Raw genomic sequence first — 40891 nt, forward strand, 5'->3', positions numbered from 1 at the left:
GGAAGTAATCCGGCAAGGAATTGAAGAAATGTATCAAAAAGCCCAGAAGCAAAAATGAAGCAGCCCGTACCCGTCGAAAGTACCGGACTGCTTCACACACCGACAGGGAAAGCCCCTATCTCTATAATTATATCAGATGGGGCTACCTTGTCAAACACAGAGTTTGAAAGGAGTTCCTTATGAACACAGTACAATCTATCACAAAATTGGAAGCCCTTATTGTCTCCTTGGCCGGATACTCCGCCGAGGACTACCAAGAGATCGAGGACGCCGTAGAGAGAGGTCTGGAGCGTGCACGAGTTTCGCTTGTGCTGGAAAATGGCATAAAAAAATAACAAAGGTGGTTGTAGCTCACACAGATAATCTGTCTGTGTGGGCTTATTTTTATAAATCCTGTACAAACATATGTTGCCATACAAAAAGATCTATGGTAAATTTAAAAAAAGCCATATTCCTTAATTTAAGCCGATTGCAGCACTTCTTTGCCTTCTATCATACTGAATCACAAAAATACAATTTCGTCAAGATGTAAAGGTTTGGCATAGGGAAGCCATTATATCAAACGGGGTCAGGCCCTCCATATTGGCTGATGATAACTTTGGCCAGCTGGGGATTGGTTTGCTTGATTTTAATCGGATATTGTAAACGTTTCTGATAATTCCACATAAACTTAAACCTCCGGATTTGCCATAGCTTCCCATGGCCATGGGTTCTTTACCCATTGCCACGTGTTGCCGGTGTTTGGTGTGTTCCAATCAAGCGGACCATACGAGCGAGTGTATTCCGTCACCAGCGCACTATGTTTTTGCTGGTATTTATTAAACAGCGCGATACCAGTTGTATCTGTGGGATGGGTATCCAAAAACAAGCGCAGTTCCTGCATGGCAAAGTCGATTGCGGCAATGTTTTGTAGCAACGTCATCTGCTCATTCATTTCGCACGCCTCCCCAACTCCGGTTGCCACGGTTTATCCAGTTCCGGATATAACGTGCCGCGTTTGAGCGCATATCCCGGCTCATAAACATTTTCCAGTTTTTGCATCGGCACATAGGCCATGGCCAAAGGGGTTCCGGGCGGAAAAAGCGGGTCGCCTGGACGTGGCCGTCCGGTTCCGCGCGAAGCATCATCTGTCACAGTGGTTTACTCCTTTCAAAATAGGCTACACCAACAGCATATGCCCTGTCCGTGCAGAAGGTGAACCACAACACCATCCTAGAAATGATTGTAGAATGTAATTTGCGGTGATCTGCCGATAATAAATCCATTGAATTATCAAAATGGTGTCTGTCCTTTTTTACCTAAACATCCTTTCTGTACACGGGCCGCTGCCAATATAAAAAGATTTGAAAATCAGGATTTGATTTTAACCCAAAGGATATGCACACCACCACAGAAACGCCGCATACGGTCCAGAACCGCAGCGGCGTTTATTTTGCGTTGAACAGATGTTCAACTTATATTGGGGCATTGATTGTGTTTTTCACCATTTACATGTCCGGATTTTCATCCGGTGCAGGAGCGGGATGCTCTACCGAAATATCCAGCTTACCATCTTGCAGGCCGATATGGATAATATCGCCGTCCAGCACATTGCCTGCGATGATCTTTTTGCCCACGGCGGTCTCTACATATTTCTGCATAAACCGCTTAACCGGTCTTGCACCATAAGCAGGTGTATACGACTGCTCCGCCATATATTTTTTAGCTTCGTCGGTCACTTCAAGTGTCCAGCGGTGGTCGTCCATGCGCTTCTGGATGGCACTCAATGCCAGATCAATAATGCGCACAATTTCCGCCTCACTCAACGGTTTAAACAGAACCGTCTCGTCAATGCGGTTCAGAAACTCCGGTTTAAAATGCAAATGCAGTTCTTTCTGCACCGCAGCTTCCGCTTCGGGCGCGATGCCGCCGTCCGGTCCGATGCCTTCAAGCAAATATTGGCTGCCAAGGTTGGATGTCATGATGACCACGGTGTTTTTAAAGTCTACCGTGCGCCCCTGGCTATCGGTCAAGCGGCCGTCATCCAGCAGCTGGAGCAGAATGTTGAACACATCGGGATGCGCCTTTTCAATCTCGTCAAATAAGATGACGCAATAGGGTTTGCGGCGCACGGCTTCGGTCAACTGTCCGCCTTCCTCATAGCCCACATAGCCCGGAGGCGCCCCAATCAGCCGAGCGACCGAGAATTTCTCCATATATTCCGACATGTCGATGCGTACCACATTGTTTTCACTGTCGAACAGTGCTTCAGATAATGCTTTGGCCAGCTCGGTCTTGCCCACGCCGGTAGGGCCAAGAAACAGGAAGGAACCGATTGGTTTGGTGGGGTCTTTCAGACCCGAACGCGCACGGATGACCGCGTCACATACGGCCTCTACGGCTTGTTCCTGCCCGATTACCCGATGGTGCAGGGTATCGCCCAGATGCAGGAGTTTCTGCCGCTCGTTTTCCACCAGTCTGGTAACCGGGATGCCCGTCCACTTGCCAACGATTTCAGCAATTTCCTCCTCAGTTACTTCTTCTTTGAGCAGATGGTCGCCAGATGCCTCAACGCGTTTCTTTTCTTCTTCCAACGATTTTTGCAATTCGGGTAGTTTGCCGTTTTTCAGAACTGCCAATTTTTCAAGGTCGTAGCGCCGTTCGGCTTCCTCAATTTCCCGTTTCACGCCCTCAATCTGTTGTTTCAGCTCTTTTTCACGCCCAATATCCTTTTTCTCCATTTCCCATTGGGCTTTCATCCGGTCGCCCTTTTCTTTGAGAACGGCCAGCTCTTTTTCGAGCGTGACCAGCCGTGTCTGCGAGGCGGCATCCTCCTCTTTTTTCAGTGCCTGCCGCTCAATTTCCAGCTGCATAATCCGCCGGGAAAGTTCATCCAGTTCGGTTGGCATACTGTCAATTTCGGTGCGGATCATGGCGGCGGCTTCATCCATCAGGTCAATGGCCTTGTCTGGCAAGAACCGATCACTGATATACCTGCTGGAAAGCTCCGCGCAGGCAATCAGTGCGCCGTCGGTGATGCGTACGCCATGGTGGATTTCAAATTTTTCTTTTAGTCCACGCAGAATGGAAATGGTATCCTCCACTGATGGCTGATCGACCACAATCGGCTGAAAGCGCCGTTCCAGCGCGGCATCTTTTTCAATGTATTTGTGATATTCGTCCATGGTGGTCGCGCCGATACAATGCAATTCTCCGCGCGCCAGCATTGGTTTGAGCAGGTTGCCCGCATCCATTGCGCCATCGGCCTTTCCCGCGCCTACAATGGTGTGGATTTCGTCGATGAACAGGATGATACGCCCATCGGATTTCTCTACGTCTTTCAGCACGGCTTTCAGCCGTTCCTCAAACTCGCCACGGAATTTCGCGCCCGCAATCAACGCCCCGAGATCCAGCGCAAAAATCGTCTTATCGCGCAGTCCCTCCGGCACGTCGCCTTTTAGGATACGCTGTGCCAGCCCTTCGACCACTGCCGTCTTGCCCACGCCCGGCTCACCAATCAGCACCGGGTTGTTTTTGGTACGGCGGGAGAGGATGCGGATGGCACGGCGTATTTCCGCATCCCGCCCGATGACCGGGTCCAGTTTACCGGACTTAGCCATCTCCACCAAATCGCGTCCATATTTTTTCAGGGAATCATAGGTGGATTCGGGGTCCTGCGATTCAATGCGCTGGTTACTGCGGACTTTTTGCAGTGCCTCCATAAATTTTTCCAGCGTGACGCCGAAATGGCGGAATACCGTTTCTGACGGTGTCCCTTTTTCTTTAAGTAATGCGATAAAGATATGCTCCACACCGGTATATTCGTCCTTGAATTTTTTGGACTCATCTTGTGCGTGTAAAAGCAACGTGCTGTACCGGCGGGTCAGATAGGTCTGCTCTGCGCCGCTGCCGGACACACGCGGCAATTTTGCCAACTGGTCATCCAGCTCCTTGCGGTATTGTTCGAGCGGAACGCTCATATACCCCAACAATTTGGGAATCAGACCGTCTTTTTGCTGTACCAGAGAGGTGTGCAGATGTTCGCCGTCCACCTGCTGATTGCCCAGCCGGATAGCCAGTTCCTGCGACGTGGAAATCGCTTCCTGTGCCTTGACGGTGAATTCTTCCATTGTCATATCCATTCCTCCTACACATGGTGCAAACGGCACCTGTTTTTTTCTTTGAAACCAGTATAGCAGATTGGTCAAAGAAAGTCAAAGTTAGTTTATCCGGTTTATCGCCGGATTTGCTCAAAAACCGCATTGGCAAAAAAGTGCTCGTCTATTTGCATGATTCCTCTTTCATTTTCGCCTATTTTTGCCCATACATACATGCTGTCCGCATCACATTTTTTAGAGATGAAAAAGCAGCGTCCGACAAAACGCCGGACGCTGCAAAATCTAATCCTGTTGTAGGCGATCTGTACAGAACTTATTCTGCCTGCTCACGATTTTCAAATAGCCGGAGTACTTTTTCTTTGTATTTGTTTCCTAACAGCGCAATCTCTTCATATTGGTCAAAATAAATGTTCCATGAAGTAAGGGAGTACCGCTCAATTTTGCGGATATGCCGTATATTGGCGGCATATGACTTATGGGTTTGAATCACATCCGGGCTGTTAATGCATCGAAGCACATCTTTGAGCGGCATCCGGCTGAGCAGGTAGTTGCGCTTGGCCGTATGGATGGTACACGCCCGTGCATTGATTTCCAGAAAAATGATTTCGTCCACATATACTTTGAAATTGTCGTGCCCGTTGTGAAACAGGCGGAACGGTCTGTTTGGCATCTGCGTACTTTCCTTGCTCAATAACAGATAACCGGTTTTTTTCAACAAGTTCGCATCATATGGCTTGATGAGAAATTCGTAACAATGCAGCTGCCGAAACGCATCAAGCATAGCATCCGCATATTGGCTGATAACAATCAGCCACGTCAATTGATACGGTGGCAGCTTTCGGATCTCCGCGGCGCAATGCAGTCCTGAACCATCCTTCAACTCTGTGTCAATCACGAGCAGTGAGAGCATCACTGTTCGTGCAACTTGCAGCGCCTCGTCTTCACTTTGCGCCTCATACACTTTTACCTGCATCGGAATTTCTAAAAAGAGCGCCCGAATGGTTTCCCGCTCTGTTTTCGATGCCGCCGCCAGCAGGATATTGATCATTTTATCGCCTCATTCGCATGATAGTTTCATTACGTCCATACAGCTGGCTGCTCCGATACCCCCGGAACATTTTGCACAGCAGTTATTTTGTTTCCGTCAAAAATAGCTGCCTAATGCAGGCAGCCAAAGTTACAAGATTGTCATGCAATGTATTAGTTACAAAATAGTTTCAATTAAGTAACATTTCTATTAAATATACCGGCTTTTTCGTGTAAAGTCAATAGATTTTGTTGGTTATAGAATGTCATAAATATTGGAAATTCCATGATATATTCTATCATTTACTCTTGTGTAAAAAAGGGGGGTTGGCTCAAAACCCACACAATTCGACTTAAAAATGCAAAACAGTACCTGTATGCCGCCTGCCATCAGGTTTGTGGGCGCACGCCGCATCCCTCCCGTACAGCAAAATCTCCGTAAAAAACAGCCGAAGACCAGCAAAATTTTGCTGGTCTTCGGCTGTTTTTTATGTAAACCGTTTTAACCGAAACGCTTAATGCAGAATACCCACCGCCACACAAAGCAGCATGAGCACACCCACAATGATGCGGTAATAGCCGAACACGCGGAGAGGCTTATGTTTCAAGAATCCGATAAACTTTTTAACCACAATCAACGCCACAAGAAACGCCACAACAAATCCCACGATCAGCGCGGCTATTTCAATGCCGGTTAACTGCATTTTTGCATCAAGTAAAGAATATGCTGTCGCGCCAAACATGGTAGGAATGGCAAGGAAGAATGTAAAATCCGCCGCCGCAACAGTGGTCAGGCCAATGACCCAACCACCGATGATAGTGGAAGCGGAGCGTGAAAAGCCCGGCCACAGAAACGAAATACATTGGAAAAGGCCAATAACGAATCCTTCTTTGACTCCAACATCTTCCATCCGTTTGATTTTCCGATTCTTACTGAAAGCCCGCTCACAGTAGATGAGCGCGATACCGCCGACTACCAGCGACAGCGCGACCGGGAGTGGAATCATCAACAAGTCGCCAATCTTTTTGTAAAGCAGTTTTGCCACGATCACCGTTGGCACCAGCGCGGCAATGATTCCAAGAGTCAACCGCAATCCGTACTGCCCACGCCCCAGATGGCGGAACACATCCACGATTCGTCTGCGGTACAGCACCACGACTGCGAGAATCGCACCAAACTGGATAGAAATCTCAAACAATTTGAAAAATTGTGCGTAAGCGCCTTTGTCTGTTCCCAAAAAAGCACCAACCAAAATCATATGGCCGGTAGAGGAAACGGGCAAAAATTCCGTGATGCCCTCGACAATGCCGAGGATCACCGCCTTGAGCAACAGAAGCAGGTTATCCATTCAAACAGTCCCTTCGCAATGATTGCAGCGATGACGCGCCGCGGAAATCCGCGCGCGAGTTTGTCGGCTTTTATTATACCGGGTATTTTATACATTAGCAATGTTTGCACGGCAAGGACGGGCATTTTTATGGAAAGTGAGCCATGACAGACATTTTTCGGTTCTGTTTTTTCAGATGTGCCATTTCATCCACCCATCCTGCATTTCAGAATTGAAAAAAGCGAATTTCATGGTATAATAACTGCGTAGACATCGTTTTCTTTATTATGAAGATTCTGTACTGCGTATACCGGTTTCTGTCAGGAATGCCGGTTTCCGCGCAGGGACCAAAACAAAGGGAATTGGATATATGGAACTGACTCAGGAAATCAAGCGTCTCAAAGCCGAACGGGGCGCCGTTATTGTAGCACACAACTATCAGGTCGACGAGGTGCAGGACATCGCCGATTACGTCGGTGATTCGTTCTATTTGAGCAAAATCTGCGCGCAGTCCGAGGCAAAAACCATTGTGTTCTGCGGTGTACGGTTCATGGCTGAAAGTGCAAAAATTCTTTCCCCGGATAAAACCGTGCTGCTGCCCGAGGCGCACGCGGGCTGCCCCATGGCCGACTCCATCACGCCGGAGGATGTACGCAGACTCAAGGCGGAACACCCCGGCGCGGCGGTAGTCTGTTACATCAACTCATCAGTGGAAGTAAAAGCGGAGTGTGACATTTGCTGTACCTCCTCCAATGCAGTGCGCATTGTGCGCAGTTTGAAGGAAAGGGAAGTCATCTTTGTACCCGACCAGAACTTGGGAAGTTATGTAGCCGCACAGGTGCCCGAAAAGCAGTTCACGCTGTTCAACGGCTGCTGTGTCACCCATGCCCGTGTGACCATGGACGAACTGAACGCCGCGCGGGCACTTTACCCCGACGCACCGGTGGCTGTCCATCCTGAATGTTCACCGGAAATTGTGGCGGCTTCTGATTTCGCGGGAAGCACCAGTGAAATTATTGATTTTTGCACCAGGAGCGATGCCAAACGCTTCCTCATCGGCACTGAGATGGGCGTGCTGCACAAGTTAAAAAAGGACAATCCCACAAAAGAATTCTACCTTCTGACCCCCCGACTCATCTGTACCAACATGAAGCTGACTACTTTGCAGAGCGTTCACCGCGCACTGGCGGAAAACAAAACGCAGGTCGAGGTGGAGGAATCCATCCGTCTGCGTGCCCGCACCTGTCTCGAAAGGATGTTGAACGCATGAATCCCGCTCTCCCACTTGCTGGGAAAACCGTGCTTGCCGCCATGAGCGGAGGGGTAGACAGTTCTGTCACCGCCGCGCTGCTTCAGCGACAGGGAGCCAGTGTCATTGGTATCACGCTCAATGTCTGGCCGGAAGAGGAAACGCCTTGCGCGCGCAGCTGCTGCTCCGTCACCGATGTGGACGACGCGCGCGCGGTATGCAATGTACTGGGCATCCCGCATTATGTTCTAAACACACAGGCTGATTTTAAACGCAGCGTCATCGACTATTTCACCGCAGAATATCTGCATGGACGCACGCCAAACCCGTGCATCGCCTGTAATGCACACGTCAAGTTTGCCGCCATGCTGCGCAAGGCAGATGAGTTCTGTGCGGATTACATTGCCACCGGGCATTATGCCCGTATCCAACGAGATGGTGAGTTTTTCCGCCTAACTCGCGCCGCCGACGCCCACAAGGACCAGACGTATGTCCTCTATATGCTCACACAGATGCAGTTGGGACGTATTCTGTTCCCTTGCGGCGGTTATGAAAAGCCGCAGATTCGCGCGCTTGCTAAAGAATTTGGACTGCCTACGTTTCAAAAAGCGGACAGCCAAGACCTTTGTTTTATCGGACGAGGCGGATATGCGGGGTTTTTGCGTGAAAACTGCGCCGATCTGCTTCGCCCTGGCAACATTGTGGATGAATCGGGGCACATACTCGGACAGCACGACGGCGTCTATCGCTTTACTGTCGGGCAGCATAAGGGGCTTGGTTCTTTTTCCGATAAAAAACTATATGTACTCTCCATCAATGCCGAACGCGCGGAAGTACATGTGGGGGAAAACAACATGCTTTTTGCCAACGGCGCACTGGTGGGCGGCCTCAACCGTTTGCTGCCGAACACACTCATGGACGCCGCGCGTGTAGAGGTGAAAATCCGTTACAATGCGCCCGCCGTACCCGCCACGGTTTACACACAGCCGGGCGGCACTCTGCGTGTGGAATTTGACGCTCCGCAGCGCGCGGTCACACCGGGGCAGGCGGCCGTCTTTTATGACGGTGACGCCGTACTGGGCGGGGGCATGATCGAACAGGCGATGGAACGGAATCTTCTGCAAGCATAAACCGGCGTTCCGCTGGCAGAACTGGAAAAAATCAGACAGACGTGTTATAATGGTCGCAATACCAAAACTACACAAAAAGCGGGTGCTTTCACTTTGCGACGGAAGGAGTCCTGCAACGTGTCCAACACTGAACCCGTACAAAAGCCCCGGATCGGCTGGATTGGCTTGGGCGTGATGGGCGGCAGCATGGCCGCACGTTTGTTGAACGCCGGCTATCCCCTCAGCATTTACAACCGCACAAAATCGAAATGTGCGGCTTTGATTGCGCAAGGCGCCATTTGGCGGGAAAATCCAGCAGCGCTTGCCCGAAATACGGATATCATCATCACCATGGTCGGTTATCCCAGCGATGTGGAGCAGGTGTATCTGGAGCCCACGGGCATTCTGGAAAACGCGTGCAAAGGCAGCACCGTCATCGACATGACCACCTCGAAGCCTTCGCTTGCCAAGCGGATTTATGAGACGGCAAAAACCCATGGGCTGAATGCGCTGGACGCGCCGGTTTCCGGCGGGGATGTCGGCGCGCGCGACGGCACTTTGAGCATCATGGTCGGCGGCGATCAAGCCGTATACGATACCATGCTGCCTGTTTTTAAAGCGATGGGGAAAACCATTGTGCGGCAGGGCGATGCGGGTGCTGGCCAGCACACCAAGATGTGTAATCAGATTGCCATCGCGGCCAACATTATGGGAGTCTGCGAGTCCCTTGCATATGCCAAACGGGCAGGACTCGATCCGGAAACTGTTTTGCGCTCCATTGGCGGTGGTGGGGCTGCAAGCTGGCAGCTTTCAGCCTATGCGCCCCGCATTTTAAAGGGAGATTACAGTCCCGGATTCTACATCAAACATTTTCTCAAGGATATGCGCATTGCGCTTGAGGAGGCCGAGGCAATGAATCTCCATACGCCTGCGCTTGCCTTGTCTAAATCGCTGTATGAAAAACTGTCTGCCAAAGGGCTAGACGACGAGGGAACACAGGCGTTGTTCCGGTTATACCAACCTTGAGCGGCGGGATATTTGCAATTTGAAAAAATCCTGTCCAGATTTGCAAAACATACATATTTGGATAATGGACAGCGTATACTTGTACACATCTGCCGCGCATTCGAACTATTGGAAAATTACGTTCAAATGATTGTAATGAAAGTGGAATCAGGCACGACTACGTCGGATATATTTGCGCGTTTGCTGTGCAATCTCACAAATTTGATTACAAAGCAGGGAGAAACCCTTGCAATACATTGTGAACGATAGTATAATTCGCTTGATAACTTGGTTGCGGGATGCCGTAACCTACAGATGCAATCTTTTACCCAGCACATCCGAAAATACGGGAATTGCCGCTTTCGGCATATATAAAAACGGGTATTAAAGGTGGCGTGCGTAAGGCCGAAGGGTTGCTTTGGGGAGGAAAATCCATGTTAAACGCAAAACAGATTCTCAGCACACTGGTCCTAAACGAAATCTACAAATATGTAGATAAGGACCCGATGAAGAACTTGAACAAGATGATCAACTGGGCTGAGAAAGTGATGACTAAGACCAGTTACGCGTCTATGGTCGGCATGTTCCGGGAGATTGCCGAGGACCCGAACAGCAACTGGTATAAGTTGATTGAGCGCTATTTTAGCGAGCTGAACAAAAATACGCAGAAAAGCTTTTTGACTAACTTTATCGTAAACGCCGGTATCGTGGGCAATACGATTATTGATAAAAGCAAAGCGAAATATGACTGCAACGTGCCATGGGCCATCCTGATGGACCCCACCACGGCGTGCAACCTCAAATGCACCGGTTGCTGGGCGGCGGAATATGCCAACAGCATCTCCATGACCTATGAGCAGCTTGCCAGCGTGATTGAGCAGGGCAAGAAACTGGGCATCTACATGTATCTATTCTCCGGCGGCGAACCGCTGGTTCGGAAAAAGGATCTGCTCCGGCTGGCCGAAGAAAACAGCGATTGCATGTTCCTCGCCTTTACCAACGCCACATTGATCGACGAAGAGTTCGCCGCCGAGGTCGAGCGCCTTGGAAACTTTGCGTTTGCCATCAGCGTGGAAGGCTTTGAGGCCGAGACCGATATGCGCCGTGGCAAAGGCACCTATCAAGCGGTCATGAAGGCCATGGACATCCTGCATCGCCATGGCATCATCTTTGGTTTCTCCACCTGCTACCACAGCAAAAACACCGATGTGGTCGGCAGTGAGGAATGGCTTGATCTCATGATTGAAAAGGGTTGCACCTTCGGCTGGTACTTTACATACATGCCGATTGGCAAAGACGCGGTCACTGATCTGCTTGCCCGTCCGGAGCAGCGCGAGTACATGTACCACCAGCTGCGCAAATTCCGTGGCACCGATGCACACAACGGCACCAAGCCCATTTTCCTGCTCGACTTCTGGAATGACGGCGAGTATGTGGACGGCTGCATCGCCGGTGGCCGCGTATATCTCCACATCAATGCCAACGGCGATGTGGAACCCTGCGCGTTCATCCACTACTCCAACGCAAATATTAAGGAACAGAGTTTGATTGAAGCCCTTCAATCTCCGCTGTTCCAGGAATATAAGAAAGGGCAGCCTTTCAACGAGAATCTGCTGCGCCCGTGTCCTCTGCTGGATAACCCGGAAAAACTGCGCGGCATGGTGGATCAAGCCGGCGCACATTCTACGCAGTATCAGGATAACGAGAGCGCTGCGGAAGTCACCGCAAAATGCGACGAGATTTCCCAAGAGTGGAAAGAAACCGCTGATAAACTTTGGGAAACCAACACGACCAATCTGAGCAAAAAGGAAACCATCGGCAAAAACGCTGATTGATTTTACGATATTCTATCGTCCCAAAAGGGGCTGTTGCAAAACGAAAGTTGAGCAACAGCCCCTTTTTATACGTTAAAGGCAATTTCTACGGGCGACTATCCGTTGGAAACTGGCCGCACGGTTGAAAATGCAAACGCAGCAACGCTAGCGATGTATTTGCTGTTGACCGCAATCTGCACATGATATGTGTACTGTTCCGGCGACTTTCGATAACCAATCCCGTGGGCAAGCAAAATCGCCGATTCTATCCCTTTTCCGTATTTGCAAGGGAGGTCGTTAGGTTTTTTTAAAGCGATTCATCCGGCGAATCAGGAGCAGCAGAATGACAGCAATCAAGATTGCCGATATGACGCAGATGGGCAGCACCCATTTTTGATAGGTTTCCTGCGTGACCAATGCTTTGGATACATGAATGGTTGCTGTGGTTTCCGCTGTCCATGCCGCGTTCATTGCGGTAAGCGTGGCCTTGATTTCTACTGTGCCGGGTTTGTCCACATATAAAGTACCGGTCGCGGCATCAATTACGGCTTGCGTATTGCCGCGGTCTGCCACAGAGTAAACGATTTGTGTGGTCGTGTTTGCCGCTGTGAAACAGGTGAGGAGCGGCTGCGCTGAAAATCGCGTGCTGGTGTTGTTCTGATCCGCCGGAATGGTGATGCGGGTCGGACCCTCAAGAGCGAGCGCGCTGTCTGTAAATTTGAGGGGGACGGACTGATGCGCCTGAAAAAGCAAACGGTGTCCCGCCGCGTTCGGGTGCGGGTCGAAATCAGATTTGGAAAGGTCGGCGTTGGTCAACTTTTCAGTTTTGTGCTGTGCGAATAGACTGTGTGCATCCGCCACAGCGTATTGACCGGATTTTGCATGGCCGGAGATAACGGCGTCGATCTGTTTAATATACCGGTCGGCATACTCGCCAAGGTCGAAATGTAAGACGACCGGCAGGCTGACAATCATCCCTTGATACGGATCAATTAGTGTGGTCGCGATGATTTGTGCATGGGGAGCCAGCTTTTTGACCTGCGCGACAATCTTGTCCCAGTTTTGGCTGAAGGTTGTGACAGCGCTCTGGAACTGCTTTTGCATTGCTGCACCGGTAATTTTTTGAATGGCGTTCAGCAACGAGGCCGGTGAGGTGGGTTGCAGACTGGAGAATATCGGGAGCAAATCATTGCCGCCAATAGAGATGGTTACAATATCGGATTTTTTGATTTGCTTCATCATGGCTTCGTCGGAAGTGAGCAGTTTGAGAAGGCCGCTGCTGTTCAGTCCCACACGTGCAAGATTGGTGGTCTGTGCGGATAGATAGGACCCGTACAGATTGACATAGGCATTGCTGCTTTGGCTGAGTTTATATCCGCTCGCGATAGAGTCGCCCAAAGCAGTATAAACAAGGGAACGAGTCTTTGGCGTATCGGCTTGTGCCGGAAAGGCGGCGAGTAAAAAAACAAAAACAGTGAGCAATGCAAGGAAACATTTCTTTGAGGTGCTGATATACATATGTAATCTCCGAACTATTTGCAGTTTGTTTTTATAGATGAGGCTTGTGTTAGTGAACCGTATAACCCATTTTAGCATAACGCAAATCGAGTCAAAAGACAATGGGAGTGGTTTACATTTTTTGGAGAATACACAGCTTTAAAACAGGTCTATGGAACATCAGTGTCTATAAACCACAATAAATAGACAAGAAATCTTGTGATTTTACATAGATTTTACAGAATCAGTGAGAGTGAAGATTGACAGGAAATTAAAGAGTCAGTATACTAATAATGGGATTTGCTATAGCTTCAGAACCGTTTGTTTTTTGGGTATAAAAAGAAAAAACGCAGAAAAGGAAAAATATGGGATTGTTGGAGAAGATATCATTTTTGGTTCCGGTATATAATTCCAAGCACACCATTGAGATGGTGGTGCGGCGTATCGCGGCGGCTGTCCACACATTAGAGACACCTGTGGATTTTGAAATCGTGCTGGTAGATGACGGCAGCCGGGACGGCGTATATGATGTCTGTCGGGCACTTGCGGTGGAATTGCCGTATGTGCGTCCGTTCCAGTTGGCGCGCAATTTTGGACAAGCCAACGCGCTGATGGCTGGGCTTAACCAGATCACCGGCGATTATGTTGTCTGCCTGGACGACGATCTTCAGACACCTCCGGAAGAATTTATAAAACTTTACCACACTATGCAGAGCGGCGGATTTGATGTGGTATATGGGTATTATGAGCACAAAAAACACAGTGCTTTCCGCAATTTTGGCACGTCGCTCAACGAATCCATGCAGACATTCATCCTCAATAAACCATGTAATATCCACACCTCCAGCTATTTTATCGCTAAACGTTATGTGGTGGATATCGTCAAGCAGTATGACAAGCCGTTTCCCTATCTGCCCGGCTTGTTCCTGTTGATGACGGGCAGTGTGGCCAGCGTCCCCATCCATCACGATGCAAGACATGAGGGTCGGTCTGGTTACGGACTGGTGAAGCTGCTGGAGTTGTGGCTGAATGGCTTTACCAATTTTTCAGTCAAGCCTTTGCGCATCGCGTCGTTTGCGGGCACCATTATTGCGCTGGTGGCCTTTGTGATGATGATTGTGCTGTTCATCTTGAAACTGTCTGGGCAGGATATCCAAATGGGTTGGACTTCCACCATCGTGATTCTCCTGTTCATTGGCGGCGTGCAGTTGCTTTCTGTGGGTATTTTAGGGGAATATATCGGCCGCATTTATCTAAGTGTAAACCAAACACCGCAATATGTCATCAAGCCTGAATCCCCACACGTTGCAGACAACGCTGCGGCGCGTGTGGGGCAAACGGAAAAAAAGCCGGAGGGGGTCTGATACCATGCCACAGGCGGTCGCCATCATTGGCGCAAACGATTTCCAGAACCAAGCAATCCTGTTGGCAAAATCCCTTGGGTATGTGACACATGTTTTTGCGTGGGCAGACGGTGCGGTTGGAAAAGATACGGCGGACTATTTTTATCCCATCAGCATCACGCAAAAGGAACAGATTCTGGAAATCTGCCGGAAATTGCGTCTGGACGGCGTTTTTTCTATTGGTTCTGATTTGGCTGTCCCTACAGTCAGTTATCTTGCCGCACGACTTGGTTTGCCGGGCAACAGTGAGGCATGTGCGGCGGTATCCACCAATAAGTACCAGATGCGGCGGCGGTTTCTTGAACGGGGTATTCCTACGCCACGCTTTTGGGAAGTGGCTGATGCGGTGGGCTGCGATGCGATAGAAGCGGCGTTTCCGTTGATTGTGAAACCAACCGACCGTTCGGGCAGCCGGGGCGTGACCCGCGTGGAGGACGCACAGTCTCTGCGGGAAGCGGTTGCACGGTGCGTTGCGTGTTCATTTGCAAAGAAAGCGATTGTGGAAGAATTTATCGAGGGTGATGAGTACAGCGCCGAGAGTATCACTTTCGCCGGGCAGCACCGTCTGCTGGCTGTGACAAAGAAATTCACCACCGGTGCGCCGCACTTCATTGAAACGGGCCATGTTCAACCCGCACCTGTTTCACCGGACAGGGTACAGGATGCGGTTTATCAGGCGCTGGATGCGCTGGAGATCACCAATGGTGCATCCCACGCGGAATTTAAGATTACACCCGCAGGCGATGTGAGGTTGATTGAAGTGGGTGCGCGGATGGGCGGCGACTGCATCGGCTCTGATTTGGTACGGCTTTCCACTGGTTATGATTTTTTGAGGATGACGCTGGACGCAGCATGTGGCAAGGCACCGGACTTTACGCCTGTTTCCGAACCGCAGACTGCGTTTGTGCGGTTTCTTTTCGAGCAGGAAGATCTGGATGTTCTGCGTGGGTTGCAGATAAGCGAGTCTGCAGTTCTCCGGCGGGTGAGCGCTATCGATTTGCCGGACGGCAGACAGGTGACCGACAGTTCCACCCGGCTGGGGTATTATATCGGCGCTTGTGCGGACGCCGCACAGTTCGAGAAATTGTGCACCCAGATACATTTGTGCACAAAGGGATAACGGTGAGGGGATACGAATGCGGTCGAATGGGGACGTCCCGCAGCAGAAAGCCGGCGGGCGTTGGCTAACCGTGCTGTTTTTACAAGCGGTGGTGGCGGTCTATGCAGCTGCGTCGGTCGCAGCAAAATTTGCGTCAGGCCATGCATTTTTGTCGCAAGGCTTTTTTGTGTGCTATGGTGCGGAACTGCTGCTGCTGGGTTTCTACGCGTTGCTGTGGCAGCAGGTCGTCAAGCATTTAAGCTTGACGACCGCCTACGCCAATCGGAGTGTTGCGGTCTTTTGGGGACTTCTATTTTCGGCTGTGGTTTTTGGCGAGCGAATCACCGTGCAGAACCTTTTGGGCGTTGCAGTAATCTTTGCGGGTGTGCTTCTGGTGAATACTGAAAAAGAGGAACCGGCATGACAGGATATGTATTTTTGCTGGTGGCGTCCGTTGCGGTGGCTTCTGTGTCGCAGCTGCTCTTAAAAGTGAGCGCTGACCGTCCGCATCGGGGATTTTGGCGGGAATATGGCAATCCGTGGACACTGGGCGCATACGGCTTGCTGTTCTGTTCTACTTTACTGACGGTTGCCGCGTTTCGGGGGCTTGCGTTTAAAAACGCACCGGTTATCGAGTCGCTTGGATACTTGTTCGTGCTGATCCTCAGCCGCGTATTCTTTCGGGAAAAGATTACCCGCCGCAAACTGGCAGGTAATTTGCTGATTGTGGCGGGTGTGCTGATTTTCTACATATAATGGATGGCATTTTGCGGGCAGCACTGTTGCAAGGTGCGCTCACTCTGCTGGAGGAGATTTCATGATTTCATTCAATGTGCCGCCATTTGTTGGCAAAGAGTTGGATTATATTGCGGAAGCAGTCAAAAACAACCGCAAGATCAGCGGCGATGGTCCATTTACCCGCAAATGCAGTGCGTGGATGGAAGAATGTTTTGGCGTGCAGCGGGCATTGCTGGTCACTTCCGGCACACATGCATTGGAGATGACAGCCTTGCTCTGTGATATCCGGCCAGAGGATGAGGTCATTATGCCATCCTATACCTTTGTTTCCACTGCCAATGCGTTTTTGATGCGGGGTGCGGTGCCGGTGTTTGTGGATATTCGGCCGGACACGCTGAACATTGATGAGCGGCTGATTGAGGATGCCATCACGGAAAAGACCCGTGCTATCGTGGTGGTGCATTACGCGGGTGTGGCCTGTGAAATGGACACGATCTGTGCGATTGCTGCACGCCATAATCTGTTGGTGATTGAGGACGCGGCGCACGGTTTTCTCGCACGGTATAAAGGGCGTTTTCTGGGCACGATCGGGCAGTTCGGCGCATTCAGTTTCCACGAGACAAAGAACTATTCGATGGGAGAAGGAGGCGCGCTGCTGCTCAATGACCGGCAAAAAGCGGCGCGTGCGGAGATCATTCGTGAAAAGGGCACCGACCGCAGCCGCTTTTTCCGTGGAGAGGTCGATAAATACACATGGGTGGACATAGGCTCCAGTTATCTGCCGAGCGACCTCAATGCGGCGTATCTCTATGCACAGCTGGAACAGGCGCAATTGATTTTTCAAGACAGGATGCGTGCGTGGACGTTTTACCGTGCGGCATTGGGTGATCTGGCCGAATCCGGCCGCATTGAGCTGCCGGAGGTGCCGCCGGAATGCAGCCACAATGCGCATATGTTTTATTTAAAATGCAGCGATGTAGAGGAGCGAACGAGACTGCTCGCATTTCTTAGGGAAAACGGAATAGAAGCAGTATTCCATTATATTCCCCTGCATTCCTCCACGGCGGGGCGGAAATACGGGCGTTTCCATGGTGATGACCGGTACACCACCAAAGAAAGTGAGCGTATCTGTCGACTGCCGCTTTACTACGGAATCAGCGCCGCGGACCAAGTGGCGGTAGTGGATGCGGTTCATTCGTTTTTCGCACCCGCCGTGGCGACCGGTGTGCGCGATAAGACATGGGGGGCACGGGCGTGAACGCATTGCAAAGGAACGACCGGTTTTATCTGCCGATATTGCTGCTTGCCGTCTCCGCGCTATATTTTTCGTGGGCGCTGATTATCCCATTCGGCGCGGCGCCTGATGAAGCACTTCGTTATGATGTTGTCCGGTTCATTTTGCAATATCACATGCTGCCGGTAGCTGGCGACCCGCGCCTGTTTTATGCTGCAGGGCAGACCTACGCCGCCATGCCGTTTTTTTCCTATATCTTATCCGCGTTGCTATGTATACTGGTCAAACTGACGGGCATACCCATTGTTCCTTATCTCATTGCACGGCTGGTCTCCGTATTTTCCGGTGTGGCGGCGGTCTACTTCGTCTATCGGATTTCAGAGATGTTTTTTCAGGATACGCTCACCCAAAAATTTGTCCCGATTTTTTTTGCGTTCATCCCGCAAATTGCCTTCATTTGCGCATATACGAATCAAGATGCGTTGATGGTGATGCTCAGTGCGGCCACGATTTTTCTTTGGTTGAAAGGCCTTCGGGAAAATTGGAGTTTTCAAACAGTCGCGTGGTTGGGTGTGGTTTTGGGTGTAATGCTACTGACCTATATCAATGGGTATGTTCTGATTCTAGGTACTCTATTTATCGTGCTGATTTCTTACCGCGGCAAGGGTTCACGCGCATTCGCCTGTAAATTGCTGCTTTGTCTGGGTATCATGGCGGCAATCGGCGGATGGTTCTTTATCCGCAGTGGCATTTTGTACCACGGGGATCTGCTGGGGCTTTCCACGACCGACCGCATCGCGGAACATTTGGCAATGGGAAAAGACAAACCATCCATACGCCTTATTTCCATCATTCATTTGCGCGGGTTTGCGGATATGCTGTTCGACACGATTTGGCCAATGGAAACATTCCGTTCGTTTTGGGCAACCTTTGGTTCCATGACCCTTTCGCTGAATCCCAATTATTATCTGTATATTTTAGGATTACATGTTGTTGCATTCGTCGGCCTTTCTGCCAAATTGCTGGAGAAAGCAAAAGGGGGATGGCGCGCGCTGCTGCATAGCCCGTTTACCATTACGCTCCTGCTGGTGGCAATCGGGGCGCTTATTTTACATGCCCATTATTCTCTCACCAGTGATTTCCAGCCACAGGGGCGCTATATGTATCCCGGCCTGGTTGCGATCGTGCTGATGATGGTTATGGGGTTTGAAAGGGCGCTGTCCGGCAAAATAAAGCGATGGTTTTATTTGCTGGTGTCTTTGTCTTTTCTTTTGGTACAGATGCTGACCATCTATCAAATTCTTTTTAAATACTATTTTATACAGTGATTTCGTCTATGCACACTGTAAGAAGATACCGCTGGAATCGTATGGCTTCTGCCGGGAGAAAGTGCAATGGAACTATCCCTCTTACGCGTTTGGAAACGCATATCCCGTTTATCTGCGCTGTTGCTGCCGCTTTTGCTTGCAGCAGCGCTGTTGCTGGTGCTATATTGCAGTCTGCCCCTGCAAAAAACGATAGCAGAGACGCCATATGCGGTAAGCAATATCCAGCAGCCGGAAAAAATAACTGATATCAGGCAAACGTTTGTTGCGCGGGAGGACACACTGTGTGGGATTACCGTTAAGATCACGCCAGCAGAGCCCAAGCCCGATGCTGCGTTGGTAATGACGGTAATGGACAGCGTAGGTCACAGGATCAGCAGCCAACAAGTCACTATAGCTCGTATTGACAAATCCAAAGCGGTTGTGATGTCGTTTGCACCCGTCCGGCAGGCCAAAGGCAAACAGTTTACACTGGAGATTCGTCCGGCTGAAGGGAGGTGGCTGGAAGGGTGTACTTTCTATTGGAAGCCGACAGTCGGGAAACCGACAGTCGGGAAACCGACAGTCGCACATGGACAGAGGTTGGCGATTGATGGAGTGCCGCGCAACGGTATGCTGGCAATCAAGACGGTCTATGCGTCTTCCCGCATGGAGGCGCTTTATAATGGTCGCTATGCAGACGCATATGTTTCATTGGTGTTATGCGTTATGGTGGCTTCAGTTGTGCTATGTTGTTTGTTGTTCGGGCGATTGCTCAAAAAATAAAACCGGGGTTATCCCTTTAGAGCAATTTTGACAAATGTGCGCAGCATGATACAATTGTATCTGGCGGATGATTGAAATAACGGTAAAATAAGTATGTAAGCGAATTGTAGATGCCCGTAAGCGAAGGATTACAGTAGCAGAACTGTCAAAATGCTTATGTAAAAGGGAAGCCACTGGTCTATTAAATAAATTTAAAGTTACTCCAATAACAGGTAATGCAGTGTAAATTGAAAAAGTACCAGATGGATCTATATCAACCGATTCTCTGTTTGCGATATTTATCACATTTTTTTGCTCTGCAAAAGTTCTTCCAATCTTTTCAGGATTTCTGTCTGGCCTTTTAGTTCTTGCATCTGCTCGTCTTGCAGTGTTGCCAGATAAGTCAGCGTTTTATGGTCGGTATCGGCTTTAGCTTCATTTTGGCTTTGAATAACGTTCTGACCAACCATAATGATCGGCAGTAGTACTAACTGAAGCACGGTTTGCGCAATATAAGTCACCCAAACCATTATATTGTGAGATTGAATAACTGGCGGCAGCATGACAAGGTCTATAAGAAAGAAAGCATAAGCACACCACATTGTTCCAACACCATTGGTAATCTTTACTGCAAGCCAGTAATTGAACTTGGATATTCCCCGCAAATCCTTTCTCATTATTTCTTTAGGATGGGTCACTTGGGGGTGTTCTCGTAACATATTGAATCCTCCTATATTCCGACTGTTTATATAATAGAAATGTATGCGGTTAACGAAATCGCATCAATTGGTATTTAGTAAAAACAAAGTGAACAACCCAAATATTGTTGTACACTTCTCATTTTCTCACAGCTAATTTATCCAATACTGATCCTGTAACTGCTCCAAGTATGAGTACCCATGCAATATTCCAAATAGCTCCATACAGTGTTGAAGCAAAAGTGAAAATCAATGACGGTAAAGAAATTAACACTGAAATTAAGATACCTTTTAAAGTGCCATTGAGACGCAGACTGCTTGATACTATAAAAAATCCAATGATTAGCCAAGTGATAAAAGTGGAGAGGTAAATTGTGAACCCTATGTTTTTCGCAAAGAGCATAGGTAAAATATTTATGATGCCGGCAACCGCACCTATTCCGATTCCTATTACAAAACGTTTCATTCACTGTCTCCTTTTAAAAACATATGAGTAAGATTTTAAACTCATATTTGCATAGCATGAACATAATTACAATTAAAAGTTCTCTCAAAATATAATAGTGTCTAGAGGCCAGAATCTGTATTTAATATGTAATTACCATCTGTGAGAAATCGTATGTAAATGAGAGACTAGCGCCATGGTTTCAGTGGAAGCGATGCACAGCTTAAAATCTCTTTTGCGGGTTGTATCCCTGATTTTGTATCATGGATGTGGGCGGTGTGGATCATGACCACAAGCAAATTAACAATATGCTCATTTTATCGTAACTGTGGGTCAAATGCAAGCTCTTGCAGCAATTCCAATTAAGAAAGCAAGCCCTCGCATTCTTTGAACCAATATGTGTGTGCCCGCAAGATTGACAAAAAACGTGGAGAAACGTATAATAAGCTTGATTACTTGTAGAAAGCGGCGCGGCAGGTTCCTTTTCCTGCTTAAGTGCGCCGTTTTTTGGCGTTTGCTTCTATATAGCATTGACTGTGTCCCTAGTAGAAAAACGGCTTCAGTGGCATGTCGTATAGATATGAAAAGTTGGCGGCGAGAACCTGTGCGAAACCCGTCTGCTGCGTAGGGTTGGCGTGGACGACTGGGTCGCGCCGGGTTTCCCGTGAAAGGGAGAGAGCGTTTTCATGCGCGTGTTTCATAAGCTTCTTTCAACGGCGCTTTATATTGTATGGGATGTGGTTGCCGCCGCCGCCGCGGTCATTTTGGGACTGGGGCTGCGTTTCGGCTTCAATAATGCTGCGTTGAAACCGGATTTTTACGCGTCACGTGCGGAATTTATCTTGCTTGCAGTTGCCGTGCTGCTGCTGTGCAATATGCTGTTTCGCTGTTATAATGACGTGTGGAGCCGTTCGGGTCTGCCTGAATATTTGCGGCAGATCGGCTCTGTAGCTACCTCGACGGCGGTGCTGCTCGTCTGCGCTGCCGTTTTTCAGTTTGTCCCGTATGAGGTCCTCATCATTATTGCAATGCTTGAGTTGATTTTCGTGCTGATGGTGCGCGCTTCAGTGCGGATTGCCACCTGGCTGCAAATGCGCGTGCGTTCTATGCGCATCCGCAGCCAGATGACGCGGGTGGTTATCCTCGGCGCGGGCGAGGCTGGTATCAATTTGCTGCACAAACTCACCAACAATCCGGACGAGAACCGTTTGCCGGTCTGCTTTATCGACGATAACCAAAGTATGTGGGGGAAAAAGGTTGGTGGCTTGCCGGTCGTAGGTGGGCAGAAAAAGTTGGAAGAGGCCATCCGTACATACAATGCAGGTGAGGTCATTCTGGCAATCAGTTCAGCCGGGCACGACATGCTCAAGGAACTGCTTATCACCTGCCACCACTTACATTGCCCGCTTAAACGCTTTGGTACCATCGACGAGGTTAGTGAACGCAATGTGGGCAATGCAAAGATTTCCGATCTGAATTTGGAAGATCTGCTCAAAAGGGACAGCGTACATCTAAACATGCAGGCGGTGCAGAATTTTGTTGAGGGAAAAACGGTGCTGGTTACCGGAGGCGCCGGCTCGATCGGTTCGGAGATCTGCCGGCAGGTGTTGGCATTCGGTGCCAAACGGCTGTTGATTTTTGACATTTTCGAGAACGGTCTGTATGAGATCAATAATGAGCTGGGAGCACTCTATCCAAGAGAGGACTACCGGTTGCTGCTCGGTTCTATCCGAGATGCCGCGCGGTTGGAAGAAGTGTTTGCCTGCTATCATCCGGAAATCGTGTTCCACGCGGCGGCACACAAGCATGTGCCCATGATGGAATACAATCCTCGGGAAGCGCTGAAAAATAATGTTTTTGGAACGCTGAATGTTGCTAAGGCAGCGATTGCCGCCCATGCTGAAAAATTTATCCTCATTTCTACTGATAAAGCGGTCAATCCCGCCAATATTATGGGCGCTTCCAAACGTATTGCTGAGATTTGCATTCAGATTTTGAACAGTGAGTCGCGTACAGATCTTGCTGCCGTGCGTTTTGGCAATGTGCTGGGCAGCAGCGGCAGCGTGGTGCCGTTTTTTAAAAAGCAGATTGAGCGCGGCGGCCCAGTCACCGTCACCCATCCCGATATGCGCCGGTATTTTATGACCATCCCGGAGGCGGTGCAGCTGGTGCTGGAGGCCGGCGCTATGGCGCATGGCGGCGAGATCTTTGTGCTGGATATGGGAGAGCCGGTGTTGATTTATGACCTGGCCTGCGATCTCATTCGTCTTTCCGGGTATGAACCGGGGAAGGATATCCGCATCGAATTTACCGGATTGCGGCCGGGTGAAAAACTTTTTGAGGAGATCAGCCTCGCCACCGAAGACGTCTCCAAAACCCCCAATAATAAGATTTATATCTGCAAACCGGCCGATTTGGATGAACAGCACATCCGTGAATTGCTCCGGGTTTTGCATGACTATTTGGCCAAAGGGGACGAGCAGGGCGCGTTCGCCTGCGTGCACGCACTGGTCCCTACCTTTAAGAGCGCAAGCGCCCCGTGCGATTGCGGAAAGGAGGCATCCTCGTGGAATACGAGTGCCTGAAACAGAAAATTGAGGAAAAAACCGCCCGAATCGGCATCATCGGTATCGGGTATGTAGGGCTGCCGCTGGCGGTAGAAATCGCCCGTGCCGGGTATGATGTCACCGGCTTTGATGTGCAGCAGAAAAAAGTGGACTGGCTCAACAGCGGTCACAATTACATCGGTGATGTGGTGGACAGCGACCTTACCGCGCTGGTGCAGACCGGACGCCTGCGCGGCACGATCGATTACGCCGCGCTGGCGGACTGCGACTGCGTGTCTATTTGCGTGCCGACACCGCTGGATGTCTATCAACAGCCGGACATCAGCTATGTGCAGGCGTCTGCGGAATCAGTCGCGCGGTATGCCCATCCGGGAATGCTCATCATTCTCGAAAGCACGACCTATCCCGGTACCACCGAGGAAATCATCCAGCCGTTGCTGGAGGAAAAAGGCTTGCAGGTGGGTAAAGACGTGTTTTTGGCATTCTCGCCTGAGCGCGTCGATCCCGGTAACAAGCAATACAAGACCCAGAACACGCCCAAAGTGGTGGGCGGCGTAACCAAAGCGTGTACATCCCTTGCGGCGCAGCTGTACGGCAATGTGCTGGCGGGCGGCATCTGCAAAGTGTCCAGCCCCAAAGTGGCCGAGATGGAAAAGATTCTCGAAAACACCTTCCGCAACATCAACATTGCGCTGGCCAACGAGATGGCTATTCTGTGCGACCGTATGGGCATCCCGGTTTGGGAGGTTATCGAAGCCGCCAAGACCAAACCGTACGGATATATGGCGTTTTACCCCGGCCCGGGTCTGGGCGGTCACTGTATTCCGCTCGACCCGTTCTATCTGACGTGGAAAGCGCGCGCATACAATTACCACACCCGTTTGATCGAGATTGCGGGGGAGATTAACAACGGAATGCCGGAATATATCATCGGGCGGGTATCGCGCATCCTCAACCGACAGAAAAAACCGCTGAACGGCAGCAAAATCTTTTTGCTCGGCGTGGCATATAAACCCGATATCGATGACATCCGCGAATCACCGGTATTGAAAATTCTCTCTTTGTTGGAGAAAGAGGGCGCGGAAATCGTCTACAATGATCCATTTATCCCGTCATTTGTCCATGAGGGTAAATCCTACACTTCCATACCGTTGGATGTTGATACGCTGGCTGCGGCGGACGCGGTGGTCATCACGACCAACCACAGTGCCTATGACCCTACGTTTATTACGGCGCACGCCCGCGCAGTGTTCGATACGCGTGGCCTAACCCGAAACGTGGAGGCATCCCATGTCGAGCAGCTTTGAGTGTGCGGTTAGCCCCGACGCGATAATCGGAGAGGGCACGGCTTTGGGTGCGTATTGCGTGGTAGAGGCGGGTGCGCATATCGGGAAAAACACGGTAATTGGGCATCATGCGGTTATTCATGCGGGGGCTGTCATTGGGGACGATGTGCGTATCGATGACTTCGCTTGTGTGGGAAAACAACCGTTTAAAGCGGCGCGAAGCTCCACCTCTGACGGAGCAAAGCAACCCGCTGTGCAGGTGGGGAACGGCTGCATTCTCGGTACCGGCGCGGTGGTTTATGCGGGTGCACGGTTGTCTGCGGGCGTGCTGGTTGCCGACGGCGCAAGCGTGCGCGAGGATGTCACGGTCGGGGAGGGCACCATTATTGGGCGGTCGGCGACCGTAGAAAACCATGTGACTATCGGCACACGCTGCAAAATCGAGGCGGGAGCATATCTCACCGCCTATTCCGTGTTGGGGTATGATTGTTTTATCGCTCCCGGTGTTGTTACATCCAATGACAATTTCGCAGGACGTACCAAAGCACGGTTTTCCACATTCAAAGGTGTAACGGTGGAAAACGGCGGACGCATCGGTGCGGGTGCCGTTATTTTGCCGGGCCGCACGGTGGAAGCAGACGGCTTTGCCGCCGCAGGCAGCGTGGTTACGCGGGATGTGCCGATCAATACGATTGTTGCGGGCAACCCGGCGAAAACATTGCGCCCGGTACCGGAGGAACAGCGTTTGGAGAAGCAGGAGAAACAGCCATGAAGATCGTGACAGTGGTTGGTGCGCGCCCGCAGTTTATCAAGGCGGCGGCCGTGTCCCGGGTGCTGCGTCAGGCGCATCAAGAGATTCTTGTACACACCGGCCAGCATTACGATGCGAATATGTCGGATGTGTTTTTTGACGAACTGCACATCCCGCACCCGGATTATGCGCTGGGCGTCGGTTCGGGCTCGCATGGCAGGCAGACCGGTGAGATGCTGGCAAAAGTAGAAGACGTTTTGCTACAGGAAAAACCGGACGCGGTGCTGGTCTATGGGGATACCAATTCCACGCTGGCGGGCGCGTTGGCGGCTTCTAAGCTCTGTATCCCAGTTGCACATGTCGAGGCCGGTCTGCGCTCGTTCAACCGCACGATGCCGGAGGAGCAGAACCGTATTTTGACCGACCATATTTCCACTCTGCTGTTCGCGCCCACCATAACGGCGGCGGACCATCTGCACGATGAGGGCATCACACAAGGCGTAGAGATGGTCGGCGATGTGATGTGCGACGCACTGTACTATTATCGCGATCTGGCAGAGCAGTCCTGTGCGGAAACCGGACTGTCCCAATTGGACGATTTGTTCCCCCATTCCCCCGAAATCGAGGGAAAATGGATACTGGCGACAATACACCGTGCAGAAAATACAGATGGTATACAGAATTTGTCGCAAATCCTTGCGGCATTTGAACAACTGCCCGTTCCGGTCATTTTTCCGGTGCATCCGCGTACAATCGGGTTGGTACGCACACTTTGGCGGCGCGAAAATTATCATAACATTCGTTTCGTGCAGCCGGTGGGGTATCTGCATATGCTTTGGCTTGCCGGACATGCACGCCGCATCATCACCGATTCGGGCGGTCTGCAAAAAGAAGCCTATCTGCTGGAGGTGCCGTGTGTGACGGTGCGGGAGCAGACCGAATGGGTGGAAACGGTGGAAAGCGGCTGGAACACGCTGGCGCACGCCAATACTGCCGACATCCTTGTAAAGGCGGGCGCCCTTACACCGGCTGGTGACCACCCTGCACTGTATGGCGACGGTCACGCGGCGGAGAAGATTACGCAGAGCCTTGGCAGGTTGATTTGACGCGAGGTTTGGCAGATAAAAAGGAGCCGGGATAGTCCATGGGCAATGAATTGGTAGCAGATATTCAAGAACAGACGCACGTTATGCTACATAATGTGGACACGATGTTACAGACATGTGTGTTGGACGCGGTTCTGTGCGAAATGCCCATTTGGAAGCATGTGTACCATTTGCTGCATTCCCTTGACCACTGGTTCATCAACCCCACTCAGTTTGTGGAACCGGATTTTCACGAACCGGGACTGAATTCGTTGGATATCACCAGCGATCATGCGCTGACCAAAGAGCAACTTTGCCGGTATCATGCGGCCATTTGCCTAAAAATCGTGGATTATTTGGATACATTGACGGATGATGCGTTGACACAGAAACCGGAGGGCTGTCCATACACGCGGATGACGCTGATTTTGGGACAGTACCGGCATCTGTATGCACATTTGGGCAATATCAATGCGGTGACCATCATGCGGACGGGGAAGTGGCCGCGCGTCGTGTGTTTGGATGGCGACTTGACACAAGGGCTGTATGAATGAGGAAATTCACAAAAGAGCTGTCTGCCGGTCGAATATCCACCTTTATTTGTAATTTTTAAGGAATACAATACAATTTGTAAAGCACGAATCGAAAGCGAACAGAAAAGGTGAGGTTATGTTGAACTATGCCTTGATTGGCTGCGGGCGCATTTCGCCCAATCATATCGCCGCCGTGCAGAATAATGCAGAAAAGCTGCGTCTTGTGGCGGTCTGTGACCGGAATGAGGCGACTTCCCGTGCACTGTTGGAGCGCTTTGGGATACAAGGCGTACACCTTTACACTGACCATCGTGCCATGTTGGAACACGAACATCCCGATCTGGTGGCGGTCGCCACGCCGAGCGGCACCCATGCCGCAGTTGCGCTCGATTGCGTGCGTGCGGGCAGCCACGTCATCATCGAAAAACCAATTGCCCTTTCGCTTGCGGATGCAGACGCACTGATTGCCGCCGCCCAAAAGGCGGACGTGCGCCTCTGTGCTTGTCATCAAAACCGCTTTAATAAGTCCATCCGCCGCATCCGGGAAGCGCTGGAGGCCGGGCGGTTCGGGCGGCTTTTCCACGGGGCGGCGCATATCCGCTGGAACCGCGGCGCATCGTATTATGAACAGGCGCCGTGGCGCGGTACCTGGGCGCAGGACGGCGGCGCACTGATGAATCAGTGTATCCACAACATCGACCTGCTGCGCTGGATGATGGGTGATGAGGTAATCGAAGTGACCGCTTATACCGACCGTCTTGCACACCCGTATATTGAGGCGGAAGATCTGGGACTGGCGCTCATCCGCTTTGCCAATGGTTCCTATGGACTTTTGGAGGGCACGACCAATATTTTTCCGCACAATCTGGAAGAAACGCTTTATTTGTTTGGGGAGACCGGCACGGTCAAGGCGGGGGGGAAGTCGGTCAACCGCATTGAGGAATGGCGTTTTGCTGACCGCGCGGACGACCCGGAGACCGTTAAGGCGGCATTTACCGAAGACCCGCCCAATGTCTATGGTTTTGGGCACACGCCGTTGTATGCCGATGTAATCGACGCCATCGAGCAGCACCGCGCACCACTGGTGGACGGGGAGGCCGGCCGCCGCGCATTGGAACTGGTGCTGGCTGTGTATCAGTCCGCGGCGACCGGTGCGCCGGTGCGTCTGCCGATTCAGAATTTTTCCACCATGGATTTTGCCGGACGGTTTACCGCAGAGGATTAACAAGCGGGATGGCTGGTGAAAGCGAGGGACTATGGGCGCAAAAACACAGATACAAAACGGGCTGGCGGCTGCTAAACAGGGCATCCGCCGTGGGTTTCTGCATGTGTTCGCGGGCAGCACGCTGGTCAAATTGGTGTCGGCTCTTTCCGTCCTGTTGCTGCCTAATATCCTGACCAAAAACCAATATGGCGCGCTCAGTGTACCGGATACGTTCATCAACTATGTGCTGCTGTTTAACGATTTTGGAATTTCCAACGCACTGCTGCGTTATTGCGCCGTGCGGGAAGAACCGGGCGAGCGCAAAGCCTGCTTCCTCTTTGGGCTGCGCTTTGGCTTTCTGATTGACGCGGTACTGATTGCCGTAGCTGCCGTGGTTCTGTTTCTTCTCAACCATTTTGGGATCTATCCCATTAAACCGCTGGAAGCCAAGCTGTTGGCCGGGCTGATGCTCTGGCCTGTTGCGCAGTTTTTGCTTGATAACTTGACCTATTATTTCCGTGCCGTTTGCGCCAACAAGGAATACGGACGCATCTCCCTGATTTTTTCGGTGGGATATGCAGTGTTTCCGGTTTTATTCGCCCTGTTTCTGAATGTGTGGGGCGTGGTACCGGGACGGTATCTTGGATATATCGTGGCGCTGGTCGCCGGTTTTTATATGCTGCGCGCGATGCCGTCTTTTCAGGGGCGGGCGGTTCTGCTGCGCCATGAAGAAAAAGTAGAAATGGTCAAATACGGCGCGAACCAAATGTTATCTTCGCTGTTTTCCCAAATTATGCCAATTGTGGAGATGACCATTGTCAACCTGTTTGTGCTGGAAAATGGGCGGCGCGGTGAATTTCGCATTGCTTCGCTTCTTCCGTCTATGCTGGGATACATGACGATTTCGGTGATTGTATTTGTCTTCCCGTATTTTGCCAAACATTATATGGACGGCGCGTGGGTCTGGCAAAAATCCAAAAAGCTTTATCTGGTGCTGGCTGCTGGGATGGCGGTGCTGATTCCACTGGGTATACTGCTGACGCCTCTGCTGGTGCGCACATTCTTCCCGGCCTATAACAGCCCGGAGACCATCCGTGTGATGCAGGTGTTCTGGGCGGCTTATGGTGTGAATGCCGCGTTCAAAGCGACTACGGGCAATATTTTGGCGGCATTGGGCGAAGTGAAGTTCAATTTGATCGTGACCTTTTTCGCGTCGGTTGCGCAGGGCGTTTTCTGTTATATCCTGGTTTCCCGCTTCACGCTTGACGGGGCGGCGTGGGGGTTGTTGATTGCTTATTCGGCCTATTCCCTTGCAGGGATGGTCTATCTGCGGTATTATTGTAGAAAAATGATACGCGTGCAGGCGGCGTTTGCGCATGATATGCCAGAGGAGGAAGACGAACCGTGAATGTTTTTCTGATTCCCTCGTGGTATGCCACCGAAGATAATCCGCATGGTGGCGTGTTTTTCACGGAGCAGGCACGCGCCCTTCTGCGTGCAGGGCATACCGTTCATGTGCTTTACCCTGACCTGCGTTTCAAATTGGGCGGATTGCCCACAGGTGTTTTCACAATGCAGGGCGATGTGCCGGGGCTGCTCTGCCGCCGCCGCAGTCTGACACCGTTTTGGGAACGCGGGCGTTGGCCGCAGCGGGAATGGATGCTTGAGCGGCTCTACCGTCAGGCAGAACAAGCGTGGGGCAAACCGGATGTGGTGCATCTGCACGCCTGCCGTGTCGGGGTCGAAACCGTCTGGCTCTGCCAAAAGCACCGGCTTCCGCTCGTTTACACCGAACATTATTCCGGGCTGATGAAAGAACCGCGCGGTGTTCTGCGCGAGCAGTTCACGCGCACATTGGCGGGTGCAACGGTGGCAATCGGCGTTAGCCGCGCATTGCAGGAACGGATGCGGGAGTTTCGCGCCGACGTATCGTATATTCCCAATCTAGTTGATACCACACGGTTTTCACCCGCGCCGGCTTGGCATGAAGGCTTTGTGTTCGGCGTGTTGGGCAATCTGATTCCGCGCAAACAGGTGGACGTACTGCTGCGGGCGTTTGCCAAGGCCGATTTGGAAAATGCCCGGCTGCGTATCGGGGGAGACGGGTCGGAAATGGGACACCTGCGTAAATTGGCAGTATCCCTGCATCTGGATGGACGGGTGGAATTCTGCGGTGCAATACGGTATGCGGATACGCCTGCGTTTTACAATGCCTGTGACTGTCTGGTGAGCGCCAGCGAGGCGGAAACGTTCGGGATGACGCTGATTGAGGCGCTGTCCTGCGGGGTGCCGGTGCTGTCTGCCCGCAGCGGCGGGCCGGAAAGCATTGTGGTGCCGGGACAAAACGGGTGGCTGGTACCGGTAGGGGATATTGACGCACTGGCGGACGGTTTGCGCAAAATGGTAAAGCGGCCGTTTGACCCCGTCACTCTGCGGGAGGACTGTATCACGCGCTTTGGCGAATCGACGGTCATACGGCAAATCGGGGAAGTTTATCAAAAAGCGGTTTATGGATACGAACGGGTATAAGCGCAAAGATTTGATTTATCGCAACAAAAGCATACGGGAACAATGACGCTAATGTACAGGAGCATGATATGAAACGAATGCAAACGCTCAAAAAAATCGCGCGGGTGTTGGTATACTTGCTGCCGGTGGCGACGCTGTTCGGCGCATATGCCGGCCTGCCGGTCGCAAATGTGACCCTGCAAAACGTGATTCTGGTACTGCTTGGCGTCTGCCTGGTGATTTATTGTGTCAAACGTCGCGGATTCAAATTGCCGCTTGGTCATGCAGCCCCTTATGCCGCTGTTTTTATCTGGATGGTGCTTTATGGCGCATTGTCGTTGCTTTGGGTAAAGAACGTCAACTATTCCCGGGGCATTTTTCTGTATCAGATGCTCGGTATCGCAGGCGTTTTGTGCATCACGGGCGCGTTGAAAGAGCGCAAGCACCTGCTTCGTTTTCTGGATGTGCTGACGGTTTGTTACGTGCTGGTGGTTGGTTTCGGTGTGTTTGAAATTTTCACGGGTCATTTTGTGTTTAATCCGTCCAATGACCAGTTGTATTTGAAGAATGCATATGATCTGTATTTTCCGTATGTCACTTTCAACAACACCAACGATTACGCCACCTATATCCTTCTGTTTTTCCCGTTTGCCGCCTATACTCTGACCGAACGACTGCGCGGGTTCGGGGGGAAAGCGGCCGCGACTGTGCTGTTTGCCGCGGCGATGTTCACTATGTTCAATGCCGATCCGCGCATTCTGTATTTTGCCATCGGTCTGGTTGCGGTCGCATTTTTTGTTTGCATGGCATTCAAAAAGGGTGGGCGGCCATATATCCGCACAATGGTGGGGATGCTGGCGGCTGGCGTGGCATCCATTGCGGTGCTGGGCGGCAGTATGCTGATTAAGGCGAGCGTGTTTGCCCATGAAATTAATTCCATCAATATGAGCAACCATTCGGTCAGTGAACGCACCATGTTGATGTTTGCTTCGCTGCGCATGATACCGGCTTCCCATTTTCTGGGCGTGGGTGTTGGGAATGCCGCCATGCTGATGGGGTATTTCAGCGGCAGCATCAAACCGTTTAACGTGCATAACATGACATTGCAGCTACTTGCGGAATATGGTATTCTTGTCTGGGTGCCCTATGTGCTGATGCTGGTTTGCATGGCGGTGCGTTTTTTCCGTTTTCGCGGCGGTACATTCCGCTCAAATGCGCTGGCTTCTTTGTGCTTTGCACTGGTATGCGGATTGCCTATCATCGGTATCGCTTCGGCGGATATGACGCATATTGCCGCGATCTGGCCGGTATTTGGTCTGTTTTTTGCCAGCCTGAATGTGCTGTATCCGTGCCGTGCACCCGCCAAAGGCAACGAGGCCCGCAAGCTGCTGTTCATCAGCTTTATTGATTTCGGAGATTTTGCATCCGGTTCCAGCGTGCGTCCCCAACGGATGGCGCAGGCGTTTGGGCGGCTGGGCTATGAGGTTACGGTGCTGTCCGGTCTGCAAAACCGCAAACGGGAACGTTGGGCACGCGTCTGGCGCGTCTGGCGCACACTGCGGGATAATGTGCCGGATTTTTGCTATGTGGAACCGCCGAGCGGGCCGTTTTTTAATTTGTGCGACCATCTGCTGCTGCTGCGTCTTTGGGCGAATGGCGTACCCATTGGTCTGTTTTATCGCGACGCCTATTGGAAATTTGCGGATTGGTGGGGTGTGAAAGGTCCTAAGCGCTGGGGACTGACACTGATGCACTTGTTTGATCTGCTTATCTTTCGGATCACCTGCACGGTGTTGTTTTTCCCCACACAGAGTATGGCAGATTTATTCGCGTTTCCGCGAAAAACCGTGCTTCCGCCCGCCGGAATGGAAACGCCGGTTTTGCCTCATGCACCATCAGGCAAGGCGCTGTATGTCGGCGGGGTTTCCTCTTTTTATGGAACGGATATGCTTTTGAACGCGTTTGCAATCCTCAACGAGGAGCTTCGCAAACCGGTACATCTCACCGTGGTCTGCCGGGAAAAAGAAATGGGTGATTTCTTTGAACCGTATCTGGGGCGCACATGGCTGACTGTCCTGCACCGTTCAGGGGATACCGCACTTGCACCGCTTTATGCGGAGAACGATGTGGCGTTGTACCCATCGCGTCCCGACCGGTACATGGATTTTTGTATGCCAGTGAAGTTGTTTGAATATCTTTCGCGCGCGCTGCCGGTGGTCTGCACTGACTGCACGGAAGCTGCCCGCTTTGTGCGGGAAAACGGAGTCGGGGTGGTTACACCGTATAATCCCCGCGAATATGCGCTGGCGGTGGCGGCACTGTTTGATGAACCGGAACGTCTGCGGGCGCTGCGTGCCCATTGTGTGGAAGCACTGCGGGAAAAACACCTATGGCGGCACCGTGCGGAGCAGGCAGCCCGGGATATTTTGCATCTTGACCCGCTTCAGGACGCATTGCCTGTGACGCAGACCGACTGAACGGAGGAAGCAGAATGCGCATTGCTTTGCTATCGGCGGCTTCTTCCATCCATACCGTGCGGTGGGCAAACGCGCTGGCAGAACGCGGGCACTCGGTTCGGCTGTTTTCACTGTTTCGGCACGCCGCTAAAGCGGGTTCTATTTCACCGGCTGTATCCGTATATTATCTATCGGGGGGCTATCTGCGTGCTTTGCCGGCATTTCGGGACGGGCTGTCGGCCTTTGCACCGGATGTGCTGAATGTGCATTACGCAACAGGCTACGGCACGTTGGCGCGGCGCAGTGGGTTTGCGCCGGTTTTACTGTCGGTGTGGGGCAGTGACGTTTACGATTTTCCGTGCCAAAGTCCGATTCATCGGCACATCGTCGTGCGGAATCTGCGCGCGGCGACGGCGATCGCATCCACCAGCGAACGAATGGCTGCACGAGTGCGTGCGCTGTGTCCGCATCTGCCGCCGCTCTATATCACACCGTTTGGCGTGGACACGCGGGTGTTTGCCCCCGTGCCGCAGGCGCGGGAAACCGGTGAGGTAGTCATCGGCATCGTCAAAGCGCTGGAACCCAAATATGGCGTGGATATTCTGCTGCGCGCGTTTGCGCGGGTGACTGCCCAGATTCCGGGTGGAATTGTGCGCCTTAAAATTTATGGCGGCGGTTCTCAGCGGCGGGCGCTGGAGCAATTGGCAAAGCGGCTGGGTATTGCGCCACATGTGGGGTTTTATGGCCCTGTCCCGCATGAGCGGGTGCCGGAGGTTTTGCATGGCTTGGATATTTTCTGCGCCCCCAGTGTGTCCGACAGCGAAAGTTTTGGGGTGGCGGCGGTAGAAGCATTGGCCTGCGGTATACCGGTGGTCGCGGGTGCGGTGGATGGTTTTCAAGAGGTTCTCCGCGATAGACAGACAGGCTTTCTGGTGCCGCCGCGGGACGTGGGGGCATTGTCGGAGGCGATGATGCATTTGGTTGGCGATCCGGTGCTGCGACAGCGGATGGGCAGTGCCGGGCGAGCCGATGTGCAGGCGCGGTTTGAATGGCAGTCCTGCGTGGCGCGCATGGAACAAGCACTTCAAGCGGCGCGAAACGCCCGCGTTTCGGGTAGGAGCACGAGCGTGGATACATCAACGCCATAACCGGAATCGAAAGTTTGTCGGAAAAAGGAGGGGTGTGTGGCATGAATATCCTGCTCATCAACCATTATGCCGGTTCGCCCGAACGCGGGATGGAGTTTCGTCCGTGGCTGATGGCGCGCGAGTGGAAGAAGCTGGGGCATACCGTGACCATTGTGGCGGCGGATTTCACGCATCTTCGGCGGCAAAACTTTGACGTACCCCGCAGTTTTACCGAGGTGGATGTGGACGGTGTGCCGTATGTCATTCTGAAAACGCCGTACTACCATGGCAACAACGTGGGGCGTGGGTTGAATATTACTTCCTTTTGCCTGCAACTTTCCGCACACGCAGGTGAAATGGCGCGCCGTTACCGTCCGGACGCGGTGATTGCCTCGTCGACCTACCCCGTGGATATCTACGCCGCATCCAAAATTGCGCGGAAGGCGGAGGCACGCCTGTATTTTGAGTTGCACGACCTGTGGCCTCTTACGCCGATGGTGATGGGGAATCTGCCATGGTGGAATCCGCTGATTCTGCTGTTGCAGAATGGCGAAAATGCCGCGTTTGCCCGTTCGCGTAAAATCATTTCCATTCTGCCCAATACCGATCAGTACATTCGGGAACGGGGATATGATGTGCGCAAATTCGTTTACATCCCTAACGGTGTTGTGCTGACCGAAACCCAATCTGCGTCGGCCGAGCCGGTGCCGCAGATCGAAACGCTGCGCGCTTTACGGGCGGAAGGCTGGTTCCTGGTGGGCTATACCGGCAACCATTCGGTGGCGAATGCGCTGGAGACCTTTATTGATGCGGCCAAATCATTGCAACGTGAACGGGTAAAGCTGGTTCTGGTGGGACGCGGCAACCACAAGGATGCATTGGTTGCCCGCGCCGCCGGTGCGGAGAATGTACTCTTTCTCGACCCCGTTCCCAAGACGGCAATGAGCGCTTTGCTTACTGAACTGGATGTGGCCTATATGGGGTTGGCAAAATCGCGGCTGTTTGATTACGGCGTCAGTCCCAATAAGTTATTTGATTATATGCTGGCGGCGCGTCCCATCATCTATGCGGTTGAGTCCTCCAACAATCCGGTGCGGGACGCGCACTGCGGCGTGACCGTGCCGGTGGGGGAGCCTCGTGCGGTTGCGGACGCAGTGCGGCAGCTGTTGGCAATGGATGCGTCCTCCAGAAAGGCCATGGGAGAAAACGGATGTGCCTATGTGCGCAAAAACCATGATTATACTACATTGGCACAGAAATTCGTGGACGCACTGCAAGATTAAGAATGTATTTTCATAAAATGAAACCGTCATAGAGGCTAAAAGGGACTGCTGCCATGGTGCCGTGGGCAATGGGAATAGGTTTAAAAATAAGAGGGTCAAAAAGATGCTGAAAAAACGAGAGATGTTTCTGCCGTATGCCCTGCCGTATTGGGATGAAAAAGAGTTGGAGAGTGTGCAGGCCGCCATCCGTTCCAACTGGTGGTCGCGCGGACCGAAGACCGGTGAGTTCGAGCAGGCGTTCGGCGCATTTGTCGGCGCGAAACATACCGTGGGGATGAATTCCTGCACGGCGGCGCTGCATACGGCTCTGGCAGCGAAGGGGATTGGGCCGGGGGACGAGGTTATCACCACGCCGATGACATTCTGTTCCACTGCGAATGTCATCTGTCATGTGGGCGCCACGCCGGTGTTTGCCGATGTATTGCCGGACACCGGCTGTATTGACCCTGCCGCCGTAGCGAAAGCGGTTACCCCGCGCACCAAGGCGGTCATTCCGGTGCATTACGCCGGACAGCCGTGTGACATGGACGCCATCGACGCCATTGCGGACGCACAGGATCTGTTTGTGCTGGAAGATGCCGCCCATGCCGTTTATACCACCTATAAAGGGCGGATGGTCGGCGCAAAACATACGGTGGCGTTCAGTTTTTACGCAACCAAGAACATTGCCACCGGCGAGGGCGGTATGCTGGCGACAGATGACGAAGAACTGGCGGATCGGGCACGTATTTTTGTTTCGCACGGGATGAGCCGCGGCGCGTGGAACCGCTATGCCAAAGGCGGCACATGGCGCTACGATGTGGAAGTTGCGGGTTTTAAATACAATATGACCGACTTGCAGGCGGCACTGGGGCTGACGCAGCTGCAACGGCTTCCGTTTATGCAGGAGCGGCGGGAAACCTATGCGACGCTTTATAATGACCTGCTCCGGGGTGTACAGGGCGTACGTCCCCCAGTGGACGGCGGGTTGGGGCGCAACGCGTGGCATCTGTATATCATCCGTGTAAAAGAGAAAGAACTGGACATCGGGCGGGATGCGTTCATTGAAGAACTGCACGATTACAACATTGGTACGAGCGTGCATTTTATCCCGGTGCATCTGCACCCGTTTTACCGCCAGCAGTATGGCACACGGGAAGGGGATTTCCCGGTGGCGGAGCAGATCTTTAGTGAAATCATCAGTTTGCCGCTCTATCCATCCATGACCGAGGAGGATGTGCGTTATGTGGCAGGAGCCGTTCGAGAGATATGCGTGCGCCATGCAAAATGAGGCGCTTGCGCCTTATCAAAAACACTTGAGCCGACATCGGGCAGGACTTGCTGGCAAGCGTGCGATGGATGTGGTTGCGGCGCTTATCTGCCTGCTGCTGCCGCTGCCGTTGTATATCGCGGCGGCGGTCGCGATCAAGTTGTCCTCCCCGGGGCCGGTGTTTTACCGGCAGCTGCGCGTGGGCCGGATGGGCAAGCCGTTTCGGGTGCTCAAGTTTCGCACGATGCAAACCGGTGCGGACAAATCGGGAGAGATCACCGTGGGCAGCGGGGATGCGCGCATCACCGGTGTGGGGAAAGTTCTGCGCGCCACAAATTTCGATGAATTTCCGCAGTTTTGGCAGGTGCTGACCGGAGAAATGTCGATTATCGGCGTGCGTCCGGAAGTGCCGCATTATGTAGATTACTATACGCCGGAGGACTTCGCTACGCTGCTCCTGCGTCCGGGCATGACTTCACCGGTTGCCATCGCCTACCGGCACGAAAACGATTTGCTCGCGGGCGCGGACGATCCGGAGTCCTGCTACATACAGGAGATTTTGCCTGCCAAAATGGAAATCAACCGACGTTACGTGCGCGATTTTTCCTTTGGAAATGATTGGCGTATTTTAGGACGGACGTTTCGCTGCCTGTTTGAAAAGGATCAGCTGTTGAATCAGAAACAGGCAAACCGCTCATCCGGTCATTCAAATAAGTAAAACAGATGGAGCAGGTTCGGTAATCCGAGCCTGCTCCATCTGTTTTTGTCAGCTATTAACGAGTCAATGTTTTCAGCGCTTTTGCCGTGTACCGCAAGGCGCTGCGCGCCTGCCAAAGGATTGCCCCAATGGAAAGGATAAAAAGACAACCCGCAATAAATTTTTGCCGACTGGGGTGGTCCTCATTCCATACCGCGTTGAGGGTCTTGGCCTTTTTTAGTACGATTGCCTGTGTCATCATCCGATGCCTCCCGCCTGTTCCGGTTAGGATTAGCTTATCCGAAGCGGATGGATGGTATGCAGAAAACGTAAAAATCAGATGCCCTGAAAATTGATAACGGTGACTTTCGGGCGGCTCATGGCTTCGATGCTGTAGCGGATGCCTTGCGTACCCATGCCGGAGGACTTGACGCCGAGGAACGGAAAATGGTCCGGGCCGCGTTCCGGCTTGCCGTTGATCTGTACCGTGCCCACATCCAGACGGGATGCAACATAAAAGGCTTTGTTGATGTCTCTGGTAAAGACGGCGCCCTGCAAGCCGTATTCAGAACGGTTGGACAATTCAATGCCTTCCTCCGCATTTCGAATGCGAATGATGGGCAGCACGGGGCCGAAGGGTTCTTCCCATGCCAGACGCATGTCGGCCGTCACGTAGTCAAACAGGGTTGGCGCAAGCAGATTGCCGTTGCGTTTGTTGCCGGTCAGTAGTTTGGCGCCCTTTTGCAGGGCATCATCAATCAGCTCCTGCACATAATCGGCTGCATGGGTGTTGATGAGCGGGGTGATGTCCGCATTTTCTTTTGGCTGGCCGACGTGCAGCTTTTTAACACGTTCCAGAACGTTCGCCGCCAGTTCATCCGCAATGGGTTCTTCGGCAAGCACACGTTTGACTGCCGTACAGCGCTGCCCGGAGTACCCATACGCGCCCGATACAATCAATTTTGCAGCCAGTTCCAGATCAGCGTCTTCGAGGATGATGGCGGCATCTTTTCCGCCCAGTTCCATCATAAGCGGCACCATGCCCGCAATTTCCGCAATATGCTTGCCCACGGCGCTGCTGCCGGTGAAGTTGATGAAATCCACCAATGGGTGGGTCACCAGATAATCGCCAATTTCACTGCCGCGACCGGTCACGGTGGTCAGCACACCGGCAGGCAGTCCGGCCTCTTGAAAGGCCGCCGCGAGATACAGACCGCTGATCGCACCGCTCGTCGGGGGCTTGAGGACGACGCTGTTGCCCGCAATCAGTGCGGGTGCGATTTTGGAACCTGCCAGATTGATCGGGTAGTTGAACGGGGAAATTGCCAGCACCAAGCCGAGAGGTACACGCGTGACCACCGAGATTTTATCTTTTTTAAAATGCGGGAAGTTTTCGCTGCCGATGCTGCGGCCCTCTACTAATTCGCCTTGATCGGCGGTAAACCGGATAAAATCGGCGGTGCGATGGACTTCGCCAATGGCAGAGGACAGGCCTTTGGAAATTTCATCAGAAAGGATGCCGCCGATTTCTTTGGCACCTGCATCCAGAATGTCGGCTGTTTTGCGCAGAATACGAGCACGCTCATTGACAGGCATGTCCGCCCAGCTTTTTTGCGCGTCTCTCGCACTTCTCAGATAAGCATCAATCTCGTCTTTGTGCAGAGACGGGATGGTACCGAGGAATTTTCCGTCGGCGGGCGCTTTCACGGAGATCGTGTCACCGTGTACGCCGTCCGCCCATTGTCCCTGATAGAGATTTCGATAGGAACTGTTTTGAGAAAGTTGTTCAAACATGATTTCACGCTCCTGTTTTGAAGGTATGAGGCGCATTCCAGCCAAATTGGATACACAGAGCCGACAACAACTGCTGCGTATTATTCCGCACGCAAATTGGTCAGAAACGGTGAAAGATCGTACGCGCCGGATTTGGCGTCGCGGCTGGCAACAGAGAAAGTTGCATCCAGTTTCTTGCCCAGCATGGTTTGCAGCTGTTCAAACACCTCGGAATATGGATTTTTGACATCGCCGTGTGTGATGAAAGCGGCTGCGGACTGGATACCGCCGCCATATTGTGCCAGGAAGCTGGTGACCGGAGAGCTGACACGCCCAGCCCAGACTGGTGTGCCGATGATGATGCGGTCATAAGAGGAAATGTCAAGTGAGAGCGGTTGGATATTCGGCTGTTTTCCGGAAAGAGATTGCGCAATTTCACGAAAAAATGCCAGAACGCCGCCGCCGCCGATGCGTACGATGCCTTCGGCCGGTGCGTCCAGTTCCTTTGCAATGTGTTTGGCAATTGTGGCTGTTGTGCCTGATTTGGAAAAATAAATCACGGCGGATGTCATGCGAATCCCTCCAGGTTGTTGATGGATTGTTTACTCTTGTTATTATAGCACGACTTGCCCGCGTATTCATGCGCAGAGGAAATAAAAAACAGGAGACGGCACGTCTCCTGTTTGATGAAGTATACAAAGTTTAGCGCCCTGAGCATACACTGCTTGCTTTGACTGGCGGCGGGGATTACACGATGGAGATGCCGCCGTCTACCAGCAGCAACTGTCCATTGACATAGCTGGACGCGTCCGAGGATAAAAACAGAATCGGGCCGTTCAGTTCTCCGCGTTTACCGGGCCGGGAAGCCGGGCAAATCGAGTTGTACATGTTCAGGAACTGCTCGTGCTTGAACAGCGTGTTTTCAGTCATTTCACTTTCAAATAAGGCTGGGCCGAGTGCGTTAACGGTGATGCCGAATTGCGCGAGAGAGGCCGCCATACCGATGGTCAGCCCGACGACCGCGCTTTTGGAGGTGTTGTATACATGGCGCACCATGGCAGGGGCTTTGTCGCCCAGTACGGCGTTGACGGAAGCAATGTTCACAATCTTGCCGTACTTTTGTTCTTTCATGATGGGCACAATATATTTGGACATGAGGAAAGCCCCTTTGACGTTGGTGTTCATGGCCAGATCCCATTGTTCAGCCGTCAGGCTCTCTACCGAACCGGGGATTGCAATCCCCGCGTTATTGAGTAGGATGTCGATGGTATGATACTGTGCCAAAACCTTTTCTACAGCCGCCTTGACACTGTTCTCGTCCGAAACGTCGCACTGTACCGCGATGGCATGCTTGCGTGTTTTGTTAATCTCGGCCACTACATCGTGCAGTTTTTCTTCTCTGCGTGCGAGCAGGGCCACTTTTGCGCCCTGTTCGGCGTAGGCACGCGCCGCATCTGCCCCTAATCCGCTGGAAGCACCAGTCACTACCGCTACTTTTCCAGATAATTCAAACATATTGCGCCCCCTTTTTATCCAGCCTGTTTTTTCGGCAATGATGGAG

At 52.0% G+C, this 40891-nt stretch carries 38 protein-coding genes and 1 pseudogene (1 of these 39 running past the window's edge); 26 read left to right on the top strand and 13 right to left on the bottom strand.

Annotation, left to right across the window (positions count from 1 at the left end; all coding sequences use genetic code 11):
• Both ABF463_RS00320 and ABF463_RS00325 read left to right on the top strand, forming a co-directional pair.
• Positions 1 to 58, top strand: partial view of a hypothetical protein gene (locus ABF463_RS00320; protein ID WP_415531536.1) — the end only. Its footprint begins 119 nt before the window's first position; the window shows 58 of its 177 coding nt (coding positions 120-177); the start codon falls outside the window, past its left edge; the stop codon is at positions 56 to 58.
• 121 nt (positions 59 to 179) lie between these two features.
• Positions 180 to 335 (top strand): hypothetical protein, encoded by a 156-nt coding sequence (locus ABF463_RS00325; protein WP_415531537.1) that lies wholly within the window; start codon positions 180 to 182, stop codon positions 333 to 335.
• A gap of 232 nt (positions 336 to 567) precedes the next feature.
• Here ABF463_RS00325 and ABF463_RS00330 read toward each other — a convergent pair.
• The 6 genes and pseudogenes from ABF463_RS00330 to ABF463_RS00355 form a co-directional block, all read right to left on the bottom strand.
• Positions 568 to 666: pseudogene (locus ABF463_RS00330) on the bottom strand (manganese catalase family protein); the annotation flags it as partial.
• A 4-nt stretch (positions 667 to 670) separates the two neighbouring features.
• Positions 671 to 934, bottom strand: coding sequence for a spore coat protein CotJB (locus tag ABF463_RS00335; protein ID WP_415531538.1), 264 nt, complete (start codon positions 932 to 934; stop codon positions 671 to 673).
• Positions 931 to 1134, bottom strand: a complete 204-nt coding sequence (locus ABF463_RS00340; RefSeq protein WP_415531539.1) for a spore coat associated protein CotJA — start codon at positions 1132 to 1134, stop codon at positions 931 to 933. Before ABF463_RS00340 ends, ABF463_RS00335 begins: the two co-directional genes overlap by 4 nt.
• Before the next feature lie 353 nt (positions 1135 to 1487).
• Positions 1488 to 4115, bottom strand: coding sequence for an ATP-dependent chaperone ClpB (gene clpB / locus ABF463_RS00345; protein ID WP_415531540.1), 2628 nt, complete (start codon positions 4113 to 4115; stop codon positions 1488 to 1490).
• A gap of 295 nt (positions 4116 to 4410) precedes the next feature.
• Entirely contained in the window at positions 4411 to 5145 is a 735-nt protein-coding gene (locus ABF463_RS00350; protein WP_415531541.1) for a LytR/AlgR family response regulator transcription factor, read from the bottom strand.
• A 493-nt stretch (positions 5146 to 5638) separates the two neighbouring features.
• Positions 5639 to 6472, bottom strand: a complete 834-nt coding sequence (locus ABF463_RS00355) for an undecaprenyl-diphosphate phosphatase (RefSeq protein WP_415531542.1) — start codon at positions 6470 to 6472, stop codon at positions 5639 to 5641.
• A gap of 349 nt (positions 6473 to 6821) precedes the next feature.
• On the opposite strand from ABF463_RS00355, the gene nadA reads away from it, so the two are divergent.
• The 4 genes from nadA to ABF463_RS00375 all read left to right on the top strand — a co-directional run bounded on the left by nadA (position 6822) and on the right by ABF463_RS00375 (position 11649).
• Positions 6822 to 7721, top strand: a complete 900-nt coding sequence (gene nadA / locus ABF463_RS00360) for a quinolinate synthase NadA (RefSeq protein WP_415531543.1) — start codon at positions 6822 to 6824, stop codon at positions 7719 to 7721.
• The gene (gene mnmA / locus ABF463_RS00365; RefSeq protein WP_415531544.1) at positions 7718 to 8830 is read left to right on the top strand and encodes a tRNA 2-thiouridine(34) synthase MnmA; all 1113 of its coding nucleotides are present in this window, start codon (positions 7718 to 7720) and stop codon (positions 8828 to 8830) included. The genes nadA and mnmA overlap by 4 nt, the downstream gene beginning before the upstream one ends.
• 117 nt (positions 8831 to 8947) lie before the next feature.
• On the top strand, positions 8948 to 9835 hold the full coding sequence (locus ABF463_RS00370; protein ID WP_415531545.1) for an NAD(P)-dependent oxidoreductase: 888 nt from the start codon (positions 8948 to 8950) through the stop codon (positions 9833 to 9835).
• A 413-nt stretch (positions 9836 to 10248) separates the two neighbouring features.
• Positions 10249 to 11649, top strand: a complete 1401-nt coding sequence (locus tag ABF463_RS00375; RefSeq protein WP_415531546.1) for a radical SAM protein — start codon at positions 10249 to 10251, stop codon at positions 11647 to 11649.
• Positions 11650 to 11925: 276 nt separating this feature from the next.
• Here the strand turns inward: ABF463_RS00375 and ABF463_RS00380 are convergent, their stop codons facing one another.
• Entirely contained in the window at positions 11926 to 13146 is a 1221-nt protein-coding gene (locus ABF463_RS00380; RefSeq protein WP_415531547.1) for an SGNH/GDSL hydrolase family protein, read from the bottom strand.
• A gap of 371 nt (positions 13147 to 13517) precedes the next feature.
• Here ABF463_RS00380 and ABF463_RS00385 point away from each other — a divergent pair, with 371 nt between their 5' ends.
• The 7 genes from ABF463_RS00385 (at position 13518) to ABF463_RS00415 (ending at position 19689) form a co-directional block, all read left to right on the top strand.
• On the top strand, positions 13518 to 14489 hold the full coding sequence (locus ABF463_RS00385; protein ID WP_415531548.1) for a glycosyltransferase family 2 protein: 972 nt from the start codon (positions 13518 to 13520) through the stop codon (positions 14487 to 14489).
• 4 nt (positions 14490 to 14493) lie between these two features.
• Positions 14494 to 15648: an ATP-grasp domain-containing protein gene (locus tag ABF463_RS00390; protein ID WP_415531549.1), complete on the top strand. Its 1155-nt coding sequence runs from the start codon at positions 14494 to 14496 to the stop codon at positions 15646 to 15648.
• 16 nt (positions 15649 to 15664) lie between these two features.
• Positions 15665 to 16051, top strand: coding sequence for an EamA family transporter (locus ABF463_RS00395; protein ID WP_415531550.1), 387 nt, complete (start codon positions 15665 to 15667; stop codon positions 16049 to 16051).
• The gene (locus ABF463_RS00400) at positions 16048 to 16383 is read left to right on the top strand and encodes an EamA family transporter (RefSeq protein ID WP_415531551.1); all 336 of its coding nucleotides are present in this window, start codon (positions 16048 to 16050) and stop codon (positions 16381 to 16383) included. The genes ABF463_RS00395 and ABF463_RS00400 overlap by 4 nt, the downstream gene beginning before the upstream one ends.
• A gap of 61 nt (positions 16384 to 16444) precedes the next feature.
• Positions 16445 to 17623: a dTDP-4-amino-4,6-dideoxygalactose transaminase gene (rffA, locus tag ABF463_RS00405; protein ID WP_415531552.1), complete on the top strand. Its 1179-nt coding sequence runs from the start codon at positions 16445 to 16447 to the stop codon at positions 17621 to 17623.
• On the top strand, positions 17620 to 18927 hold the full coding sequence (locus ABF463_RS00410) for an ArnT family glycosyltransferase (RefSeq protein ID WP_415531553.1): 1308 nt from the start codon (positions 17620 to 17622) through the stop codon (positions 18925 to 18927). Before rffA ends, ABF463_RS00410 begins: the two co-directional genes overlap by 4 nt.
• 66 nt (positions 18928 to 18993) lie before the next feature.
• Positions 18994 to 19689 (top strand): hypothetical protein, encoded by a 696-nt coding sequence (locus tag ABF463_RS00415; RefSeq protein ID WP_415531554.1) that lies wholly within the window; start codon positions 18994 to 18996, stop codon positions 19687 to 19689.
• 281 nt (positions 19690 to 19970) lie between these two features.
• Here the strand turns inward: ABF463_RS00415 and ABF463_RS00420 are convergent, their stop codons facing one another.
• Complete coding sequence (locus tag ABF463_RS00420) at positions 19971 to 20387, bottom strand: hypothetical protein (RefSeq protein WP_415531555.1); 417 nt, start codon at positions 20385 to 20387, stop codon at positions 19971 to 19973.
• Positions 20388 to 20505: 118 nt separating this feature from the next.
• Entirely contained in the window at positions 20506 to 20832 is a 327-nt protein-coding gene (locus ABF463_RS00425) for a hypothetical protein (protein ID WP_415531556.1), read from the bottom strand.
• 665 nt (positions 20833 to 21497) lie between these two features.
• Here ABF463_RS00425 and ABF463_RS00430 point away from each other — a divergent pair.
• The 13 genes from ABF463_RS00430 (at position 21498) to ABF463_RS00490 (ending at position 37578) form a co-directional block, all read left to right on the top strand.
• Positions 21498 to 23396: a polysaccharide biosynthesis protein gene (locus ABF463_RS00430; RefSeq protein WP_415531557.1), complete on the top strand. Its 1899-nt coding sequence runs from the start codon at positions 21498 to 21500 to the stop codon at positions 23394 to 23396.
• On the top strand, positions 23378 to 24685 hold the full coding sequence (locus ABF463_RS00435; RefSeq protein ID WP_415531558.1) for a nucleotide sugar dehydrogenase: 1308 nt from the start codon (positions 23378 to 23380) through the stop codon (positions 24683 to 24685). Before ABF463_RS00430 ends, ABF463_RS00435 begins: the two co-directional genes overlap by 19 nt.
• The gene (locus tag ABF463_RS00440) at positions 24669 to 25436 is read left to right on the top strand and encodes an acyltransferase (protein WP_415531559.1); all 768 of its coding nucleotides are present in this window, start codon (positions 24669 to 24671) and stop codon (positions 25434 to 25436) included. Before ABF463_RS00435 ends, ABF463_RS00440 begins: the two co-directional genes overlap by 17 nt.
• Positions 25433 to 26521, top strand: coding sequence for a non-hydrolyzing UDP-N-acetylglucosamine 2-epimerase (wecB, locus tag ABF463_RS00445; protein ID WP_415531560.1), 1089 nt, complete (start codon positions 25433 to 25435; stop codon positions 26519 to 26521). The genes ABF463_RS00440 and wecB overlap by 4 nt, the downstream gene beginning before the upstream one ends.
• A gap of 38 nt (positions 26522 to 26559) precedes the next feature.
• A complete protein-coding gene (locus ABF463_RS00450) occupies positions 26560 to 27054 on the top strand; it encodes a hypothetical protein (RefSeq protein ID WP_415531561.1) in 495 nt (164 codons plus the stop codon).
• Positions 27055 to 27169: 115 nt separating this feature from the next.
• Complete coding sequence (locus tag ABF463_RS00455) at positions 27170 to 28258, top strand: Gfo/Idh/MocA family protein (protein WP_415531562.1); 1089 nt, start codon at positions 27170 to 27172, stop codon at positions 28256 to 28258.
• 31 nt (positions 28259 to 28289) lie between these two features.
• Positions 28290 to 29645, top strand: a complete 1356-nt coding sequence (locus tag ABF463_RS00460) for a lipopolysaccharide biosynthesis protein (protein WP_415531563.1) — start codon at positions 28290 to 28292, stop codon at positions 29643 to 29645.
• Complete coding sequence (locus ABF463_RS00465; protein WP_415531564.1) at positions 29642 to 30766, top strand: glycosyltransferase; 1125 nt, start codon at positions 29642 to 29644, stop codon at positions 30764 to 30766. Before ABF463_RS00460 ends, ABF463_RS00465 begins: the two co-directional genes overlap by 4 nt.
• Before the next feature lie 68 nt (positions 30767 to 30834).
• Entirely contained in the window at positions 30835 to 33222 is a 2388-nt protein-coding gene (locus ABF463_RS00470; protein ID WP_415531565.1) for a glycosyltransferase, read from the top strand.
• A 14-nt stretch (positions 33223 to 33236) separates the two neighbouring features.
• On the top strand, positions 33237 to 34349 hold the full coding sequence (locus ABF463_RS00475) for a glycosyltransferase (RefSeq protein WP_415531566.1): 1113 nt from the start codon (positions 33237 to 33239) through the stop codon (positions 34347 to 34349).
• A 41-nt stretch (positions 34350 to 34390) separates the two neighbouring features.
• The gene (locus ABF463_RS00480; RefSeq protein WP_415531567.1) at positions 34391 to 35611 is read left to right on the top strand and encodes a glycosyltransferase family 4 protein; all 1221 of its coding nucleotides are present in this window, start codon (positions 34391 to 34393) and stop codon (positions 35609 to 35611) included.
• Between the two features lie 103 nt (positions 35612 to 35714).
• On the top strand, positions 35715 to 36881 hold the full coding sequence (locus tag ABF463_RS00485; RefSeq protein WP_415531568.1) for a DegT/DnrJ/EryC1/StrS family aminotransferase: 1167 nt from the start codon (positions 35715 to 35717) through the stop codon (positions 36879 to 36881).
• On the top strand, positions 36835 to 37578 hold the full coding sequence (locus ABF463_RS00490) for a sugar transferase (protein ID WP_415531569.1): 744 nt from the start codon (positions 36835 to 36837) through the stop codon (positions 37576 to 37578). Before ABF463_RS00485 ends, ABF463_RS00490 begins: the two co-directional genes overlap by 47 nt.
• A gap of 55 nt (positions 37579 to 37633) precedes the next feature.
• Here ABF463_RS00490 and ABF463_RS00495 read toward each other — a convergent pair whose 3' ends face one another.
• The 4 genes from ABF463_RS00495 to ABF463_RS00510 form a co-directional block, all read right to left on the bottom strand.
• A complete protein-coding gene (locus tag ABF463_RS00495; RefSeq protein WP_415531570.1) occupies positions 37634 to 37819 on the bottom strand; it encodes a hypothetical protein in 186 nt (61 codons plus the stop codon).
• A 74-nt stretch (positions 37820 to 37893) separates the two neighbouring features.
• Positions 37894 to 39351, bottom strand: coding sequence for an NADP-dependent glyceraldehyde-3-phosphate dehydrogenase (locus ABF463_RS00500; protein ID WP_415531571.1), 1458 nt, complete (start codon positions 39349 to 39351; stop codon positions 37894 to 37896).
• An 80-nt stretch (positions 39352 to 39431) separates the two neighbouring features.
• Positions 39432 to 39902 (bottom strand): flavodoxin family protein, encoded by a 471-nt coding sequence (locus tag ABF463_RS00505; protein ID WP_415531572.1) that lies wholly within the window; start codon positions 39900 to 39902, stop codon positions 39432 to 39434.
• A gap of 175 nt (positions 39903 to 40077) precedes the next feature.
• A complete protein-coding gene (locus ABF463_RS00510; RefSeq protein WP_415531573.1) occupies positions 40078 to 40845 on the bottom strand; it encodes an SDR family NAD(P)-dependent oxidoreductase in 768 nt (255 codons plus the stop codon).
• Between the last annotated feature and the right edge of the window lie 46 nt (positions 40846 to 40891).

It is taken from the genome of Ethanoligenens sp. (genome assembly GCF_047718355.1).
Taxonomy (GTDB): domain Bacteria; phylum Bacillota; class Clostridia; order Oscillospirales; family Ethanoligenentaceae; genus Ethanoligenens.

Excerpts from the sequence above, each read along its gene's own strand:
- ABF463_RS00325 (WP_415531537.1), top strand. The coding sequence starts at position 180 with ATGAACACAGTACAATCTATCACAAAATTGGAAGCCCTTATTGTCTCC.
- ABF463_RS00335 (WP_415531538.1), bottom strand. The coding sequence starts at position 934 with ATGAATGAGCAGATGACGTTGCTACAAAACATTGCCGCAATCGACTTT.
- clpB (WP_415531540.1), bottom strand. The coding sequence starts at position 4,115 with ATGACAATGGAAGAATTCACCGTCAAGGCACAGGAAGCGATTTCCACG.
- ABF463_RS00350 (WP_415531541.1), bottom strand. The coding sequence starts at position 5,145 with ATGATCAATATCCTGCTGGCGGCGGCATCGAAAACAGAGCGGGAAACC.
- ABF463_RS00355 (WP_415531542.1), bottom strand. The coding sequence starts at position 6,472 with ATGGATAACCTGCTTCTGTTGCTCAAGGCGGTGATCCTCGGCATTGTC.
- nadA (WP_415531543.1), top strand. The coding sequence starts at position 6,822 with ATGGAACTGACTCAGGAAATCAAGCGTCTCAAAGCCGAACGGGGCGCC.
- mnmA (WP_415531544.1), top strand. The coding sequence starts at position 7,718 with ATGAATCCCGCTCTCCCACTTGCTGGGAAAACCGTGCTTGCCGCCATG.
- ABF463_RS00375 (WP_415531546.1), top strand. The coding sequence starts at position 10,249 with ATGTTAAACGCAAAACAGATTCTCAGCACACTGGTCCTAAACGAAATC.
- ABF463_RS00380 (WP_415531547.1), bottom strand. The coding sequence starts at position 13,146 with ATGTATATCAGCACCTCAAAGAAATGTTTCCTTGCATTGCTCACTGTT.
- ABF463_RS00390 (WP_415531549.1), top strand. The coding sequence starts at position 14,494 with ATGCCACAGGCGGTCGCCATCATTGGCGCAAACGATTTCCAGAACCAA.
- ABF463_RS00395 (WP_415531550.1), top strand. The coding sequence starts at position 15,665 with ATGCGGTCGAATGGGGACGTCCCGCAGCAGAAAGCCGGCGGGCGTTGG.
- ABF463_RS00400 (WP_415531551.1), top strand. The coding sequence starts at position 16,048 with ATGACAGGATATGTATTTTTGCTGGTGGCGTCCGTTGCGGTGGCTTCT.
- rffA (WP_415531552.1), top strand. The coding sequence starts at position 16,445 with ATGATTTCATTCAATGTGCCGCCATTTGTTGGCAAAGAGTTGGATTAT.
- ABF463_RS00415 (WP_415531554.1), top strand. The coding sequence starts at position 18,994 with ATGGAACTATCCCTCTTACGCGTTTGGAAACGCATATCCCGTTTATCT.
- ABF463_RS00420 (WP_415531555.1), bottom strand. The coding sequence starts at position 20,387 with ATGTTACGAGAACACCCCCAAGTGACCCATCCTAAAGAAATAATGAGA.
- ABF463_RS00425 (WP_415531556.1), bottom strand. The coding sequence starts at position 20,832 with ATGAAACGTTTTGTAATAGGAATCGGAATAGGTGCGGTTGCCGGCATC.
- ABF463_RS00430 (WP_415531557.1), top strand. The coding sequence starts at position 21,498 with ATGCGCGTGTTTCATAAGCTTCTTTCAACGGCGCTTTATATTGTATGG.
- ABF463_RS00440 (WP_415531559.1), top strand. The coding sequence starts at position 24,669 with ATGTCGAGCAGCTTTGAGTGTGCGGTTAGCCCCGACGCGATAATCGGA.
- wecB (WP_415531560.1), top strand. The coding sequence starts at position 25,433 with ATGAAGATCGTGACAGTGGTTGGTGCGCGCCCGCAGTTTATCAAGGCG.
- ABF463_RS00450 (WP_415531561.1), top strand. The coding sequence starts at position 26,560 with ATGGGCAATGAATTGGTAGCAGATATTCAAGAACAGACGCACGTTATG.
- ABF463_RS00455 (WP_415531562.1), top strand. The coding sequence starts at position 27,170 with ATGTTGAACTATGCCTTGATTGGCTGCGGGCGCATTTCGCCCAATCAT.
- ABF463_RS00460 (WP_415531563.1), top strand. The coding sequence starts at position 28,290 with ATGGGCGCAAAAACACAGATACAAAACGGGCTGGCGGCTGCTAAACAG.
- ABF463_RS00470 (WP_415531565.1), top strand. The coding sequence starts at position 30,835 with ATGAAACGAATGCAAACGCTCAAAAAAATCGCGCGGGTGTTGGTATAC.
- ABF463_RS00475 (WP_415531566.1), top strand. The coding sequence starts at position 33,237 with ATGCGCATTGCTTTGCTATCGGCGGCTTCTTCCATCCATACCGTGCGG.
- ABF463_RS00480 (WP_415531567.1), top strand. The coding sequence starts at position 34,391 with ATGAATATCCTGCTCATCAACCATTATGCCGGTTCGCCCGAACGCGGG.
- ABF463_RS00485 (WP_415531568.1), top strand. The coding sequence starts at position 35,715 with ATGCTGAAAAAACGAGAGATGTTTCTGCCGTATGCCCTGCCGTATTGG.
- ABF463_RS00490 (WP_415531569.1), top strand. The coding sequence starts at position 36,835 with ATGTGGCAGGAGCCGTTCGAGAGATATGCGTGCGCCATGCAAAATGAG.
- ABF463_RS00495 (WP_415531570.1), bottom strand. The coding sequence starts at position 37,819 with ATGATGACACAGGCAATCGTACTAAAAAAGGCCAAGACCCTCAACGCG.
- ABF463_RS00500 (WP_415531571.1), bottom strand. The coding sequence starts at position 39,351 with ATGTTTGAACAACTTTCTCAAAACAGTTCCTATCGAAATCTCTATCAG.
- ABF463_RS00505 (WP_415531572.1), bottom strand. The coding sequence starts at position 39,902 with ATGACATCCGCCGTGATTTATTTTTCCAAATCAGGCACAACAGCCACA.
- ABF463_RS00510 (WP_415531573.1), bottom strand. The coding sequence starts at position 40,845 with ATGTTTGAATTATCTGGAAAAGTAGCGGTAGTGACTGGTGCTTCCAGC.